Origin of the sequence: Streptomyces sp. NRRL S-337 (genome assembly GCF_000720175.1) — a bacterium.
GTDB classification, from domain to species: domain Bacteria; phylum Actinomycetota; class Actinomycetes; order Streptomycetales; family Streptomycetaceae; genus Streptomyces; species Streptomyces siderophoricus.
Window position 1 is genome coordinate 57246 of sequence record NZ_JOIX01000021.1, and the last position, 46334, is coordinate 103579.

44 protein-coding genes and 2 pseudogenes (1 of these 46 only partly in view) are annotated in these 46334 nt (G+C 72.1%); 34 read left to right on the plus strand and 12 right to left on the minus strand.

Annotated elements, in window-relative coordinates:
* Positions 1-776 carry the 5' portion of an ABC transporter substrate-binding protein gene (locus tag IG62_RS0117800; RefSeq protein WP_030803387.1) on the minus strand. The gene continues 496 nt to the left of window position 1, outside the view, so 776 of the gene's 1272 nt are visible here — the first part of the coding sequence; it begins with the start codon at positions 774-776; its stop codon lies off the left edge, out of view.
* Between the two features lie 172 nt (positions 777-948).
* Between IG62_RS0117800 and IG62_RS0117805 the strand changes: the two genes are divergently transcribed.
* The 4 genes from IG62_RS0117805 to IG62_RS0117820 all read left to right on the plus strand — a co-directional run bounded on the left by IG62_RS0117805 (position 949) and on the right by IG62_RS0117820 (position 5522).
* The gene (locus tag IG62_RS0117805; protein ID WP_030803390.1) at positions 949-1455 is read left to right on the plus strand and encodes a PadR family transcriptional regulator; all 507 of its coding nucleotides are present in this window, start codon (positions 949-951) and stop codon (positions 1453-1455) included.
* Complete coding sequence (locus IG62_RS0117810; protein WP_030803392.1) at positions 1452-2213, plus strand: ABC transporter ATP-binding protein; 762 nt, start codon at positions 1452-1454, stop codon at positions 2211-2213. Before IG62_RS0117805 ends, IG62_RS0117810 begins: the two co-directional genes overlap by 4 nt.
* Positions 2214-2216: 3 nt before the next feature.
* Entirely contained in the window at positions 2217-4538 is a 2322-nt protein-coding gene (locus IG62_RS0117815) for an ABC transporter permease (protein WP_030803395.1), read from the plus strand.
* Between the two features lie 78 nt (positions 4539-4616).
* Positions 4617-5522, plus strand: coding sequence for a CPBP family intramembrane glutamic endopeptidase (locus IG62_RS0117820; protein ID WP_199812489.1), 906 nt, complete (start codon positions 4617-4619; stop codon positions 5520-5522).
* A 27-nt stretch (positions 5523-5549) separates the two neighbouring features.
* Here the strand turns inward: IG62_RS0117820 and IG62_RS0117825 are convergent, their stop codons facing one another.
* A complete protein-coding gene (locus IG62_RS0117825; protein WP_051798198.1) occupies positions 5550-6272 on the minus strand; it encodes a helix-turn-helix transcriptional regulator in 723 nt (240 codons plus the stop codon).
* Positions 6273-6402: 130 nt separating this feature from the next.
* Here IG62_RS0117825 and IG62_RS0117830 point away from each other — a divergent pair, with 130 nt between their 5' ends.
* From IG62_RS0117830 to IG62_RS0117880, 12 genes are all read left to right on the plus strand, one after another.
* Complete coding sequence (locus tag IG62_RS0117830) at positions 6403-6948, plus strand: DUF2231 domain-containing protein (protein ID WP_030803402.1); 546 nt, start codon at positions 6403-6405, stop codon at positions 6946-6948.
* Between the two features lie 80 nt (positions 6949-7028).
* Positions 7029-7457 (plus strand): hypothetical protein, encoded by a 429-nt coding sequence (locus tag IG62_RS0117835; protein ID WP_030803404.1) that lies wholly within the window; start codon positions 7029-7031, stop codon positions 7455-7457.
* A gap of 25 nt (positions 7458-7482) precedes the next feature.
* Positions 7483-8115 carry a GTP cyclohydrolase I FolE gene (folE, locus tag IG62_RS0117840; protein ID WP_199812490.1) on the plus strand — a complete coding sequence of 211 codons (633 nt, stop codon included), beginning with the start codon at positions 7483-7485 and terminating at the stop codon, positions 8113-8115.
* 109 nt (positions 8116-8224) lie between these two features.
* On the plus strand, positions 8225-8581 hold the full coding sequence (locus IG62_RS0117845; RefSeq protein WP_030803406.1) for an ArsC/Spx/MgsR family protein: 357 nt from the start codon (positions 8225-8227) through the stop codon (positions 8579-8581).
* A gap of 34 nt (positions 8582-8615) precedes the next feature.
* Positions 8616-9050 (plus strand): nucleotidyltransferase domain-containing protein, encoded by a 435-nt coding sequence (locus tag IG62_RS49865; protein ID WP_324604634.1) that lies wholly within the window; start codon positions 8616-8618, stop codon positions 9048-9050.
* On the plus strand, positions 9005-9349 hold the full coding sequence (locus tag IG62_RS49870; RefSeq protein ID WP_324604635.1) for a hypothetical protein: 345 nt from the start codon (positions 9005-9007) through the stop codon (positions 9347-9349). The genes IG62_RS49865 and IG62_RS49870 overlap by 46 nt, the downstream gene beginning before the upstream one ends.
* Before the next feature lie 186 nt (positions 9350-9535).
* Positions 9536-10435, plus strand: a complete 900-nt coding sequence (locus IG62_RS0117855; RefSeq protein ID WP_037838530.1) for an oxidoreductase — start codon at positions 9536-9538, stop codon at positions 10433-10435.
* Positions 10436-10788: 353 nt separating this feature from the next.
* A complete protein-coding gene (locus IG62_RS0117860; RefSeq protein WP_030803410.1) occupies positions 10789-11682 on the plus strand; it encodes an alkaline phosphatase family protein in 894 nt (297 codons plus the stop codon).
* Between the two features lie 5 nt (positions 11683-11687).
* Positions 11688-13082, plus strand: a complete 1395-nt coding sequence (locus tag IG62_RS0117865; protein WP_078872062.1) for an MFS transporter — start codon at positions 11688-11690, stop codon at positions 13080-13082.
* Entirely contained in the window at positions 13079-14110 is a 1032-nt protein-coding gene (locus IG62_RS0117870; protein ID WP_030803414.1) for a PD40 domain-containing protein, read from the plus strand. The genes IG62_RS0117865 and IG62_RS0117870 overlap by 4 nt, the downstream gene beginning before the upstream one ends.
* Positions 14111-14187: 77 nt before the next feature.
* Complete coding sequence (locus IG62_RS0117875) at positions 14188-14904, plus strand: TetR/AcrR family transcriptional regulator (RefSeq protein ID WP_030803416.1); 717 nt, start codon at positions 14188-14190, stop codon at positions 14902-14904.
* 113 nt (positions 14905-15017) lie between these two features.
* On the plus strand, positions 15018-16235 hold the full coding sequence (locus IG62_RS0117880; protein ID WP_030803420.1) for an acyltransferase family protein: 1218 nt from the start codon (positions 15018-15020) through the stop codon (positions 16233-16235).
* An 83-nt stretch (positions 16236-16318) separates the two neighbouring features.
* Here the strand turns inward: IG62_RS0117880 and IG62_RS0117885 are convergent, their stop codons facing one another.
* Positions 16319-17665 (minus strand): aldehyde dehydrogenase family protein, encoded by a 1347-nt coding sequence (locus IG62_RS0117885; protein WP_107053003.1) that lies wholly within the window; start codon positions 17663-17665, stop codon positions 16319-16321.
* Positions 17666-17729: 64 nt separating this feature from the next.
* On the opposite strand from IG62_RS0117885, the gene IG62_RS0117890 reads away from it, so the two are divergent.
* Together IG62_RS0117890 and IG62_RS0117895 are read left to right on the plus strand one after the other, a co-directional pair.
* A complete protein-coding gene (locus tag IG62_RS0117890) occupies positions 17730-18422 on the plus strand; it encodes a TetR/AcrR family transcriptional regulator (protein WP_051798200.1) in 693 nt (230 codons plus the stop codon).
* 132 nt (positions 18423-18554) lie between these two features.
* Entirely contained in the window at positions 18555-19382 is an 828-nt protein-coding gene (locus IG62_RS0117895) for a maleylpyruvate isomerase family mycothiol-dependent enzyme (RefSeq protein ID WP_030803431.1), read from the plus strand.
* Positions 19383-19412: 30 nt separating this feature from the next.
* Here the strand turns inward: IG62_RS0117895 and IG62_RS48745 are convergent.
* Positions 19413-19601: pseudogene (locus IG62_RS48745) on the minus strand (hypothetical protein); the annotation flags it as partial.
* A 337-nt stretch (positions 19602-19938) separates the two neighbouring features.
* Here IG62_RS48745 and IG62_RS0117905 point away from each other — a divergent pair.
* Both IG62_RS0117905 and IG62_RS0117910 read left to right on the plus strand, forming a co-directional pair.
* Complete coding sequence (locus tag IG62_RS0117905; protein ID WP_037838510.1) at positions 19939-20469, plus strand: hypothetical protein; 531 nt, start codon at positions 19939-19941, stop codon at positions 20467-20469.
* A 74-nt stretch (positions 20470-20543) separates the two neighbouring features.
* Positions 20544-20990 carry a hypothetical protein gene (locus IG62_RS0117910; RefSeq protein WP_063755369.1) on the plus strand — a complete coding sequence of 149 codons (447 nt, stop codon included), beginning with the start codon at positions 20544-20546 and terminating at the stop codon, positions 20988-20990.
* A 53-nt stretch (positions 20991-21043) separates the two neighbouring features.
* Here IG62_RS0117910 and IG62_RS0117915 read toward each other — a convergent pair whose 3' ends face one another.
* Positions 21044-21526, minus strand: a complete 483-nt coding sequence (locus tag IG62_RS0117915; RefSeq protein ID WP_158795054.1) for an NUDIX domain-containing protein — start codon at positions 21524-21526, stop codon at positions 21044-21046.
* 249 nt (positions 21527-21775) lie between these two features.
* Here IG62_RS0117915 and IG62_RS0117920 point away from each other — a divergent pair, with 249 nt between their 5' ends.
* Positions 21776-21979 carry a hypothetical protein gene (locus IG62_RS0117920; protein ID WP_030803447.1) on the plus strand — a complete coding sequence of 68 codons (204 nt, stop codon included), beginning with the start codon at positions 21776-21778 and terminating at the stop codon, positions 21977-21979.
* A gap of 30 nt (positions 21980-22009) precedes the next feature.
* On the opposite strand, the gene IG62_RS0117925 is transcribed toward IG62_RS0117920, so the two are convergent.
* The gene (locus IG62_RS0117925) at positions 22010-24385 is read right to left on the minus strand and encodes a collagenase (protein ID WP_030803449.1); all 2376 of its coding nucleotides are present in this window, start codon (positions 24383-24385) and stop codon (positions 22010-22012) included.
* 191 nt (positions 24386-24576) lie between these two features.
* The gene (locus IG62_RS0117930; RefSeq protein WP_030803452.1) at positions 24577-25542 is read right to left on the minus strand and encodes a LysR family transcriptional regulator; all 966 of its coding nucleotides are present in this window, start codon (positions 25540-25542) and stop codon (positions 24577-24579) included.
* Positions 25543-25642: 100 nt separating this feature from the next.
* On the opposite strand from IG62_RS0117930, the gene IG62_RS0117935 reads away from it, so the two are divergent.
* Complete coding sequence (locus tag IG62_RS0117935) at positions 25643-26854, plus strand: M6 family metalloprotease domain-containing protein (RefSeq protein WP_030803454.1); 1212 nt, start codon at positions 25643-25645, stop codon at positions 26852-26854.
* 77 nt (positions 26855-26931) lie between these two features.
* Here the strand turns inward: IG62_RS0117935 and IG62_RS0117940 are convergent, their stop codons facing one another.
* The 5 genes from IG62_RS0117940 to IG62_RS0117960 all read right to left on the minus strand — a co-directional run bounded on the left by IG62_RS0117940 (position 26932) and on the right by IG62_RS0117960 (position 32720).
* Positions 26932-27960, minus strand: a complete 1029-nt coding sequence (locus tag IG62_RS0117940; RefSeq protein ID WP_030803457.1) for an ABC transporter ATP-binding protein — start codon at positions 27958-27960, stop codon at positions 26932-26934.
* A complete protein-coding gene (locus IG62_RS0117945; protein ID WP_051798204.1) occupies positions 27957-29021 on the minus strand; it encodes an ABC transporter ATP-binding protein in 1065 nt (354 codons plus the stop codon). Before IG62_RS0117945 ends, IG62_RS0117940 begins: the two co-directional genes overlap by 4 nt.
* Positions 29021-30007, minus strand: a complete 987-nt coding sequence (locus IG62_RS0117950; RefSeq protein ID WP_030803462.1) for an ABC transporter permease — start codon at positions 30005-30007, stop codon at positions 29021-29023. The genes IG62_RS0117945 and IG62_RS0117950 overlap by 1 nt, the downstream gene beginning before the upstream one ends.
* Positions 30004-30810, minus strand: coding sequence for an ABC transporter permease (locus tag IG62_RS0117955; protein ID WP_234326595.1), 807 nt, complete (start codon positions 30808-30810; stop codon positions 30004-30006). Before IG62_RS0117955 ends, IG62_RS0117950 begins: the two co-directional genes overlap by 4 nt.
* Positions 30811-30974: 164 nt before the next feature.
* Positions 30975-32720, minus strand: a complete 1746-nt coding sequence (locus IG62_RS0117960; protein ID WP_030803468.1) for an ABC transporter substrate-binding protein — start codon at positions 32718-32720, stop codon at positions 30975-30977.
* 217 nt (positions 32721-32937) lie between these two features.
* On the opposite strand from IG62_RS0117960, the gene IG62_RS0117965 reads away from it, so the two are divergent.
* The 12 genes and pseudogenes from IG62_RS0117965 to IG62_RS48750 form a co-directional block, all read left to right on the plus strand.
* Positions 32938-34308 carry an aminopeptidase P family protein gene (locus IG62_RS0117965; protein WP_030803471.1) on the plus strand — a complete coding sequence of 457 codons (1371 nt, stop codon included), beginning with the start codon at positions 32938-32940 and terminating at the stop codon, positions 34306-34308.
* 102 nt (positions 34309-34410) lie between these two features.
* Positions 34411-35571, plus strand: a complete 1161-nt coding sequence (locus IG62_RS0117970; protein ID WP_030803474.1) for an NAD(P)/FAD-dependent oxidoreductase — start codon at positions 34411-34413, stop codon at positions 35569-35571.
* Positions 35572-35628: 57 nt separating this feature from the next.
* Positions 35629-35952 carry a (2Fe-2S)-binding protein gene (locus IG62_RS0117975; protein WP_030803477.1) on the plus strand — a complete coding sequence of 108 codons (324 nt, stop codon included), beginning with the start codon at positions 35629-35631 and terminating at the stop codon, positions 35950-35952.
* Positions 35930-37513: an NAD(P)/FAD-dependent oxidoreductase gene (locus IG62_RS0117980; RefSeq protein WP_030803480.1), complete on the plus strand. Its 1584-nt coding sequence runs from the start codon at positions 35930-35932 to the stop codon at positions 37511-37513. The genes IG62_RS0117975 and IG62_RS0117980 overlap by 23 nt, the downstream gene beginning before the upstream one ends.
* A 127-nt stretch (positions 37514-37640) precedes the next feature.
* A complete protein-coding gene (locus tag IG62_RS0117985) occupies positions 37641-38561 on the plus strand; it encodes a dihydrodipicolinate synthase family protein (protein WP_030803483.1) in 921 nt (306 codons plus the stop codon).
* Positions 38562-38574: 13 nt separating this feature from the next.
* Complete coding sequence (locus IG62_RS0117990) at positions 38575-39579, plus strand: proline racemase family protein (RefSeq protein WP_030803486.1); 1005 nt, start codon at positions 38575-38577, stop codon at positions 39577-39579.
* Positions 39576-40958 carry an aldehyde dehydrogenase family protein gene (locus IG62_RS0117995; RefSeq protein ID WP_030803489.1) on the plus strand — a complete coding sequence of 461 codons (1383 nt, stop codon included), beginning with the start codon at positions 39576-39578 and terminating at the stop codon, positions 40956-40958. The genes IG62_RS0117990 and IG62_RS0117995 overlap by 4 nt, the downstream gene beginning before the upstream one ends.
* Before the next feature lie 82 nt (positions 40959-41040).
* Positions 41041-41757 (plus strand): GntR family transcriptional regulator, encoded by a 717-nt coding sequence (locus tag IG62_RS0118000; protein ID WP_051798206.1) that lies wholly within the window; start codon positions 41041-41043, stop codon positions 41755-41757.
* A 161-nt stretch (positions 41758-41918) separates the two neighbouring features.
* Positions 41919-43184, plus strand: coding sequence for an alpha/beta fold hydrolase (locus IG62_RS0118005; protein ID WP_030803496.1), 1266 nt, complete (start codon positions 41919-41921; stop codon positions 43182-43184).
* Between the two features lie 124 nt (positions 43185-43308).
* Positions 43309-45021, plus strand: coding sequence for a sensor histidine kinase (locus IG62_RS0118010; RefSeq protein WP_030803499.1), 1713 nt, complete (start codon positions 43309-43311; stop codon positions 45019-45021).
* The gene (locus IG62_RS0118015) at positions 45014-45700 is read left to right on the plus strand and encodes a response regulator (RefSeq protein ID WP_037838515.1); all 687 of its coding nucleotides are present in this window, start codon (positions 45014-45016) and stop codon (positions 45698-45700) included. Before IG62_RS0118010 ends, IG62_RS0118015 begins: the two co-directional genes overlap by 8 nt.
* A gap of 349 nt (positions 45701-46049) precedes the next feature.
* Positions 46050-46334: pseudogene (locus IG62_RS48750) on the plus strand (hypothetical protein); the annotation flags it as partial.

The following is a 46334-nucleotide window of genomic DNA, read 5'->3' on the forward strand; positions in this document are numbered from 1 at the left end:
TTGCGGGACTCCTCCTCCTTGTACGCCAGGGCCCGCCGGGGGATCCACCCCTCGCGCACCCCGTCGAGCAGGAACGACAGACCCCGGCGGGCCGCGGGGGAGTCCACGGTCACCCGGGTGCCCTCACCGGCGAGCACCGAACCGCCCGCCGACTGCACCGCCTCGACGACGTTGGCGGTCAGTCCCTCGTACGGCAGGAACTGGCCCGCATAGCCGTCCAGTCCGTACTTGGGCGCCACCGTCCTCGCCAGACGCGCCAACTCGGCCCAGGTGCGCGGGGGCCGGGCACCCTCCCGGTCGAGCACGTCCTTGCGGTAGTAGAGCAGCCCCGCGTTGGTCACGTACGGAACCGCGTAGAGCCGGCCCCGGAAGGTCGCGGTGTCCACCACGGGAGGCAGGAAGCGCTTCAGCGGGAACCGCGTGCCGTCCACCGGCCTGATCCAGCCCGCGGCCGCGAACTCCGACGTCCAGGCCACGTCGATGTTCAGCACGTCGAAGCGGGCGCTGTGCGAGCGCAGCTCGGTGACCATCTGGGCCCGGACCTCGTCGGCCGCGTCGGGCAGCTCGACCAGTGTCACCTTCTCGCGCGGGTGGTGGACGTTCCAGCCGTCGAGGACGCCGCGCAGATAGCCCGTGAGGTCGCCGCCGGTCACGAGCGTGATGGGGCCCCGGCCGTCCGGGTCGCCGAGCGGCTCACCGGCCCGGGCACCCGCACTGCCCGCGAACAGCAGCGAAAAGACCAGCAGAGCCCTCGTCGCGGCACGCTTCCACCGCATGGGCTCCTCCTTGAACCAGGCGTCGACGGGACACTGGACCGACAGCCCGCCCCATGTATACCTGTTAGCCATGCGGGATACTAGATGTCGCAGGGAGATACGACGACCGACCGGCTCACACCCGGATGAGTTCACATAACCGGCATGTAGGGCGGGGAGGGAGAGGAAGAGCGTGCGGCTGCCACTCCTTGCTCTGTTGGTCAGCGGACCCGCACACGGCTACGAACTCAAACAGGCCCTTGAGAACCTCCTCGGCGCGGCATACCCTCAGCCGAACGTCGGCCAGATCTACGTCACCCTGAGCAGGCTGGAGAAGGCGGGCCTGATCGCGGGTGAGGACGTCGAGCAGTCGGACCGGCCCAACAAGCGCATCTACCGGATCACCGCCGCGGGGCGGGAGGCGGTGGACGCCTGGTTCGACGAGCCCACCGCCGAACCGCGGGTGCGGGACGAATTCTTCATGAAGCTCGCTGTCGCCTCGCAGACCGGGACCGCGGACCGGATCGCCCTGATCAACAAGCAGCGCCGCCAGTACCTCAACACCATGCGCGACCTGTCGAAACTCGCGGCGGTGGAGGACCGGGGCAACCCGATCGCACAGCTGCTGATCGAGGGCGCGATGCTGCATCTCCAGGCGGATCTGGACTGGCTGGAGCGCTGTCAAGAGGAGTTGGAATGAACCGGGACGAGCCGTCCGGCCCGATAGTGAGGGCAGCCGGCCTGGTCAAGACCCACCGGCCGGAAGGTGCCGCCCCCGTCCACGCCGTGCGGGGCGTCGACCTGACCGTCGAGCGCGGCGAATTCGTCGCCGTGACCGGCCCCTCGGGCGCGGGCAAATCCACCCTTCTGCACCTTCTCGGCGGCCTCGACCGCCCCGACAGCGGCTCCCTGTGGCTCGACGGCCGCCAGGTCGACGGCTACCGCGAGGCCCGCTGGGCGGAGCTGCGCCGCAACCACATCGGCATCGTCTTCCAGTTCTTCAACCTGGTCTCCAACCTCTCCGTCGCCGACAACGTCGAACTCCCCGCGCTGCTGGCCGGCCGCTCCCCCCGGCAGGCCCGTACCGCCCGGGCCGAGCTGCTCGACGAGCTCGGCCTGACCGGCAAGGAGAACTGCACGCCCGGCGAGCTCTCCGGTGGCGAACAGCAGCGGGTCGCCCTCGCCCGCGCCCTGGTCAACGCCCCCAGCCTGCTGCTCGCCGACGAACCCGCCGGCAGCCTGGACAGCAAGGGCACCCGGGAGGTGCTGCGGCTGCTCGCCCGCTTCCACCGGCGCGGCCAGACCATCCTCCTGGTCACCCATGACGCCAGGATCGCCAGCGCCGCGGACCGGGTGATCAGCTTCTTCGACGGCCAGGTCGTCGACGACGCCCACCTCGGCAGCGAGCCCGGCCGCCCGGCGGCCGGTGTGTCCGACGTACTGAAGCTCCGGGGCTGACCCGTGCGAGCGGCAGCACGCTGGACCCAGGCACATCTGAGAGCACACCGCCCGGCGGCCGTGCTCATCGTGCTCGCCACCGCCGGGATCACCGTCTCCCTGCTGCTGGCCACCGCCCTCTTCTCCTACGCCACCGACCCCTGGCAGCGGATCTTCACCCAGTCCTCCGGCGCCCACGTCTGGCTCCACACCCAGGCCGGGGCCCGCGCCGGGTCGCTCGCCGCACTGGACGAGGTGCGGACCGCCGCCGGCCCGTACCCCACGGTGCGGGCCACCGCGAGCCTGCAGCCCGGCGGCGCCCGGGCGGCACTCGAACTGCGCGGCGTCCGCGGGCGTCCGGCGACCGCCGCCCCGCAGACCGTCGCGGGCCGCTGGCTCGACCCGCACACCGATGCGGGGACCGCCCGGGGCATCGTGCTCGACAGCTCGGTAGCCCGGGCAATCTGGGCCAAACCGGGCGATTCCCTTGCGTTGAGCGGCTTCCCGGCGCCCCTGCACGTGGTGGGCATCGCCGACACCGCCGAAGCGCCCTTCCGGGCCGGTGAGACCCCCGGCGTCGCCTGGGTGCTCCCGCAGACCCTCGCCGCCTCCGACGCGGGCGCCGACCAGCGCGGCCGCGCCATCGGCCTCCGGCTCACCCACCCCGAGGACACCGACTACGTCGTCCAGCGGGCGGTCACCCAGCTCGGCGCCGACCAGATCACCGACGTCTCCACCTGGCGCCAGGCCAAGGCCGAGGCCGCCGGCGACAACGGTCTGCTCGCCCGGCTGCTCGGCCTCTTCGGCCTCGGGGCCCTGCTCGCCGCCGCGCTCGCCGTGGGCGGCGCCATCAGCACCAGGATCCGCGGCCACCTCCGCGACATCTCCGTCCTCAAGGCCATCGGCTTCACCCCGGGCCAGGTGGTCCGGATGTTCCTCGTCCTGCACCTCGGCTTCGCCCTGCTGGGTGTCACCCTCGGAGCCCTGGTCACCCAGCTGCTCGGCCCCCTGGTCCCCGGCCGGATCGGCGAGGCGACGGCCCTGTGGGCACAACTTCCCGCACACACCTGGCTGCCCCTCGCCGTATGCGGTGGCGTGGTGGCCTTCATCGGCGCGGCCACGTGCCTGACCGCATGGCGCGCCGGCCGGGTGCCACCCGTCCCGGTCGCCCGCGCCGCCGCACCCGCCGCCGGCGGCGGATCCGGCCTGACCCGGCGCGCCCTCGGGCTCAAGATCCCCCCGGCCCTGGTCCTCGGCTGGCGCGGCGCCTTCCACCGCCCCCTGCGCTCCTGGGCGGCCGTGGCGCGCCTCGCCGTCCCGCTGCTGCTCATCACCATCGCCCTGGGCGCCTGGAGCACCCTGGACCGCTTCACCTCCCGCCCGGAAAGCGTCGGCCTGGCGGCATCCCTCACCGTGCGTTCGGACTCCCTGAGCGACCAGCAGGTACATCAACTCCTCGCGAAACAGGGCCGGTTGACGTCCTACCCCGGCGCCGAGGTGCAGGCGCTGGTCCCCGGCCAGACCGGCACGATCACCCTGCGCGGCCTTGGCACCGACGCCCACCCCTACCCCTTCGCCCTCGCGGAGGGTCGCGCCGCCCACGGCCCGGACGAGGCGGTCGCCGGCGCCGGCCTGCTGGAACTCCTCGACGCACACGTCGGCGACTGGGTCCGGATGACCGTCGCCGGCCGCCCGCACGTCCTGCACCTCGTCGGCCGCAGCATCGAGACCGAAGACGCCGGCCGGGTCATCTCCACCAGCCTCGACACCCTGCGCGACGACGGCCCCGGCGCCCCGGCGGCCCGCCCCGACTTCTACAACCTGGTCCTGCCCCACGGCACCGACCCCGCCGCCGTACGCGACGCCCTCACCAAGGCCTCCGCGGGCCGCCTCGAAGTACGCCAGATCCCCAACCCCGCCGACCAGCTCTCCGCGATCCGTGGCGTCGCCGCCGGACTGATCGCGGTGCTCACCCTGATCGGACTCGCGGAACTGGCGACCACGGTCGGCGCCGCCGTGCGCGACCGGAGCCGCGACCTGCTCGCCCTGCGGGCCGTCGGCCTCACCCCCCGCCAGATCACCGCCGTGATCGTCTCGGCCACCGCCTTCATCACCCTGGCCGCCGCGCTCACCGGCACCGCGCTCGGCCTGCTCGCCTCCCAGTGGCTGATCGACCTCCAGGGCGAAACGAGCGGTTGGGGCACCGGCATCGCCCAACTCCCACCGGCCGGAACCCTGGCCCTGGTCGTCGCCCTCGCCGTCACGGTCTCCGCGGTGGCCGCCACCCTCCCGGCCACCCGTACGGCACGCCGACGCCTGGCGGACTCGGCGGCAGAGGTGCTGTAGCGGGTAGGGAAACCCACCGGCCCAGCGGTGGGGCCCGCCGCATTCTCCCGCCGAAGGCCGGCTCATAGCGTCAGTGCCATGACAACTTCTCCCCCTGTGCCGGCGGCCTTACCCCGTCCTCGCCGTGGACTGCTGGTGTTCCTCGGCCTCGCGTATCTCGGCATGTGGCTGGCCATGTCGCCCCTCCTGCTGGGCGGCTTCCGCCGGAGCGACGGCCGGGCGGAGACCGGAGACCTGGAGCAGGTGTGCATCTCGGTGGCGATGCTGGCGCCGGCTCTCGCCGCCGTCCTCGTCATCCGGTTCATCGAGCCGGCCGGTAAGGGACGTGTGCGTGCCGCCCTTGCCCTGCGGTGGCCCGCACCCCCGGGACGTGCTGTGCGGGCGTGCCTGCTGGCCGTTGCCGTCCCTGCCGTCCTTACCGTCATGGCTCTCGGCATCGGCAGCGCGGCCGGCGTCTACTCCTGGGGCGAACTGCGCCGGGACGAACTCGGTACGTGGGCAGCACGGATGCTGCCGGAGCTGCTGATGTCGCTGCCACTGTTCTTCGGGGAGGAACTGGGCTGGCAGGGGTACCTGTTTCCGCGCCTGGCGCGGGACGGGCGGGGCCTGCGCCTGGTGTGGGCGTACGTGGCCACCAGCTTCGCGTTCGCCCTGTGGCACCTGCCCACGCTGCTGGTGGGCGGGCAGTATCCGGGGCAGCCCTGGTACGTGTCCGTGCCCGCGATGCTGGTGAGTTGTACCCTCGGGCTGCCGATCTTCACCTGGCTGCGGCTGCGTTCCGGGTCGGTGATCCCCGCGGTCGTCGGCCATGCCTGCGTCAGCACGGTCAGCGTGAACATGGTCAAGGAATTCGCCGACCCGCACCTCACGCTGGACCCCCTGCACATGGGGCTCTTCGGCTGGCCCGGCTGGGTCACGATGGGCGCGTTCGTCGCCTTCCTCGCCCTGACGGGACGGCTCCGCCTCCCGTCGGACTCTTCCTGAAGCACACCGGCCGCGGCGCCGTGGCCGTCACTCCGTGGCGGGGCCGAGCTGGACGCAGCATTCACCTGGGCGGGGTGCGAGGACGGCCTCCACGCCGCTGACCTTCAAACCCTGCAGGTATCCGGCGATGAAGGCGTGGTTCATCCCGCACACCAGGTCGGGGGCCCGGGCTGCCAGCGGGTGGAAGGGGCAGTTGCGCAGCCGGAGTTGGGTGGACGTCTCGCGGAACGGCTCGAAGCCGTGCTGGTCGAGCATCCGCTCGCAGACGTTGAGCCCGCGTTCCGTGCCGAGTCGACCGGGGCGGGTCTGCTCCCGTTCGGCCTCGCCCAGTTCCCGGCCGCGCCGGCCGGCCGTGCGTACGGCGGCGTGGGTCGCGGTCTCGCCCTCGTCCTCGCTCAGGACGGCCTCCAGCAGGAGATCGGCGAGGAGCTCGTGGCGACGGTCGGGGATGCTGACGCGGATCTCGCTGTCGGTGGGTTCGTAGACCTTGGGCTGCCGGCCGACCTTCCGGATGCCGCCGGGTGAGGCGTACCGGGCGCGCAGCAGACCGGCGTCCACCAGCTTGTCGAGATGGAAGGCGGCGAGCTTACGGGAGATGCCCACGCTGGCGGCCGCCTCGTCCCGGGTGACGGGGCGGCCCTGGCGCCGGATGAACGCGAACATCTGCCGCCGGGAGTCCTCATTGAGGACGCTCACGGACTCGATGGCGGCGTCGTCCGGCCGCCTCTGCGGTGTTGCGTCGGGATCCACCCCTCCACGATAACGCGCACACCGGTAGGTCCAACCAGAAAATCGTCGCCGTGTGCGGCGCTCACCTGCCCGTCTTGACGCCTCCCCCGAATAAGACCAAGATTTGTTGGTGAAAAGGGAGGTGGTCGGCATGGCTGATCCGTCGTCCGGCCGTGCCAAGCGGCCGGTGAGTGCCGCACTGGCAGGCCCGTACGGGCACCCGTTCCATCCGATCCTGGTCACGGTCCCCATCGGCGCGTGGGTCGGCAGCGTGGTCTTCGACATCGCGTCGCACCTCGTGCACGATCCGGCCTTCCTGGCCCAGGGCGCGATGTGGCTGATCGCGCTGGGCGTGATCGGCGCGCTGGTCGCCGCGATGGTGGGGTTCCTGGACCTGTTCGCGATTCCGCCCGGGACCCGGGCGTTCCGCGTCGGTCTGCTGCACATGACGCTGAACCTGCTGGTCACCGCCGCGTACGCGGGGAACTTCCTGTGGCGGCACGCCGGCCACGGGCCCGCGGGCAGCGTCGGGGCCGGGATGCTCACGCTGAACGCCGTGAGCCTGGTGGTCCTGGGCGTCTCGGGATACCTGGGCGGCAAGCTCGCCTACCGCTACGGGGTGCGGGTCGCCGACGAGACCACGCAGGCCGAGGGCTTCGTCTCCGGCCCACGCGCGGCGGACCGAAGCGCCGACTGACCTTCCCCTTCCACCGCGGTCGCGCGTCGTCGCGGACGCGGTGGCCCACCCGTTCCCCAAGAGGCGTAAGAGGAGTCCCGATGGACATCGCCGCACTGATCGCCTGGCTGATCACCGCCCTGGGCGGCTTCTACATGCTCGGTACCTGGCTCTCCCGCGGAGGAGCCTCCGGCGGCACCAGCCGGCTGCCCGTCCCGGTCGTCTTCGGGCACTTCGCGCTGGCCGCGGCCGGTCTGGTCGTCTGGATCATCTACCTGATCACCGACAAGGACGCGCTGGCCTGGACCGCCTTCGGCCTGCTCGTGCCCGTGGCCCTGCTCGGCTTCACGATGCTGGCCCGTTGGATCCCCGTCCACCGGGCCCGCGCCGCCGCCGAGGCCACCGCGGGGACGCAGACCGCGCCCGCCGAGCGGCACTTCCCCGTACCGGTGGTCGTCGGCCACGGCCTCTTCGCCGTCATCACGGTCGTCCTGGTCCTGCTGACCGCCCTGGGCATCGGTGGCAGCTGACATGACCCACCGTTCCCAGGCCACCATGGACCTCGCCCCCGAGGACCCGGAGATACCGATCCCCGCCCCGGCCGCGTTGCGCGTCGTCCACGAAACGGACGGCATCGACCTGGCCGCCGCCGAACGCGCGGCGGGACGGTTCCTGCAGGCTCTCGGCATCTCCACCGAGAACGAGAGCCTGCGCGGGACCCCCGGCCGCATGGCCCGCGCGTACGCGGAGCTGTTCAGCCCCCGCCCCTTCGACCTCACGACCTTCCCCAACGACGAGGGGTACGACGAGCTCGTACTGGCCCGCAGCATCCCGGTGCGGTCGGTGTGCGAGCACCATCTGCTGCCGTTCGTCGGCACCGCACACGTCGGCTACCTGCCCGGCCGGCGGATCCTGGGCCTGTCCAAACTGGCCCGGGTGGTCGAGCACTTCGCCTGCCGCCCCCAGGTCCAGGAACGCCTCACCAAACAGGTCGCCGACTGGTTGCAGACGCAGCTGGACCCCAAGGGCGTGGGCGTCGTCATCGAAGCGGAACACACCTGCATGACCCTCCGCGGCGTCCAGGCCACCGGATCCAGCACCCTCACCTCCACCCTCCTGGGCACCCTGCGCAACGACGCCCGCTCACGCGCCGAATTCCTCGCCCTGAGCGGCCTGCCCACCCGATAGCCCGTACCCAACAGGCCCCTGAGGCCCTGTCCTCCACTTCGTCACGTCACTCCACCTCTTCACCGCGCTTCACTTCACCTCGTCACGGAACGGACCGAAAGACCACCGCATGGAAATCTGGATCAACCCCGCTTGCTCCAAGTGCCAGTCCGCCCTGTCACTGCTGGACGCGGAGGCAGCGCAGTACACGGTGCGGTACTACCTGGAAGACCCGCCGACCGTGGACGAACTCGACGCCGTCCTTGAGCGACTGGGACTGGAGCCGTGGGACATCACCCGCCTCGGCGAACCCGCCGCGGCCGAACTGGACCTCGCCACGTGGCCGCGTGAACCCGCCGACCGCGCCCGGTGGATCGAGGCGCTGGCCGCCCGACCCGCACTGATCCAACGTCCGATCATCACCGCCGACGACGGCACGGCGGTGGTGGCCCGCTCACCGGAATCGGTGCGCTCGGCCCTGCGGTAGCCCGGCATACCGGGGGCTGGCACGATGAGCGTCCATGGATGATCACGTCGCCCCCACCACCGAGGCGCTGGACCTCATCAAGGACCGCTTTCCGCATGCCCTGGGTGCCGTTCTCGGGGGCTCGGCCGCGCAAGGCCGGGCCACCCCGACCAGCGATCTGGACGTGGCAGTTCTCCTCCCGGACGGGGACACCAGCCGCCGCGAGGTGGTACGCCACGGCGGCCGGCTGGCCGAACTCTTCCTGCACACACGCGCGGATGCGCCGGAACACTTCGAGAGAGACAGGGTCCTCCGCCGGGGCACCCTCCTCTTCATCTATGACCAGGGTCTTCCCCTGGCCGACCCCCACGGCCATCTGGCCCTAACCCGCGAACAGGCGCGAGCAGTGCTCGCGGCGGGCCCTTTGCCGCTCACTCCGGCGCAGTGGAACGAGGACGCTACGTCCTCACCTGTTTCCTGGACGATCTGACCGACACGTCGCCCGCCTCTCCAGCCGGGCGGTACGAACAGCTCTCCCTCGCCGACTTCACCCTCCGAGAGGCGGCGAACCTCCTCATCGCTCACCACGGCGCGTGGACGGGCATCGGCAAATGGCTGCCCCGCAGGCTGCTGAGCGCGGACCCGGTACGAGGCCAGGCCTTGCTGGACGGCCATCGGGCCGTAGCCGAACACGCGGACCCCGCCCCCCTGGCGGTGGCCACCGAACAGGTGCTCGACGTTCTCGGCGGACCGCTCAGGGAGGGGTACACGCAACGCTGGCGCGCCTGAGTCGGGAAGCGCTCAACTTCTCTATGGACAACTCCTCGTGACCTGTCCCGGTTCCCGGATGAGCTGTGACTTTCCTCCGACCCTCCGCGCCTTCCCGGCAGCCCTGCCACCGGCGCATACTCCAGGACCGCCTCGCCCTCAACTGCCATGGGGCGAGGGAAGAATGGGATGGAGCGGATGGGAAAGATGACAACGGACACGGTCTCCGCTGCGGCCGCCGGCACCTGGCTGCTCGGTGACCGTGAGATCAACCGGCTCGGCCTGGGCGCCATGCGTCTGACCGGCAGCGCCGCCTTCCACGAGGGCACCCCCAGCGACCGCGCCCAGGCGATCGCGGTACTGCGTCGCGCGGTCGAGCTCGGCGTGAACCACATCGACACCGCGGCGTTCTACTTCTCCCGGCTGCGCTCCGCCAACGAACTGATCAACTCGGCGTTGGCGCCGTACCCGGACGACCTCGTCATCGCCACCAAGGTCGGCCCGGCCAGGGACGCTTGCGGTGAGTGGACCGCCTCCGCGCGGCCCGACCAGCTGCGCGGCCAGGTCGAGGAGAACCTGCGCCAACTCGGCCGCGACCACCTCGACGTGGTCAATCTGCGCCTCATGGGCCAGCACTCCCTCAGCGAGCACTTCGGCGCCCTCGCCGAGCTGCGGGAAGCCGGCCTCATCCGCCACCTGGGCATCTCCAACGCCCGCCCGGAGCACCTCGCCGAAGCCCTGGCGATCGCACCGGTGGTGTGCGTCCAGAACCGCTTCGGCATCGACGTGCCGCACGGCGCACGGATGCTGCGGGAATGCGCCGCACGCGGCATCGCGTTCGTACCCTTCTTCTCCCTCGCCGGGGAGGGACGCGAGACGGGAGCCGTTTGTGCCGAGCACGACGAGGTCCGCGCCGTCGCCCGCGCACACGGTGCCTCACCGGCACAGGTACGTCTGGCCTGGACCCTGCGGCAAGGCGCCCATGTGCTGGCCATCCCGGGAACGGGAAACCCGGATCACCTGGTCGACAATGTGGCGGCCGGCGCGCTGCGGCTGACGGAGGAAGACTGCCGGCTTCTCGATGCGATCGGCCACGCCGCACCCTGATACCGGCCACGGCAGCTGTACGTGCTCCCGTTCCGGAACCGGCCCCACCTGTGAGCGCGTGGGCGTCGTCATCGCCCTCTTTCTTCCCGTTCCGAACGCGGTCGAGGGCCTCGGGGCGCACGCCATGTGCGTTCCGCTTCATCCGGAATGCCGTTCTCGTCGTCGTCCGCGCCTCCGTGAACGCGGGGTGAGGTACGCGCCGGTAGCCGCGCCCGGCCTTCAACTGTTCGGTTCCGCTTCACTTTTGAAGTTCTGACAACTTCACGACGGCCCTCCTACGGTTGCCTCGCTTCACACGAGAAACGCCACTCCCCGCACCGTGCACGGCTCTTTCTCGGAGGTCCGCTGTGTCCATGTCCATGCTCTCCCGCATCCGACGACCGCGCCGGTCCGTCTCGCTCTTCGGTGCCACCGGCCTCGTGGCCGCCTCGCTCGGACTGTGGGGCAGCGCCCCCGGTGTCGCGCAGGCCGCGGCGCTGCCGACGCCCGACCACGTCGTGGTCGTGGTGTTCGAGAACCACGCCTACGAGCAGGTCATCGGCAGTTCGAGCGCTCCGTACCTGAACAACACCCTCAAGGCCGGTGGAGCCAACCTCACCAACTCCTTCGCACTGACCCACCCCAGCCAGCCCAACTACCTGGACCTGTTCTCGGGCGGCACGCAGGGCGTCACCGATGACAGTTGCTACACGCCGCAGTTCTCCGGCGCCGCCAACCTCGGCTCGGAGCTGATCGCCGCCGGCAAGTCCTGGGGCAGCTACAACGAGGGCCTGCCCTCCGAGGGCTCCACGACCTGCACCAACAGCGCCACCAAGTACGCCCGGAAGCACAACCCGTGGTTCGCGTTCAACAACGTGCCGCTGAACACCGCCCACACCTTCAGCCAGTTCCCGACGAACTACAGCACGCTGCCGAAGGTTTCGTACGTCGTGCCGAACCTGTGCAACGACATGCACGACTGCTCGATCACCACCGGCGACAACTGGCTGAAGAACAACCTCGACGCCTACGCCCAGTGGGCCAAGAACAACAACAGCCTGCTCCTCGTCACCTTCGACGAGGACGACCGGGCCCACAACAACCACATCGCCACGGTGCTGTACGGAGCGCACGTCACCCCGGGCAGCTCGTCCTCCGCGACATACAACCACTACAACGTCCTCCGGACCGTCGAGGACCTGGCCGGCCTGACCACGCACGCCGGCAACGCCGCCTCCGCCTCCGACATCACCGGCATCTGGAACTGACCACCGTGTACGTAGCAGACAGCCGTACCACCCCTGCTCCGGCCGACCCGGGTACCCGCCCGGGCGGCCGGGGCAGGGCCCTGCCGCACGCCAAGGCCGCGTCCGCGCTGCGGACCGTGCCCCGGACCGTGTTCGTCCTCGGCACGGTCAGCCTCATCACCGACGTCTCCTCCGAGATGGTCACCGCCGTCCTCCCGCTGTACCTGGTCGCCACACTGGGCCTGTCCCCGCTGGGTTTCGGCCTGCTGGACGGGGTCTACAACGGCGTCAGTGCCCTGGTCCGGCTGGTCGGCGGCCATCTCGCCGACCGCGGTGGGCGGCACAAGGCCGCTGCCGCCGTGGGGTACGGGCTCTCCGCACTGTGCAAACCGCTGCTGCTGCTGGCCCACGGCGTGCCGCTGATCAGCGTGGTGCTCGCCGCCGACCGCACGGGCAAGGGACTGCGTACGGCACCGCGCGACGCGATGATCTCCCTGGCCTCCTCCCCCCGGACGCAGGGGCGTTCGTTCGGTGTGCACCGTGCGATGGACACCGCCGGAGCCCTGCTGGGGCCGGTCACGGCCTTCGCCATCCTGCGGATGGCGGCCGGGGGCTACGACGCCGTGTTCACCGTCAGCTTCTGCGTCGCCGTGACGGGTGTACTGGTCCTGCTGCTCTTCGTGCCGGGCCGCACCCCGACGGCCGGTACCGCGGCTCCCGCCGCGCGGGTCTCCCTGGCCGCGGCGGTCGGCCTGCTGCGCCGGGCCGAGCTCCGACGGCTGACCCTGTGCGCGCTGCTGCTGGGGCTGGCCACGGTCTCCGACTCCTTCCTCTACCTGCTGCTGCAGCGGCGCCTGGACCTGGCCCAGGAGTGGTTCCCGCTGCTGCCGATCGTCACGGCGGGCTCCTTCCTGCTGCTGGCCGTCCCCCTGGGGAAGGCCGCCGACCGCTGGGGCCGGTGGCGGACCTTCCTGGCCGGTCACCTGGGCCTCCTCGCCGCGTACGGACTGGTGCTGGCGCCGTTCCACGCGCCGGCGTTGCCCCTGGTGGCCGCGGTGCTCGTCCTGCACGGCGCGTTCTACGCCGCGACCGACGGGGTGCTGATGGCGGCGGCTGCCGGTGTGACGCCACCGGAGCTGCGCTCCAGCGGCCTGGCCCTCGTCCAGACCGGACAGGCCGGGGCCCGCTTCGCCTGCTCCGTACTCTTCGGCGCCGCTTGGACGGCATGGGGCGACCGGACCGCGCTGTCCGCCGCCGCGGTGGCGCTGGCCGCGAGCGCGACGGTGTGCGCCCTGCTCCAGCCGGTGCGTACCACGACGGAGGTGGCGGCGACGGAGACGGCGGCGACGGAGGAAGGCTCTGCGGAACCCTCCACCGCACCCACGACCGATCCCGCGCCCACGACGGAGGCCGCCGGATGAACGTCCGTACCCGCATCGTCGTCCTGCTCGTCGCCGTGCTCGTACTCGGCGGCGTCGCCGTGGGATCCGTGCTGCGGGCCGCCGACCAGGCGCACCGCAAGGACCAGCAGCAGACCACCGGCCCACAGGTGACCGCAGGGCAGGTGGCACTGGACCGAGCGGCCTCGGCGCGGCAGGCCCGGCTGGTATTCCGCAGCACGCTGTGGGGGCCGCACCGCGACGAGCTGGTGTCCGTACCGGCCTCCGACCCCGCCGGTCCGCGCACCGCATCCGGCCTGCGCTGCCTGCGCTTCTACACCGCCGCCGGCACCGGCAGTTGTCTGCGTGCGGTGCCCGGTGCGATGGCCGGCCATTACGAAGCCGTCGTGCTGGACTCCCGGCTGCGGGCCCGCAGACACGTTCCCCTGGTCGGGAGCCCCACCCGGACCCGGGTCTCGCCCAGCGGGCGGATGGTGGCGTGGACCGTGTTCGTCAGCGGAGAGTCGTACACCGGGCTCAACTTCTCCACCCGCACCTCGATCCTCGACACCCGCAACGGAAGGTTCCACTCCAGCCTGGAGTCCTACCGCGTCATCAAGGACGGGCGGCCGTACCGGAGCCCGGACATCAACTTCTGGGGAGTGACGTTCGCCGACGACGGGCACTTCTACGCCACCCTGGCCACGCGCGGGACCGCCTACCTGGTGCGCGGCGACATCGCCCGGCGCACGGTGACCATCCTCCGCGGCAACGTCGAATGCCCGTCGCTGTCGCCGGACGGGACCCGACTGGCGTTCAAGAAGCGGGTGCCGGGCCTGCCGGTGGACGCGCCCTGGCGCCTGTACGTGCTGGACCTGCACAGCATGCGCGAGCACCCGCTGGCCGAGCGGCGCAGCGCCGACGACCAGGCCGTCTGGCTGGACGACCACACCGTCGCCTACGCCCTGCCCGGCGACTTCGAGACCGACGCCTGGTCCGTGCCCTCCGACGGCACCGGCCACCCCCACCGCCTGATGCCCGCGGCCCAGGCCCCGTCCGCGGTCCGCTGACGTGCCGTCGCGGCCGGGCAGGGCGCTCAACCCACCCCGATTGGACGGCGATTGGTCGCCCGGCTAAGGTTTTGGCCATGCGGTCAGAAAATAATGCGGGCGGCCAGGCGGGCTCCGTCTCCGTCCCGGCGGGCGGGGTGGGTGACCTGACGTCGCAAGAGCCCGAGCGCTCCTTCATCGAGAAGGCGCGTCGGGCCCAGATCATGGATGCCGCCGTCGAGACCATCGCGGTACGGGGGTTCGCGAAGGCCTCGCTGGCGCAGATCGCCGAGCGGGCGGGGATCAGCAAAGGGGTGATCTCGTATCACTTCGCCGGCAAGGCCGAGTTGATCGAGCGGCTCGTCGAGCAGATCTATGAGGGGATCGGCGCGTTCGTCGAGGCCCGGCTGGAGAAGGAGGCCGGGGCAACGGCCTGGCTGCGGGTCTATGTGGAGTCGGTGGCCGCGTACATGCAGGACCACCGGTCCCAACTCACCGCGCTCGGCGAGATCTTCAGCAACTTCCGTACCGAGGACGGGGCCCTGCGCTACGGCGTCGCCTCCAGCGAGCCGCTGTACGCCGGGCTGGAGGGGGTCTTCCTGGAGGGGCAGCGCAGCGGCGAGCTTCGCGACTTCGACGTGCGCGTCATGGCCGTCAGCCTCCAGGCCGGGATCGACCACATGTTCGCGTACTGGAGCGCCCATCCCGAGCACGACCTGGCGGCCCATGCCCGCCAGCTCGCCGACCTCTTCGAGCACGCCACCCGGGCGGAAGCACCACGGGACGCGACCGACAGCGGCCCCGCCCAGCCCTGAACGACACACCAACCGCCCTGTACGACACACCAACAGCACTGAACTTCACACCAGCAGCACCGGACAGCCATGGACTGCACGGCTGTGAACTGCACTGAACGGGGAGGACTTTCATGACGGACGACCTGGCCCGCCCGGCCCTGGCGGTGGGGCCCGAGCCGGCCACCGGGCGGCCCAAGGCCGCCGCCCGACTGCTCTACGTCGACAATGTGCGCATCGTGCTGACGGCTCTGGTGGTGCTGCACCACACCGCCGTCACCTACGGCAACATTCCCGCCTGGTACTACACCGAGCCCGCCAAGGACGGCTCCGGGCTGCTCCTGGATGTGTTCGTCATGTTCAACCAGGCGTTCTTCATGGGGTTCTTCTTCATGATCGCCGGCTTCTTCACACCGGCCTCCTACGAACGCAAGGGCACCCGGCCGTTCCTCCGGGACCGCCTCAAGCGGCTGGGTATTCCACTCCTCGCCTTCCTCCTGCTGATACGTCCGCTGGCGGGCTCCGGCGGCTACGCCGATCTGCGGGCGGAATTCGCCGAGCAGGGCAACGACCTTCCCTACTGGCTGTATTACGTGCTGAGTTGGGACGCGGGGCCGATGTGGTTCGTCGAGGTGCTGCTGGCGTTCTCCCTGGTCTACGCCCTCGTGCGGCACCGGCGGGCGCGCTGCCTCACGGGCGTCGGCGGGGAGGCCGGCACGGCCGGGCGCGCGCCCGAGCGGGCTTCGCGGCCGCTGCGGCCGCTCGCCATCGTCGTCTTCACCCTCGGTCTGGCCCTCGCGACGTACCTGTGGCGGATCGTCGTGCCGAACGGCAGCTACCTGCCCGTCCTCGGCCTGCCCACCCCCAGTTTCATGCCGCAGTACGCGAGCTTCTTCGTCATCGGCGTGCTGGCCCACCGCCGTGGCTGGCCGCAGACCCTCTCCCGGGCCGCGGGGCGGGTGGGGTTCGTCGTCGCCACCATGGCCACGCTCGCGTATCTGCCGGTCGTCCTCACCGCAGCGGACGGCGCGCTCGACGGGCACGGCAGCTGGCAGTCGCTGGCCGGGGCCGCATGGGAGTCGACGTTCGCGGTCGGCGTCGTCCTCGGGCTGACCGTCCTGTTCCGGGAGCGTTTCCAGCGGCAGGGCCCGGTCGCCGCGTTCCTCTCCCGCCATGCCTTCGCCGTCTACCTCACCCACGCGGCCGTGCTGGTCGGCCTCGGCTACGCCTTCCGCTGGCTGCACGCCCCGGCGGCCGTGAAGTTCGCCCTGGTCGCCGCCCTGGCCCTGCCGCTGTGCTGGGCCGTGGCCTACGCCGTCCGCTCCCTGCCCCGCGCGGACCGGGTGCTGTGACGCCGTAGCCGTCCCTCGGTGGCAGTGGCCCCTGTTCCTGGCCCGAGTCAGGAGCGGGGGCCCTTCCGGGTCGACCGTCCCGCTCACCCCAGCGGCTTGTCCAGCACTGCCTTGGTGTGGCTGAACGTCTCCAGTGAGTACTCGCCGTGGTAGCGCCCCATGCCGCTCTCGCCGACACCGCCGAACGGCAGGTCGGGGGCGGTGAGATGGGCGACCTGCAGCCCGAAGGTGAGCGCGCCGGAAGAGGTCTCGGTCAGGAGGCGGTGCTTGGTGGCGTCGGAGTCGGTGAACGCGTACAGCGCCAGCGGCTTGTCCCGGTGGTTGATGAAGGTGATCGCCGCGTCCAGGTCGGGCACCGGCACGATCGGCAGGATCGGGCCGAAGATCTCCTCCTGCATCACCGGGGCGTCGGGGGAGACGTCGGCGAGGACGGTGGGTGACAGGTAGCGGTCGGCGCGGTCGTGGGTGCCGCCGATGACCGTGCGGCCGCTGTCGAGGAGGGCGGTCAGGCGGTCGAAGTGGCGCTCGTTGACGATCCGTCCGTACTCGGGCGCGGTGGCCGGGTCGGCTCCGTAGGTCTCGCGCACGGCCTCGGCGAGGTGCGGTTCGATGTCCCGGGCGGTGTCGCCGATGGCCAGGACGTAGTCCGGGGCGACGCATGTCTGGCCGGCGTTGAGGAACTTGCCGGTGACCAGCCGCCGGGCCGCCGCGGCCAGATCCGTACCGGCGTCGAGGACGACGGGGCTCTTGCCGCCCAGTTCCAGCGTGACCGGTGTCAGGTGCCGGGCGGCGGCGGCCATCACGATCCGGCCGACGGTGCCGTTGCCGGTGTAGAAGATGTGGTCGAAGCGCTGGGCCAGCAGTGCCGTGGTCTCCGGGACGGCGCCCTCGACGACGGCCACCGCGTCGGTGTCCAGGTGGCGGGGCAGCAGCCGGGCGAGCGCGGCCGAGGTCGCGGGGGCGAGCTCACTGGGCTTGACGACGGCGCAGTTGCCCGCGGCGAGGGCGCCGACGAGTGGGGCGAGCGCCAGCTGCAGCGGGTAGTTCCAGGGCGCGATCACCAGGACGACGCCGAGTGGTTCGCGGACGACCCGCGCGGTCGCCGGGAGCAGCCGGTCGGGCAGGTCGGCGGGCCGGGGCGCCAGCCAGTCGTCGAGCCGGTCGAGGGTGTGGTCGATCTCGTGGAGGGTGAAGCCGATCTCGGTGCGGTACGCCTCCTCGGGGCCCTTGCCGAGGTCGGCGGCCAGCGCGGCGAGGAGCTCGTCGCGGTGGTCGGTGAGCAGGGTGCGCAGGGCCGTGAGCTGGCCGCGTCGCCAGTCGGTGGCGGCGGTGCGGCGGGTGGCGAAGGTGCCGCGGAGCCGGTCGACGACGGCGGTGGCCGCGTCGAGGGCACCCGCGTCCAGGTCAGGGGTGGCGGTGTGGGATGTCATGCCGCCGAGGCTACACGAAACGAAAACTTTTCGTTTCGTAATGGTGGGTCGGTAGACTCCCGGTGTGGGCGAACGTACCGAGAGCAACCAGACCGCGGCGGCCGGGCGGGGACCCGCCCGTGGCCGCCCGCGGGACGCCGAACGCGACCGGGCCCTCCTGGAGGCCACCGTCCAGGTGCTCCAGGAGAGCGGCTACGGCGGGCTGACCACGGCCGCCGTGGCCAAACGGGCCGGGGTCTCCACCGCGACCCTCTACCGCCGCTGGCGTTCCAAGGAAGACCTGGTCGTCGGCACCGCCGTGCGCTGGGCGAGCGACCTCGGCCCGCAGCCCGACACCGGCAGCCTCGAAGGCGACCTGGCGGCCCTGCTCCGGGACAAGGCCGAGACGCTGGAGGGCCCCGGCGGCCGGCTGCTGCACGTCCTGATCGGCGAGTCCGCCCACAACGAGGCGCTGGCCCGGGTGCTGGACACCGCCATCATCGAGCCGGTCCGCGACCGGGCCGCCACCGTCGTGCGCCGCGCCGTCGACCGCGGCGACATCCCGCCCCTGGAGAACGCCCACGTACTGGCCGACCTGGTCGTCGGCTCGATGGTCAGCCGCCTCTTCCTCACCCCCGATGCGGCACATCGGGCCACCGCGGACGGCCCGTCGTCCGGTGAGGCGGCGATCAGCGAGCTCCTCCCGTTCCTGCTGCGTGCCCTCGGCGCACGGACGGGACCGACCGGGCCCGGCGCACCCGTACCGCCGAACCGCTGACCCCCACGGCCGGCCCCCAGCCGCGCGGACCGGTGGTCCCGCCCCCGGCGTCGGGATTTGCCTTGGAGTGGACTCCAGCCTCCACACTGACCACGACGGCATCCCGTGCCGTGGACGGAAAGGCGGCAGCTGATGGAGACGACGAACGGGACGGGGCACCCCCTGCCCTACGAGACCTACCGGCAGGCGATCGAGCGGGAGACCCTGCGCTTCGCCGAGGTGGCCCGGAGCGCGGACCCGGCGACCCCCGTGCCCTCCTGTCCCGACTGGACGCTGGCCGAGCTCACCCGGCACGTGGGATCGCTGCAGCGCTGGTTCTGCGCGCTGCTGACCCAGCTGGTGCAAGAGCCGCCGCGCAGCCGTGATGTGGAACTGGGGCTGCCGGATCGCGCGGAGGAGTACGCCGGCTGGGTGGCCGCGGGAGCGCCCACCGTGGCCGCCGTACTGCGGAGCACGGACCCCCAAGCGGCCATGTGGGCCTGGGGAGAGGACCAGCACGCGCGGTTCTGGGCCCGCCGGATGCTCTTCGAGACGATGGTGCACCGGGTGGACGCGGAGCGTGCCGTCGGCCACGAGTCGGACATCGACCCCGTGCTGGCCGCGGACGGGGTGGACGAATTCCTGGTCAATCTGCCGTATGCGGGCCTCTTCGCCCCGGAGGTGGCGAAGTTGCGGGGCGACGGCGAGGTCATCGCCTTCCGGTGTGCGGGCCCTGCCGACGCCACCGGCGAGGAGTGGCGGGTGCGGCTGGATCCGGACGGCTTCCGCCTGCTGCCACGGACCGGCGCCGACCCCGCCCCGGGTGACGCCGCGTCCTCCGCGCCGCAGGCGACGGTACGAGGCCGGGCCGCGGACCTCCTGCTGCTGCTCTACGGGCGGCGTCCGTACCAGGACCCCGCCTTCGACGTCTCGGGCGAGGTCACCGCACTCGACCGCTGGTTCGCCCACACGGCCTTCTGACCCGCCCCGAGCCCCCCGAAGCGCCCCGAAGCTCGTCCAGGCGGCGCGGTGGAAGGGCCACGCGGCGTAGGTGACCACCGGCGCGGTGAGGGTGAGCGAGGGCCACTGCCAGTACTCGATCTGCAGCGCCGGAACCATCGCCATCACGACCACCGGCACCGCCAGGGCCACGGCGGTGATCAGCCGCTGCCGGAGCGGCCGGAGCTCATCGGGCTCCGCGTCCGCGCCGCTGGTCGCCGGCGCGTCGTCCGTACGGGCCGGGGCCAACGGTGGCCCCGACGACGGCAGGACGAAGCCCGGGCCCGAGGTCTCGTTCACCGCCATGGCGCCGAGCACCGGCGCATACCGCCTCTTCCTCGACTTCCGGCACGAGGGCAAGGTCCGCACCGCCGCCTTCACGGTCCACGCGGGGCGCGCTGCCGCACGGGCGGACCGGTGACGGGCCGGGAACGGCCACGAGTCGCCGACGGGCCCGGCACGGCCACGATTCGCTAGGCTGAAATGGGCCACTCAGGCGCAGGGAAAGATCACCGATTCCCAGTGAGGGAGGTCGATCATGGGCGGTCGGCTTGCGGAGTCGCGGATGGTCGCGGTCTACCTCAATGATCACCTGGCCGGTGCCACGGCCGGTGTGGAGCTCGCCCGGCGCATGGCCCGGGAGCACCAGGGTTCGGACCTCGGCGGTGAAGTGAAGGACCTCGCCGCGGAGATCTCGCTGGACCGGCAGGCCCTCCTACGGCTCATGGCCGCCCTGGGCGTTCCGGTTCGGCGATACAAGATCTACGGAGCCTGGGCCGGCGAGAAGATCGGACGTCTGAAGCCCAACGGCCGTGTGGTCCGTCGTTCCGGCCTCAGCACCGTCGTCGAGCTCGAGGGAATGCGTCTCGGCGTCGAAGGCAAGGCGCTCCTGTGGCGCACGCTCCTCGACTGGGCTCCGCGAGAGCCCCGTCTGGACACCCAACGGCTGAACGAACTCCTGGCCGGAGCGCGGCAGCAGACCGAGATACTGGATGCTCTGCACAGCAGGGCGGTCCGGAAGTTTCTGACCGAACGGTCCGACCAGCGGCAGTCGGAGGCCGCCCGATGACCGCGCCACGGCCGACCGCCGCGCACAGTCCGTCCACGCCCCGGGCAGCACCACCTGGCACGTGAGGGCCCCTCGTGAACCCGATGCTCGTCGCGCGTGCCCAAGGCCTGTTCAACGCAGGCGGCGGCGCGTGGGCTCTGCTGTGCCTGCGCGGCTTCGAGCGCCACTTCGGGCCGCGGAGGAGGAAACAGGAGCAGGACTGGCTGGTCAGAACGGTGTCGGGGCTACTGGTCGCCTGCGGCTGGAGCCAGCTCCGGGCCTGCCCGGCGCCCGAATGCCTGGCCCAGGCACGCCGTCTCGGCCTCGGCACGGCTCTGACCCTGCTCGCCGTCGACCTGGTCTACGTGCCGAGGGGCACGGTGCGCCGCAGTCATGCGCTGGACGCCGTCATCGAGGCCGGCTGGCTCGTCGCCTGGTGGCGGTGCGGTCCCCTTCCGCCCGCACCGAGCCCGCGCCGCTCACCCCTCTCATTGTCACTGCCGGCCGCCGCCCCCGCGCAGGCAAGCGGTCCCTGCTCATGACGGCCGTCCGCCACTACCGGCATCGATCGATCGGCCACCGGCCGTGTGCACGGTCAGGCCACGTCGCCGAGGTAGGCGTCGGGGGCCAAAGGGGTGCGAGACAGGTCTGCGAGGGGCTGCCGGATGGCCCGCGGCAGCAGCTCGGTGGCGGGGACTTTCCGCAGCGGGACCCATTCCAGGCCGATCTGCGTGGCGTCCTGGGAGTGGCCACCGAGTTGATGGGGATCGCCGGTGGGGATGCAGAGGAAGATCGCTTCGATGCGGTGGGTCTCGGATCCGTCGTCCGGCTCACCGTGGTGGGCGCCGATGTATTCGCGCAGCCACAACAGGCGGTCGACCGTCACGGTCAGGCCGGTTTCTTCGTGCACCTCGCGGCGGACCGCGTCACCGAAACTCTCACCGGGGCGCTGGCCTCCTCCCGGCAGGAAGTAGTACTCCTGATCTCGCCAGTGAGCGCGGGTCAGGAGGACATGGTCCTCGTGGAGGACGACGGCCTTGGCAGAGGTGCGGATGGTGGGGCTCGGGGGCTGGGGCACGGTGGTGGTCACCTTCCTGTCGTTCCGGCATGTCCTGTCCCGACCGCTCAGGCGGGCACCGACGAGCAACGAAGCTTCGTCCGCCCGGGAAAGAGACTCGTCGTCACCTTCACCCGCACGCTACCGCCCCCTTCTGACGCAGACTTCCAAGGCCGTTTCTGCGGATTCGGATGCGGCAGCCCACCCATGGCCGGCCCGTGGGTCACCGGTCGTGGGTAGGCTGCCGCAGAGAGCCTTTCAGGGGGTGCCATGGCGAAGATCACCGTCAGTCTGGACAGCGATCTGGCGATCGAGGTGATGCTGTTGGCCGGTACCAGGAGTCCCCAGGACGCGGTCGAGTTGATCGTCCGGGACTACCTGGCACGCGGGCGTCGTACCGAGGCCCGTACCGGTGACGGTGCCGACCGGCATCGTGTCGCCGACCGGCGGTCGGCGCCGGAAGAGGGGCGCTGAGCACTGCGGAACGAGGTCGGCTTCGGCCGGTCAGCTGCGCAGGGGGCCTTCGCAGCGGAAGTGGGACGTGCCGGCGCGGCCGTTGGACCAGATGTCGACCTCGCCGAAGGAGCAGTTCATGTCGGTGAGGTTGTTGTCGCCGTGGGTGGCCCGGTCCAGTAGGAAGAAGTCGACGGTCTCGGACATGTCCTTGAAGACCCGGTCGGCGTTGCCGGCGTCGCCGAGGTTCGCCGTGATGCGGCCGTTGCAGGTGAACCGCGGACGGTCCTTCGACCCGGAGGCGTGGCACTCGTCGGGGTTGCTGTAGGTGCTCTTGGCGAAGGACGAGCGGATCTGGTTGGGCGTGCGGTCGGTCAGCTTGGCGAGCGGGACGTGCTTGGTGTCGGGGACGAAGAGGTCGTCGACGTGGGCGATGTTGGTGTCGAGGAAGGCGTCGTACTCCCGCTGGAGTCCTTGGTCCTTGCCGAGGCGGGCGCGCCAGGCGTCGAAGGCCGCGGGGTCGTCGGCCCGCAGGTTCCGGTACATCTCCTTGAGCAGGGAGGGGTGTTCGGCCCACAGGAACTCGAAGAACGTGCCCGCGTAGTTGTAGAAGCGGAAGCCGTCCCCGTCGTACGTGGCGTGCAGGAGCTGGTCGACGGTCATGCGCGGGCCGCCGTTCGCGGTGTCGGCGATGATGCCCCTCACCAGTGACTTGCGGACCTTGATGCCGTCGTCACGGGTGCCGCCGTCGAAGAACTCGGCGGTGCCTTCGTCCATCGCCGTGGTCCGGTCGCCCTCGTACCAAGGACCCTGGCCGAACGTCCCGGGCACCGCCCAGCGGCCGTTGAGGTAGTGCGTGTACTCGTGCCGGAAGAGCTCCTCCAGGGTGAGCGTGGAGTCCTGCGGGACGCGGCGCTGGTAGGTGTAGAAGGTCGCGCCCTGCTCGATGTACATGCCGCCGTTGCTGGTGCTCAGGCCGGTCAGCAGCGGCTGGAAGTTCTCGTAGTCGGCGCGGGAGGCGTACAGGACGATGTGCAGGGTGGAGTTGGTGTCACCCGCCAGCGGCTCCTCGGTGCCGATCACCCGGTGGAACTGCGTCTTGACCTGCTTGCTGGCGTAGTAGAGCTGGTCGACGGTGCCGCGGTCGAGGGCGGTGCGGACCGTGATGCCGTCCGTCCCGTCCTTGCCGTACCTGTAGGTCTGCGGGAAGAGGTGCTTCTCGATGTCCGCACGGCAGACCTTGTACGGCGCGCAGGCGTCGAATTCGATCAGCCAGGTGGCCACCTTGGCCCAAGGGGCGCTGTACGCACCGAAGTTGCGGGCGGTGGTGCCCAGGAGCGGGCCGAGGCCGGCGACGATTTCGTCGTGCAGCCGGTCGATCTGCCCGGTGCGGGCGTACTCGCCGACCGCGTCGCGTACCACCCAGGCGTTGCCCGTGTTCTTGAGGTGGGTGTAGGTGGCGAAGGCCTTGAAGGTGGCGCGGTAGGACGGGTCGGCCACGACCGCGTCGCGGAAGGCGGTGTCCTGGTTGCCCGGGTAGACGCCGAGGTAGTGAACGGACAGGGCGGCGAGGGCGGCGCCGCCCCAGGAGGAGTCCTTGGCGGTGTCCGGGTGGTCCGGGCCCATGGTGGCGAGAACCCGCTTGACCAGCGGGAGCTGGTACTGGCGCAGGCCCTTGGCGCTGGCCGCGTTGAGGGCCTCGCGGAGCGTCTCGGCGTTGCTGCGGGTCACATCGAAGGTGTGAGCGGCCGAGCCGAAGGCGTCGACGGCCCCGCGCATGGCGTCCAGGGTCGCCGGGTCGGTGAGGTCGACCTCCCGGTGGGAGAAGCCCAGGTACGCGACCGCGTGGAGGTAGGTGAACATCTCCAGCAGGTGGGTGCCGTTCCGGCCGTCGTGCGCGGCGGCGAGTTGGCCGATGCGGTGCGCGACGGCCTGGATGTGGTCCTTCGACATGACGGGCGCGAGGCGCTGGTCCCAGTTCCAGATCAGGGTGCGCAGACAGCCGTCGGCGCTGACCTCGGGGGCGGCGAGGAACTCGGTGAACTGTTGTGGGGACAGGCCCGTGATGCCGTCGAGGGTGCACGGGACGGCGGTCTTGCCGATCGTCGCGTGCGGTGTGAGGGCCTTTGCCTTTGCCCTGGCCTTGGGCGTGTGGGTGCCGGGGATGCGGCCGTTGCTGAGCCCGCCGGGGCCCGGTATCCGCAGGGCCGGGGACGTGGGCGCCTTGGCCAGGCGGTCGACCCTGTCGTGCGGTGTGGGCGTGGCAGCCGTCGGGCCGGCGAAGGCGGCCGGGTGCGGGGCCGCGGTGGTTGCGCGCGGAGCGGAGGAGGGGCTGACCGGGTATCCGGTGCCGGCCGCCGTGACGCAGAGCGTCACCGCTGTCGCGGCCGTGAGCAGGGATCTGCGAAGGGTTCTTGAAGGGAACACGAAGCTCTCCTGTGTGGGGGCGGTGAAGCGTGCGCGCCGGGTCCGCGGGGTTCGGGGCCCTGGCTGCCGTACAGGTGCCGACTGACAGGCAGGTGCACGCCATGTGATGCGTAACGTAATAATGTGAAATTGCACTGACAAGCCCTTTGTCGGAGTGCATTTCAGGGAAATCCCTTGCGCTGCCCCTTGGTTCAGACCAGGGGACGTGCCGCGTCCGGGTGCCGTAGCCGCCAGCGCGCGTACGCCGGGCTGTCGGCACAGTCGCGCAAGTAGCCCTCGCGCACCCGCCGCAGGACCGCCTCGCCGTGCCGGGCGAGCGGGCCGTCGCGGTGCCAGGCCAGCACATGCCGGTACCACAAGGGGTTGCCGGCCAGCGGGCGCACCGCCACCCCCGGTACCTCGATGAAGGTGGCCTGACAGAGGCTCACCGCCAGGCCGGCCCGGACGATCTCGATCAGCTGCCGCCCCTCCGCCTCGTAGGGTGCCCGGGGCTGACGGTCGGTCAGTGCGAAGACCGAGGACCAGTACTCGCGGGTGCGGTCGCTGTCCGGGCGGGGCGCGGCCCAGTCCTCCCCGGCGAGCTCGGACAGGCTCACCTCCTCCCGGCCCGCCAGGCGGTGGCTGGCGGGCAGCAGAGCGAAGACGGGCTCCGTGACGAGCGGGTGCAGCAGCACGCCGTCGCGGGGCGGCGGCTCCTGGCCGGGGTGGTCACCGAGGACGGTGGCCTCCAGACGGCCGGCGCAGAGGTCGTCCAGTAGCGGCCCGGGCGCGTACCGGCAGCGGGCGGTCACCTCGGCATCGGGCAGCAACTCCCGCACGGCCAGTAGCAGATGGCCGAGCAGCGGGGCGCCCACCGAGCCGACCCGGAGGCGGGCGGGCGCGGCGGCGCGCCGCGCGGCCCGGTCGGTGTCGGCGAGGAGCTGGTCGACGCCGGGCAGGATGGCGCGGGCGTGGGCCAGCACCAGATCGCCCAGCGGGGTGGGCGCGGAGCCCGCCCGCCGGCGGTCGAACAGCGCGCCGCCCAGGAGGGTTTCGATGCGCCGCAGCTGGGCGCTGAGGCCAGGCTGGGTCATCCCGAGCGACGCGGCGGCCCGGGTGAGGCTGCCGGCCTCGGCGATCGCGCACACCACCCGCAGATGCCGTATCTCCAGATCCATGGCGCGGATGTTATGGACCGACGGGAGGTTCCCGACAGGGTGCGTCAGCCCTCAGTCTCATGTGACATCTCACACTGCACCCCCCATGGAAAGGTCCACGATGACGAAGGCGTTGCACCCCGCCCGCCGCCGACCCGCACCGCTGCTCGCGGCGGCACTCGCCGGGCTCCTCCTCCCCCTCACCGGAGCCCCGCACGCCGAGGCGTCCCATGTGCCCAAGCCGGCGGACCGCGCCACCGACTGCGCGCTGCCGGGCGCCACCGGATGGACGGACGAAGGCCATGACACCGACCACTCCGTGTTCCAGCGCCCCTCCGGGACCCGCAAGGTCGGCATGATCTTCGTGGACTTCCCGGACGCCCCCGCCACCGAGTCCCCGGCCGACGACGCGGCCCGGATCACGCCCGGCGCGGACTGGCTGTGGCAGGCGTCGTACGGCAAGGCGTGGCTCGCCATCTCCCCGCACCGGCACTGGGTACGGATGCCCCGCAACTCCACCGACTACGGCTTCGCTCGCGGCCTCAGCCACGAGGCGCACGAGGCGTACATCAAGGACGCCGTAGCCGCCGCCGACCCCGACGTGGACTTCTCCGCTTACGACATGGTGTACGTCGTCCCGACGAGGAACGCCTCCGCCATCTCCTTCACCCCCACCTATGTGTACGAGCCGGGCACGGCGGGCGTCGTCGCCGACGGGAAGCGCATCAAATGGGCCGTCACCTTCGGGCAGGACATGTGGCACTGGGGGCCCAAACTGGTCGGCCACGAGACCGCGCACACCTTCGGGCTGCCCGATCTGTACGCCTTCGACCCGGGCAATGACACGCACCGTTTCGTGGGCGGCTGGGACGTCATGGGTCTGATCAGCGGGGCCGGACCGCAGTACTTCGCCTGGGAGTCGTGGAAGCTCGGCTGGACCGCCGACCGCCAGGTCGTCTGCCGGGCCTCGGCGGGCAGCGACACCGTCCGGCTCACCGCTGTCGAGTACGGCAGCGGCACGAAGATGGCCGTCATCCGCACCGGCCCGACGTCGGCCTACGTGGTGGAGTCCCGGCGGGCGGCCCGCGCGGACACCGGCCTGTGCGCGACCGGTGCGCTCGTCTACAAGGTCGACTCCTCCGTCGAGACCGGCAAGGGCCCCGTGCAGGTCATGGACGCCAGGCCCGACGCCACCCCGGCGCAGGGCTGCCGGCCCTTGGACGACGCGCCGTACGGAGCCGGGGAGTCGTTCACCGACGCGGCCGCGGGGGTGCGGATCGACGTGCTGGAGGCCGGCACCTACGGCGACACGGTGCGCATCACCAAGTCATAAGCCACCCTGGGGAAAAGCCAGTTGACTGTGCTCCGGCGCCCAGGTGGGCGCCGGGGCACAGCCGTGTGCGGGGGCGGTCAGACCGCTTCGGGGAAGTGACAGGCGACCTGGCGACCGGCCCCGGACTGCTCCGCTCCGCTCAGGACCGGGGCCTCGGTCCGGCAGACGGGCTGTGCCTTGGGGCAGCGCGGGTGGAAGGTACAGCCGGGCGGGGGCGCCGCGGGGCTCGGAGGGTCGCCGAGCAGGGTGATGCGCTCCCGGGCCCGTTCGGCGACCGGATCGGGCAGCGGTACGGCGGACAGCAGCGCCCGGGTGTAGGGGTGTGCGGGAGCCGTGTAGACCCGTTCCTTCGGGCCGATCTCGACGATGCGGCCCAGGTACATCACGGCGACCCGGTCGCAGACCCGTTTGACCACGGACAGGTCGTGCGCGATGAAGAGGTAGGCGAGACCCAGTTCGCGCTGGAGGCGCTCCATCAGGTTGACGATCTGCGCCTGCACGGAGACGTCGAGCGCCGAGACCGGTTCGTCCGCGACGACCAGGCGCGGGCCGGTGGCCAGCGCCCGGGCGATGCCGACCCGTTGGGCCTGACCGCCGGAGAACTCGTGCGGATACCGGTCGAGGTGCTCGGGGATGAGCCCGACCAGCTGCATCAGATCGGCGGCCCGGCGGCGGGCGTCGACCGCCGAACTGCCCTGCGCCAGAAGGGGTTCGGCGATGATCCTGGCCACGGTCTGACGCGGGTTGAGGGAGGCGTGCGGGTCCTGGAAGACCATCTGGAGGTGGCGGCGCAGCGGGTGCAGCTCCCGCTGGCCGAGGTGGCTGATGTCGCGGCCGTCGAAGCTGATCGAGCCGCTCGTCGGCTCCAGGAGCCGCACGATCATCCGGCCGGTGGTGGACTTCCCGCAGCCCGACTCCCCGACCAGACCGAGGGTTTCGCCCGCGGCCACCTCGAAGCTGACGCCGTCGACGGCCCGGACCGGCGCGGTACGGCCCCGCTTGCCGGGGAAGGTCCGGGTCACCTCGTGTACGGACAGCAGCGGGGCCGTGCCCCGGGACGGGGAGCCGGCGGCGGCCGGGGGCGGGGACGTACGGGGCGTCGTCATGGTGTGACCTTTCGGATCTGGTCCGGGCCCTCGGACCGCGGGTCTCCCGGGACGCCGGGTGCGGTGGCCGGGCCGAGCGGCAGATGGCAGGCGACCGCGTGCCCGCCGGAGGCGACCAGCCGGGGCCGGCGACGAGTGCACCGCTCCCGATCGGCCCAGTCGGCCGCCGCCGCCCGCGGGCAGCGGGGCGCGAACGCACAGCCGGGTGTGGGGGTCAGCAGCGAGGGCGGGCTGCCGGGAATCGCGCGCAACGGGGCATCGTCGGCGTCGTCGAGCCGGGGGAGGGAATCGAGCAGGCCGCGTGTGTAGGGATGGGCCGGGGTGGCGAACAGGGCCTCCACCGGCGCCTGTTCGGCCGCCCGGCCGCCGTACATGACCAGGACCTCGTGGGCGACGCGGGCCACCACCCCGAGGTCATGGGTGATCAGGACGACGGCGAGCGAGCGCTCCTGCTGGAGCCGGGCGAGCAGCTCCAGGATCTGGGCCTGGACGGTGACGTCCAGAGCGGTCGTGGGCTCGTCCGCGATGAGCAGGTCGGGTTCACAGACCAGGGCCATGGCGATCATCACCCGCTGCCGCATGCCACCGGAGAACTGGTGCGGGTACTCGCCCGCCCGGCGCGTCGGCTCCGGGATCCCGACCTCGGCGAGCATCTCCACGGCCCGCCGTCGGGCGGCGGCGCGGCGCGAGCCGAAGTGCACCCGGTGGTGCTCGGCCAGCTGCTCGCCGACCGTGTAGTAGGGGTGGAGGCTGGAGAGCGGGTCCTGGAAGACCATCGCCATCCGGCGGCCGCGGAGCCGGCTCAGCTCGCGCTCGGAGAGACCGACCAGCTCCCGGCCCTCCAGGGCGATCGAACCGCTGACCTCGGCCGCGGTGTGCAGGCCCAGCACGGCCATCGAGGTGACCGACTTGCCGGAGCCGGACTCGCCGACGATGCCGAGGGTGCGGCCGCGGTGGACGTCGAAGGACAGGGAGTCGACGGCGTGTACGGGGCCGTGCGGGGTGGCGAACGTCACCGCCAAGTCCCGCACGGCCAGCAGGGGTTCGGTGGCGGTGGCCATCACAGCCTCACTCGGGGGTCGACGACGGCGTACAGGAGGTCGACGGCCAGGTTGGCGACGACGATGAAAGTGGCGGCGAGCAGCGTCACCCCGAGGATCACCGGCTGGTCACCGGTGGTCAGGGCGCCGTAGAAGAGCCGTCCGATGCCCGGGAGGCCGAAGAGCGACTCGGTGATCACCGCGCCGGCGAGCAGCCCGCCCAGGTCCATGCCGAAGAGGGTGAGGAGGGGCGTCATCCCGGCCCGCAAGCCGTGCTTGACGACGACGGTGCGGCGCGGCAGGCCCTTGGCGCGGGCCGTGCGGATGTACGGCTCCGCCATCGTCTCGATCATCGAACTGCGGCTCTGGCGTGCGTACATGGCCGCGTACAGGAGGGCGAGGGCCAGCCAGGGCAGCAGCAGGTTCGACGCCCAGTGCCCGGGGTCCTCGGCGAGGGAGACGTAGCGCGGATACGGCAGCAGGCCGGCCACCCGGATGAGGCCGTAGATCAGCATCATCGAGGTGAAGTAGACGGGCAGCGAGGCGGCGCCGACCGCCCCCACCATCAGGGCGCGGTCGACGAGCGTGTCCTTGCGGAGGGCCGCGACCACCCCGGCGCTCAGCCCGAGCACCAGCCACAGCACGGCCGCACCGACGGCGAGGGACGCGGACACCGGCAGCCGGTCCACGAGGAGGTCCCAGACGGCCTCGCTGTTCTCGTACGAGTAGCCCAGGCACGGGAAGTGGCAGTGCAGGGTGTACCGGCCGCTGCCCATCGTGCGGCCGGTGAAGATCCCGGAGACGAAGTCCCAGAACTGCCGCCACACGGGCTCGTCGAGCCCCATGTGCGCCCGGATCGCCTCCAGCCGCTCGGCGCTGCACGACTTGCCGCAGGCCGCGGCGGCCGGGTCGGAGGGCAGGACGTAGAAGATGGTGAAGGTGACCGCGGCGACGGCGATCAGCACTCCGACGACGGCCACCAGGCGCCGCAGCGTGTAGCGGATCATGTGCGGCTTCCCCTCGGGTCGAGGACGTCGCGCAGGGCGTCGCCGAGCAGCGTGAACGCGAGGACGGTCAGGAACAGGCAGGCGCTCGGGATGACGAAGTACATGGGGTCCGTGTCGTAGAAGGAGACGCTCTCGGCGATCATCTGGCCCCAGGAGGGGGTGGGCGGCCGCACCCCGACGCCCAGGTAGCTCAGGGCCGCCTCGGTGGCGATCATTCCGGGAATGAGGAGGGTGGTGTACGCGATGACGGGCCCGGCGACGCCCGGGAGGACGTCGCGGGTGAGGATCCGCCAGGGGCCGGAGCCGCCGACGCGGGCGGCGTCGACGTACTCGCGGTGTTTGAGGGAGAGGGTCTGGCCGCGCACCACGCGGGCGATGCCGGGCCAGCCGAAGAGGCCGATGACGGCCGTCATCAGCAGGATCCGGTTGACGTCCTTGGCCACCGACATCATCGCGATCATGAAGATGAGGGACGGAAAGGACATGGTGAGGTCCATCAGGCGGGAGAGCAGGGCGTCGGTACGGCCGCCGAAGTAGCCGGCCGCGATCCCGGCCGCGGTCCCGGTGAGGACGACGATCGCGGTGGCGGTGAGGGCGATGAGCAGGGAGACCTGGGCGCCGTGCACGACCCGGGCGAACAGGTCACGTCCGGTGACCGGTTCGACGCCCAGCCAGTGGTCGGCGGAGATCCCGCCGAGCGGCCCGAGGGGCGTGCCGCCGAGGTACGGATCGACGGCGGACTTGTCGAAGGCATCGGGCGACCAGCCGCCGAGCGCGCTCAGCAGCGGGGCCGCGGCCGCCATGAACAGGAACAGCCCGATGACGGCGAGGGAGATCTTCACGGAGGCCCGGCGGCGCAGTTCGCGGCGGACCAGCTGCCCGGGGCGGCCGGGCGCGGCGGACGGGGTGGCCGCCTCCGGGGCGAGCGGCTCGGGTGCGGGGGAGGACATGATGGGCTTGCTCCTCCTCAAGTCCGGCTCTTGGCGGGGTCTTTGAGGCCGACGGAGGCGTAGTCCAGCTGGCCGCCGAAGGAGGTCTGGCCGTAGGCGCCCGCGATGTTGCCGCCGAGCACCAGGGGCCAGCGGCGCACCAGGACCGGGACGGCGGGGGCCTTCTTGAGGATCTCCCCGTCGAGTTGCCGCCATGCCCGGTCGGCCTGCCGGGCGTCGGTCATCGCGGCGATCTCGTCCATCCGCCGCATGGTCGGCCGGTCGCGGAAGAGCGAGTGGTTGCCGGAGTTGCCCTTCTCCTTGATGTACCGGCCGTCGAAGACGAACGGGAGGAACGTCGAGCCGGAGGGGTAGTCGGGGCACCATCCGGTGAAGACCAGATCGGTGCGGTTCTTGGTGTCGCCGATGGTGGCGTAGAACGCGGACGGGTCGACGGTGTTGATGGCGACCTTGATGCCGGCCTTGGCCAGGGACTGCTGGATGGCCTCGGCACGTCCCTTGTCGCCGGAGGACACGGTGATCTCCGTCGAGAAGCCGTCCGGCTTGCCCGCCTCCTTCAGCAGCTGCTTGGCCTTGGCGACGTCTCCGCCGGCAGGGACCTTGGCGGTGTCGGGCTGCTTGCCGCCGAAGAGTGCGGCCGGCATGTAGGCGGTGGACAGGTCGTTGAAGGCCGGGCCGCCGGACGCGGTCAGCAGCGAGTCCTTGTCGAGGGCGTACTGCACCGCCTGCCGCACCCGCACATCGGTGAAGGGCTTCCGCCCGGTGTGCATCTGGACCATGTCCGTGCAGTTCGTCGACTCCGCCAGCAGGCGCGCTCGGACGTCGGCGTGCGGCAGCACCTTGGCCGCGCTCTCCGGGCGCAGTGCGTACCAGGGGACGGCGGAGGCGTCCGGGCCCTGATCGGCGATGAGCCGGTCGTCGATCTGGTTGGCCTTCAGGCCCATCTCCACCACCACCCGGTCCGGGTACGCCTTGCGCACCGGGTCGGTCTTCGCGTCCCAGTGCGGATTGCGGACCAGGACGAGCCGCTTGCCCCGTCCGTACGACTCGATCTTGTACGGTCCCGAGGAGAACGGCCGGTTGTCGTAGCGCGGGCCGTCGTCCCGGGCCCGGGGGACGGGCGTGAAGGTCGGCATGACGGTGACGTCGGGGAACTCCGCGAAGGGCTTGCGCAGTTCGAAGACGATGGTGTGGTCGTCCGGTGTCTTGACGGAGGCGAGGTGCCGGCCGTCCGCGGGGCCCTGGTACCCCTTGGCGCCGGCGAGGTAGCGGGCCGCGTAGTCGGCGCCGCCGGGCAGGTCGGGGGAGAAGGACCGCTCCACGTTGTACTTGATGTCCTGCGCGGTGACGGGTGTGCCGTCCTCGTATCTGACGCCCTTCTTGAGATGGAAGGTCCAGGTCTTCGCGCCGTGGGAGGGGGTGCCGAGGTCGGTGGCGAGGTCGGGGACGAGGGTGCCGCCCGCGGGGCCGGGCGCCGCCCGGTAGGTCACCAGGGTGCGGTAGAGCAGGCGGGTCCCGAAGTCCATGTCGTTCATGACCCAGTTGCGGGCCGGGTCGAGGTGGGTGAAGTCCTGGTTGGACAGCACGGTGAGGGTGCCGCCCCGCTTCGGGGTGCCGCCGACGACCTTGCCCTGGTTGACCAGGGCGGGGTTCTTGCCGCGGCTCCTGCCGTCCGCGGAGTCCTTGCCGCCGGCACAGCCGGCCGTGCCGAGGGCGAGGGCCGCCGCCAGGGAGACCGCAGCGGTACGGGTGCGCTTGTTCATCAAGTGGTCACTCCGAGAACAGTCGGACAGCCGTCAGGCTGGAATGTGACCCGTAACATAGTAATGTGAAATTGCACTGACAAGGTGTCGATCGCCCCGTTACCCAGCTGTGCCCGAGCGAACTGCCGCCGGCAACGGCACATTTGCCCTCAACCCGCTTCTGCAACCCGCTCGGCGACCCGCACCGCGACCGCACCGCAACCGAGGAGGAGAACCCATGACGGAAGCTGTTCCCACCGCCCCGCGCACCGTCAGCCATGACCTGCCCGTCACGCCGGAGCTGGAGCGGTTCCTGGCGAGCGGCTGGGCGGCGACGCCGCTGCCGGACGCCCTCCGGCTGCCCGCCGCCGACGTCACCCCCGCCCGCCGGCAGCGCCTCTCCGCCCACTTCCCCGGCGAGCGGCTGATCGTCCCCGCCGGTGCGCTCACCGTCCGGTCCAACGACTGCGACCACCGCTTCCGGCCGCACAGCGCCTACGCCTGGCTCACCGGCCTGACCGGCGAGGACCAGGCGGGGCACGTCCTGGTCCTGGAGCCGGACGGACCGCACCGGCACGAAGCGGTCCTCTACGTCCGACCCCGCTCACCGCGCACCGACAGCGGCTTCTACCGGGACCGGCGTTACGGCGAGTTCTGGGTCGGCCGCCGCCCCGACCTCGCCGAGGCCGAGCGCATGACCGGCATCCGCTGCGTCCACCTGGACGACCTCGATGCCCTGCCCCCGGGCCGGAACGCCGCCGCGGACCCCCAACTGGCCTCGGTCCTCAGCGAGTTGCGGCTCGTCAAGGACGCCTGGGAGGTCGAGCAGCTGCAGCTCGCCGTCGACCACACGACCGCCGGGTTCGAGGACGTCGTCCGCAGCCTGCCGCGCGCCCTCGCCCACCCGCGCGGCGAGCGCTGGATCGAGGGCGTCTTCGGGCTCCGGGCCCGCGCCGAGGGCAACGGCACGGGCTACGAGACCATCGCGGCCGCCGGTGCCCATGCCTGCGTCCTGCACTGGATACGCAACGACGGCCCGCTGGACGCCCGCCAGTTGCTGCTCCTGGACGCCGGTGTGGAGACCGACACCCTCTACACCGCCGACATCACCCGCACCCTGCCGCTCTCCGGACGCTTCTCCCCGGTGCAGCGGCAGGTGTACGACCTGGTGCTCGCGGCCCAGGAGGCGGGCATCGCCGCGCTGAGGCCGGGTGCGCGGTTCCGCGACTTCCACCGCGCGGCGATGCGGGTGATCGCGGAGGGGCTCACCGAATGGGGTGTCCTGAAGGATCCGGAAGGTGACTTCCACCGCCGCTACACCCTCTGCAGCAGCGGGCACATGCTCGGTCTCGACGTGCACGACTGCGCCCAGGCACGGGCCGACGCCTATCTGGACGGGGTGCTGGCGGAAGGTCAGGTGCTGACGGTCGAGCCGGGGCTGTACCTCCAGCCGGACGACGTGACGCTCCCGCCGGACCTGCGCGGCATCGGCGTACGGATCGAGGACGACCTGGTGATCACGGCGGACGGAGCGCGGCTGATGTCGGGCGCCCTGCCGCGGACGCCGGAGGCGGTGGAGGCGTGGATGGGTGAGCTGATGGAGGGCTGAGCCCACCTGCCACCTGGGGTGTTTCCGGGCCGCCGGCAAGGGAATTGGCGCGGAGCCGGGAGATCCCTTGGCAACGCGGGTGCAATGTGAAATATTACTGACGTGCCCACGAGAAACTCTCCGGATCTCCTCGTCGTCGGGGCGGGCGTGGTCGGCGCCGCCTGCGCCTACTATGCGGCCCGGCGCGGCCTGCAGGTCACCGTGCTCGACCGCGGCTCCGTCGCCGGCGGCACCACCGGTGCCGGCGAAGGCAACCTCCTGGTCTCCGACAAGGAACCCGGCCCCGAGCTCGAACTCGCCCTGCACTCCACGCAGCTGTGGCGCGAACTGGCCGAGGTGCTGCCGTCGCGGATCGAGTACGAGGCCAAGGGCGGCCTCGTCGTCGCCTCCGATGAGAAGGGCCTGGCCGCGCTGCGGGAATTCGCCGCACGGCAGACGGCGGCCGGGGTCACCGCGGAAGTGGTGCCCGGCGGGCGGCTCGGTGACCTTGAGCCGCACCTCGCCCCCGGCCTCGCCGGCGGCGTCCACTATCCGCAGGACGCCCAGGTGCAGCCCGCCCTCGCCGCCGCCCACCTGTTGCGCGCGGCCGGCGACCGGGTGAGCCTCCGGCTCGGCGAGGAGGTCACCGAGATCCTCACCGGCGCCCACGGCGAGGTGCGGGGCGTGCGGACGCCCTCCGGTGACCTCCATGCTCCCTACGTCGTGAACGCGGCGGGGACCTGGGGCGGCGAGCTGGCCCGGCTCGCCGGCGTGGATCTTCCGGTGCTGCCCCGGCGCGGCTTCGTGCTGGTCACCGAGCCGCTGCCGCGCCTGGTGCGGCGCAAGGTGTACGCCGCGGACTACGTCGCCGACGTCGCCAGTGACTCGGCGGCCCTGCAGACCTCCGCCGTCGTCGAGGGCACCCCGGCGGGCCCGGTCCTGATCGGCGCGAGCCGGGAGCGGGTCGGGTACGACCGCTCGCCGTCCGTGGAGGTGCTGCGCCGCCTCGCCGGACAGGCGGTACGGCTCTTCCCGGCCCTCGCCACGATGCGGGCCGTGCGGACGTACGCGGGCTTCCGCCCCTATCTGCCCGACCACCTGCCCGCGATCGGGCCCGACCCACGAAGGCCGGGGCTGCTGCACGCCTGCGGCCATGAAGGAGCGGGCATCGGCCTCGCCCCGGCCACCGGACGGATCATCGCGGAGACCCTGGCTGACGGCGAACTCCCGCTGGACATCAGCCCGTTCAGACCTGACCGGTTCGGCGGGGGAGAGGCGGGATGACCGCCGCCCCGGCCCTGGGCCGACCCCGTACCGACCCCCTGCGAAAGGAGTCGTGTCATGGCGCGTGACCGCAGCCCCGCCGAGCTGGTCGGCGCGGTGCCCGACGCCACGTTCGAGATCACCTTCGACGGCCGCCCGATCGTCGCGCTGCCCGGCCAGTCCCTGGCCGCCGTGCTGTGGGCCGCCGGCATCCTCGCCTGGCGCACCACCCGCGTCGGCGGCCGGCCGCGCGGCGCCTTCTGCGGCATCGGGCACTGTTTCGACTGCCTCGCCACCGTCAACGGGGAACCCAACCGCCGGGCCTGCCTGGTCCCGGCGCGGCCCGGCGACGCCGTCACGACCCAGGAGGGACACGGCCATGCCGAACTCGGCGACCGATGACCCGGAGTACGACCTCGCGGTGATCGGGGCCGGCGCCGCGGGCCTCGCCGGTGCCGTCACCGCCGCCGAACTCGGCCTGTCCGTCGCGTTGTTGGACACCTCCGCCCAGCCGGGCGGGCAGTTCTACCGGCACCCCGCCCCGGCCCTCGGCGCCACCCGCCCCGAGGCCCTGCACCACGACTGGTCCACCTTCACCGGCCTGCGCCGCCGGCTGGCCGACAGCAGCGTGACCCTTCTCGCCGGTCACCACGTCTGGACCGTCGTCCGCGCGGAGACGGGGGGCCGCTGGGACGTGCACGCCGTCACCGGAGCGGACGGCGACGGGGAGCGCCCGGTCCGGGTGCGGGCCCGTGCGGTACTGCTCGCGACCGGCGCGTACGAGCGTCAACTGCCGTTCCCGGGCTGGACCTTGCCGGGCGTGGTGGGCGCCGGGGGAGCGCAGGCGATGCTGAAGTCCGGCCTGGTGCTGCCCGGGAATGGGGTCTCTCCCGCTGGAGCGAAGCCGAGAGCTGGGGGACGGGTCTCCTCTGCCGGCGCGACGTCGAGAGCTGGGGGAAGGGTCGTGGTGGCGGGCAGTGGTCCGTTGCTGCTGGCCGTCGCCGCCTCGCTCGCGAAGGCGGGGGCCCGTGTCCCGGCGGTGGTCGAGGCATCCGGTTACCTCGGCTACGCCCGCCACCCGCGCACTCTCGCCGTCAACGCACACAAGATGGTGGAGGCGGCGATGCACGGCACGGCGCTGCTGCGGCACGGGGTGCGGCTGCGCACCCGCAGCGCGGTGACCCAGGTGCACGGGTCCGACCGGGTGGAGGCCGTCACGGTCTCCCGGCTCGACCGCGACTGGCGGCCCGTACGGGGGTCCGGCCGCCGGATCGTCTGCGACGCCCTGGCGGTCGGCTTCGGCCTCGTCCCGCAGCTCGAACTCGCCACCGGCCTGGGCTGTACCACCCGCCGCGCCCAGGACGGCAGTCACGTCCTCGATCTCGACGCGCAGCAGGAGACCTCGGTACCCGGCATCTGGGCGGCGGGCGAGACGGGCGGCATCGGCGGCGCTCAACTCGCCTGTGTGGAAGGTGAGTTGGCGGGCCTCGCGATCGCGGCCCGGCTGGGCGGGCGGCCCGCGCCCGCCGGCAGTGCTCGGGCCCGTGCCCTGGGCCGGCGGCGCGACCGGATGCGCGCCTTCGCCTCCGTGATGGCCGCGGCACACGCACCCGGCGCCGGGTGGAGCCGGTGGCTCGACGACGCCACGGACGTGTGCCGCTGCGAGGAGGTCAGCGCGGGCCGCATCCGCGAGGCGGTCACCGATTTCGGCGCCCGGGACGCCCGCACCGTCAAACTCCTCACCCGCGCAGGCATGGGCTGGTGCCAGGGCCGGATGTGCGGCGCGGCGGTGGCCTGCCTGGCCGCGGAGGGGCCGGGGGAGGCGCTGCCGCCGTCTCCCGAGCGGCGGCCGCTGGCGGTGCCGGTCCGGCTGGAAGTGCTCGCCGCCCTCACCGAAACGGCCGCGTCGGAATCCGGCGATCCGGAGGCAAGCGCCGCCAGGGAGGAAGGTACCGGCGGCTGAGGGACGCCCCGCGCCCGACGGCCCGCGACCTGCGAGTACCCCGCACCACCTCATGCAATGTCACACGCCACGGCTCTCGCCGCATTCAACAACCCACCAACAACCCACCTACAGAAGGGCTCCCTTCATGACCACCGCCTCCACCGCCACGACCTGGAGTGCCGAACGCCCCTGGCGCGGCATCATGGTCGCCACCGCCCTCCCCCTGCGCGCGGACCGGTCCGTCGACCACGACGCCTACGCCGCACACGTCCGCTGGCTCCTCGACAACGGCTGCGACGGCGTCGTACCCAACGGCTCCCTGGGCGAGTACCAGACCCTGACCGACGAGGAACGTGCCCGCGTGGTGCGCACCGCCGTCGCGGCCGCCGGTGACGGTGCGCGCGTGATGCCCGGAGTGTCCGCATACGGCAGCGCCGAGGCGCGCCGCTGGGCCGAGCAGGCCGCCGAAGAGGGCTGTGGCAGCGTGCTGCTGCTGCCGCCCAACGCCTTCCGCGCCGACGAGTCCGCCGTACGCGCCCACTACGCCGAGGTCGCCCGGGCCGGCGTGCCGATCGTGGGCTACAACAACCCCATCGACACCAAGGTCGACCTGACCCCCGCGCTCCTCGCCCGTCTCCACAACGAGGGCAGCATCGTGGCGGTCAAGGAGTTCACCGGCGATGTGCGCCGGGCGTACGAACTGGCCGAACTCGCCCCCGGACTGGACCTGTTGATCGGCGCCGACGACGTGCTCCTGGAGCTCGCACTGGCCGGCGCCGTCGGCTGGATCGCCGGATACCCCAACGCCTTCCCCGCCGCCTGCGCCGAGCTCTACCGTGCCGCCGTGGCCCAGGACCTGGACACCGCCCTGCCGCTGTACCGGTCCCTGCACAGCCTGCTGCGCTGGGACTCCAAGACCGAGTTCGTGCAGGCCATCAAGCTGTCCATGGACATCGTCGGCCGCCCCGGCGGTCCCACCCGGCCGCCGCGGCTTCCGCTGCCCACCACCATCGAGGCCGAGGTGCGGGCAGCCACCGAGAAGGCCGTCGCCGCCGGCCACCGCTGACCGGGAGGAGATCATGCGCACCCGCCACGTCTTCCACGCCGTCGACTCACACACCGAAGGCATGCCCACCCGCGTGATCACCGGCGGTGTCGGGGTGATCCCCGGCACCACCATGGCCGAGCGTCGGCTGCACTTCATCGAGCACCTGGACCACCTGCGCACCCTGCTCATGTACGAGCCGCGGGGCCACGCCTCCATGAGCGGCGCCATCCTCCAGCCCCCGACCCGGCCCGACGCCGACTACGGCGTGCTGTTCATCGAGGTCTCGGGCCTCCTGCCGATGTGCGGACACGGCACCATCGGCGTGGCCACCGTCCTCGTCGAGACCGGCATGGTCGAGGTCACCGAGCCCGTGACCACCGTCCGCCTCGACACCCCCGCCGGCCTGATCAGCGTCGATGTGCAGGTCGAGGACGGACGCGCCACGGCCGTCACCCTCACCAACGTGCCCGCCTTCTGCGTCGGCCTCGACCTCACGGCGGAGGTGCCGGGCCACGGCACGGTGACGTACGACCTCGCCTTCGGCGGGAACTTCTACGCCTTCGTCGACCTTGACGCCCTGGGACTGCCGTTCGACCGGGCCCGCAAGGACGATCTGCTCGCCGCCGGGCTCGCCCTCATGGACGCGATCAACGCCTCGCCCGACCGGCCGGTCCACCCGACCCGGCCGGAGATCGCGGGCGTCAAACACGTCTACCTCGCCGCCCCGGGCGCGGACGCCCACCACTCCCGGCACGCCATGGCCATCCACCCGGGCTGGTTCGACCGCTCGCCGTGCGGCACCGGCACCAGTGCGCGGATGGCCCAGTTGCACGCCCGCGGCTCGCTGCCCCTGCACCGCGACTTCGTCAACGAGTCCTTCATCGGCACCCGGTTCACCGGGCGGCTCGTCGAGGAGACGGAGATCGGCGGAGTGCCCGCCGTCGTGCCCCGCATCACCGGGCGGGCCTGGATCACCGGCACCGCCCAGTACTTCCTGGACCCCGACGACCCCTTCCCCGGAGGTTTCCTCCTGTGAGCACCGCCCTGGCCCCGGTTGTCTCCCGCAACCCGGCCGACCCCTCCGACGTGGTCGTGGAGACCGCCTCGCCCGGCGCGTTCGCCGCCGCCGACGCCGTCGAACGCGCCCGCACCGCACAGCCCGGCTGGCTGCTCGGCGGCGCGGCCGCCCGCTCGGCCGCCCTCGGTGCGATCGCCACCGCCGTCGAGGCGGCCGCGGACGAACTGACCGCGCTCGCCGTACGCGAGGTGGGCAAACCGGTCACCGAAGCCCGCGCCGAGGTGGCCCGCACCGCCGCGATCTGGCGCTACTACGCCCAGGCCCCGCACGACCCCACCGGTGCCGTCCACGAGACGGCCGCCGGTCCTGGGCTGCTGCTGACCCGCCGCCGTCCGCACGGCGTCGCCGGCCTGATCACCCCCTGGAACTTCCCGTTCGCCATCCCCACCTGGAAGGCGGCCCCCGCCCTCGCCGCGGGCAACGTGGTCGTCCTGAAACCCGCACCCGACGCCACCGCCTGCGCGCTGCGCCTGGCCGAGATCGTCCAACAGGCCCTGCCCACCGGGGTGTTCACCGTGCTGCCCGGCGGTGCCACCGAGGGGGACGCCGTCGTCTCGTCCGCGGACGTCATCTCCTTCACCGGGTCCACCGCGGTCGGCCGGGCCGTCGTGGGGACCGCAACCGCCCGGGGCGTCCCTGTACAGGCGGAGATGGGCGGGCTGAACGCGGCGATCGTCCTGCCGGACGCCGACATGGACACCGCGGCCGCGCACATCGCTGCCGCGATCGCCGGGTACGCCGGCCAGAAGTGCACCGCCACCAGCCGCGTGATCGCCGTGGGCGCCGCCCTCGCACCGCTGCGCGAGGCGCTGGCCGCCCACCTGCGGGCCCTGCCGGTGGGCGCCCCCAGCGACCCCGCCACCGTCTGCGGCCCCCTCATCAACGAGCAGGCCCGCGACCGCGTCGTCGAGGCCCGCCGGGGCCTGCCCGACCTCGTGACCACCCCCGCCCCTACCGGGGGCGACGGCTGGTACGCGGCACCGGCCCTGCTGGAGAACGTCCCCCCTGACCACCCACTCCTGCGGGAAGAGACCTTCGGTCCGGTCGCCGTACTGCTCCACGCCGACAACCTGGACCGGGCGGTGCGGATGACCAACTCCGTTCCGTACGGCCTGGTCACCTCGGTGCACACGGCATCCCTCGACACGGCCCTGCACGGACTCGACCGGCTCGACACCGGCATGATCCGGATCAATGCGCCTTCCACCGGCGTCGACTTCCACCTGCCGTTCGGCGGCACCAAGGCATCCAGCCACGGACCGCGCGAACAGGGCCGCGCCGCCCTGGACTTCTACACCTCGACCCGCACCTACACCCTCGCTCCCGCACACCCGTAGCCACCTGCGAAAACAACGTGACATTGTACGCTGGTGATCCGCTCGGCCACGAGGGACAGGGCACGAAGGGAAACACCACGACATGGGCCACCTCACGCAGCGCAACCTCAACACCACCAGGGAGCGCCTGCGCGACCAGGTCGCCCACCACCTGCGGGCGGCCCTGATCTCGGGCGAACTCCGCCCCGGCGAGGTCTACTCGGCGCCCGGCCTCGCGGAGGACTTCGGCATCTCCGCGACGCCGGTGCGCGAGGCGATGCTCGACCTGGCCCGCGAAGGCCTGGTCGAGCCCGTCCGCAACAAGGGCTTCCGGGTCACCGAGGTCAACGAACGCGACCTCGACCAGTACACCGAGATCCGCACCCTCATCGAGGTCCCCATGATCGGCCGCATCACGCGCAGCGCCTCCCGCGAGGACCTGGAGGCGCTGCGCCCGGTCGCCGAGGAGATCGTGCGCGCCGCCCGCGACCACGACCTCATCGGTTACCTCGACGCCGACCGCCAGTTCCACCTCTCCCTCCTCGCCCTCGCCGGGAACGACCGGCTCGTGGAGACCGTCGGCGACCTGCGCAAGCGCTCCCGCCTGTACGGCCTGACCGCCCTGGACGAACGCGACCAGCTGCTCCCCTCGGCCGAGGAACACATCGAACTCCTCGACCTGATGGTGGCCGGGGACGCCAAGGCCGCCGAGAAGTGCATGGCCCGCCACCTGGGCCATGTGCGCTCCCTGTGGGCGCAGGGCGCGCAGGACCGTATCCCCGCCCGGCGCGGCCGGGACGCCCGCCTGAGCTCCCGCTGACGACCGGACCACGCCCGGGGCGTGCCGGGCGGTGCCGGGCCCTGCCGGGCCGTGCACAACACGGCGTTATGGCCGAGCGGGAGTTCCCGCGGCGCCGGCGGGACCACAGACTGTCCCAGGCCGGTCAGACCACACCTCACCCACCCGCCCGGGAAGGGCTCATGAACCCCGCATACACCACCGTCGATCACACCTTCACGGTCCCCCTGGACCACGCCGCCCCCGGCGGCGAGACGATACGCGTCTTCGCCCGCGAGATCACCGACCGCTCCCGCGCCCACGAGGAACTGCCCTGGCTGCTGTATCTGCAGGGCGGCCCGGGCGGCAAGTCCCCCCGCCCGTCGGCCACCTCGCCCGGCTGGCTGGCCCACGCGCTGACCACGCACCGCGTCCTCCTCCTCGACCAGCGGGGCACCGGCCGCTCCACCCCCCTCACCGCACGGGCCGCCGAGCGCTTCCGGGACCCGGCCCAACTCGCCGCATATCTCGGCCACTTCAGGGCGGACTCGATCGTCGCCGACGCCGAGCTGATCCGCCACGCGCTGTGCGGCGGGGAGCCCTGGGAGACACTCGGCCAGAGCTACGGCGGCTTCCTCACCCTCACCTACCTCTCCCAGGCCCCGGAAGGACTCCGGGCCTGCTACGTCGCCGGCGGCCTGCCGGGCCTCACGGCCACCGCCGACGACGTCTACGCCCGCACCTATCCCCGCGTACGCGACCGCGTCCACGAGTTCTACGCCCGCTATCCCGACGACGCCCGACGCCTGCGTCAGGTGGCCGATCTGCTCACCGCGCAGGACATCCGCCTGCCCGACGGGGACCGGCTCACCGTCCGCCGGCTGCGCACCCTCGGCCTGCTGCTCGGCATGGGCGACGGGTTCGAGCGTCTGCACTGGCTGCTCGACGAGGCACTGGACGGTGCCGGCGAACCGACCGACACCTTCCTGTACCAGGTGATGAACCTGACGGGCTTCACCGACAACCCGCTCTACGCCGTCCTCCAGGAAACCCTGTACGGCCAGGGCGCCGGCCCCACCGGCTGGGCGGCCTCCCGTGCCCTCGCCGCCTTCCCCGAATTCACCGGGGCCGCGGACCCGCTGCTGCTCACCGGCGAGATGATCTACCGCTGGATGTTCGAGGACATCCGCGGTCTGCGTCCCTTCGCGCAGGCCGCCGACCTGCTCGCCCGGCGCACCGACTGGCCGCCCCTGTACGACCCGGACCGCCTCGCCGCCAACCGGGTCCCGCTCGCCGCGATCGTCTACCACGACGACATGTATGTGGACGCGGGTCTGTCCCTGGACACCGCCCGCAAGATCGGCGCCGCCCGGGTCTGGGTCACCAACGAGTGGGAACACGACGGGCTCACCGCCTCCGGCGACCGGGTCCTCGCCCGCCTGATGGACCTCGCCGCGGGCCGCGCCTGACGCCACCCCTTCGGGCCTCTCGCTCCGTAGCCGCTGTCTTTCCGGAGCCTCTGTCTTTCGGTAGAGGGCGGGTCGCCCCCAGGGAGTAAGGGGACCCCGTACCGGGCCCCCGATAATCGACCTCATGTCCTCCAGCGCACCGTCCGCCTCCCCCAACCGTCCTCCCGCCCGCAGCCCCTTCACGGGCCCCGGCGAGGACGGGCGGCGGCTGTGGCGGGCGGCGGGCGAGGCGGTGCTGGCCCTGGCGCTGGTGCTGCTCACCTACCAGGCCGAGTCGGAGATCGACGCCAGGCTGAGGGGCGGGGCGGTGGCCCTGGGACTCGTCGGCGTCGCACTGGTGGTGGTGCGGCGCCGGTTCCCGGTGGCCGGTGTCGTGGGGCTGGCGGCGCTGATGGGAGTGGTGCCTTCCGTGGCGCCGCTGACCGCGGTCGCCGCCTACACCTCGACCCGGCAGCGGGAGACGCCGCGGCGGCCGGTCGCTCTTCTGCTGGTGGCGGCCGCCTCGGCGATGGCGACATGCGCCGTGTCCGCTCCCGTGCTGGGGCCCGGCAGCTGGTCGTTCGGTCTTGCGCTGGGTGCGGTGCTCGCCGTGACCACGGTGATCGTGCCCGGCCTGGTCGGTGCCGGCGCGGGACAGCAGGACCGGCTGCTGCGGGCGTGGCGGGAGCGTACGGCCGCTGCCGAGGAGGCGCGGCGGCTGGCGGACAGCGAGGCGCGGGTGCGCGAGCGGTCGCGGATCGCCGCGGAGATGCACGATCTGGTCGGGCATCGGCTGAGCCTGGTCTCCCTGCACGCGGGTGGTCTGGAGATGGCGCTGAGCAGGACCGCGCCCGAGCTGCGGGACGAGGCCGCCGTCGTGGGCCAGGCCAGCCGGGACGCGATGCAGGAACTGCGCGAAGTGCTGGGCGTCCTCGGCCCGTTGGGCCGGGACACCGGAACCGACGCGCTGACGGATGCCACGGGTACCCGTGCGGACATCGAGGCACTGATCGCGGAGTCGCGCAGCGGCGGTATCCCCGTCGAGTTCTCCTGGGAAGGGCCGGATCTCGATGCGCGGCCGGCCCGGGTACGCCGGGCGGTCCACCGGGTGGTGCGCGAGTCGCTGACCAACGTCCACCGGTACGCGGCCGGGGCCCAGGTCACCGTGAGCGTGCGCCACGGCGACGCGCTGGTCGAGGTGCGGGTGCGCAACGGTGTGCCGCCGGTCCCGCCCGCCGCCACGACCGGTCTCGGCACCGGACGCGGGCTGATCGGGCTGCGGGAGCGGGTGACACTGCTCGGTGGTGACCTGGAGGCGGGCCGCACGCCGGGCGGCGGCTTCGCCGTGGCGGCCGACATCCCTGCCGACCCCCGGTTCGGTGCGGAAACGGCGGACGTGGAGCAGTACGAGAACGAGCCGGCCCTCACCGGCGCGACCGACAGCGGCCTCTCCACCCTCCAACGGCGCCTCGCCGGTGCCGTCACCGGGCTGCTCGGCTTCGCGGGGGTGGGCGTGATGATGATGTTCGGCGTCGCGCTGGTGGTCGGCGCGTACGGCCCGGTGTACCACAGCCCCGAAAAGCCCCGGGTGGGCATGACCCGCGAGCAGGTGCAGCGGGTGGTGGCCGGGGACGACGACGCGGTGCGCGCGGCCGCCGCCGGGCGCGAGCCGCCCCGGCCGGCGTCCGCGACCGACTGCATCTACCCGTGGGGCGCCGGGGTGGCCAAGGGCGGCCGACTGGAGATCGTCCGCTACTGCTTCCGGTCCGACACCTTGATCGCGATCGACCGTTTCACCGTGCCGATGGTGACCGAAAAGCCGACCTCACCCCACCCTGGGAGCACGACACATGACTGACCAGGCCAACTCCACGGGCTTCGGGGCGGGCGCGGCGATCCGGGTGCTGCTCGCCGACGACGAGGAGATGATCCGGCACGGCATCCGGCTGATCCTCCGGCACGCCGACGGCATCGACGTGGTGGCCGAGGCCGTCAACGGCGCCGATGCCGTCCGGCTCACCGCAGAGCACCGGCCCGACGTGGTGCTCCTCGACATCCGCATGCCCGTACTCGACGGGCTTTCGGCCGTCGAACCGCTGGTCGCCCTCGACCCCAGGCCGCAGGTGGTCATGCTCACCACCTTCGGCGAGGACGACAACGTCGTCCGCGCACTACGGTCCGGCGCCACCGGCTTCCTGCTCAAGGACACGGGCCCGCAGGAGCTGATCAGCGCGGTACGGGCGGCGGCCGCGGGGGACGCGGTGCTCTCGCCCGGCGTCACCGGCACCGTCATCCGCCGGATGCTGAGCGGCGGCGGAGCGACTGAACCGGACAGCAGGGTGGCGGGCCTGACCGGCCGGGAGCGCGAGGTCCTGGTGATGCTGGGCGAGGGGCTCTCGAACCCGGGGATCGCCAAGCGGCTCGGTATCGGCGTGGGAACGGTCAAGACCCACGTCAGGTCGATCCTGGAGAAGACCGGCTGCGACAGTCGCGTCCAGGCCGCACTGCTGGCGCACCAGGCAGGACTCATGAGCTGACCGCTCGTCCGGAGCCGTTGGTTTTCTCTCCGCAACTGCCCATGAGGCGACGGGTGTTGGGGCGGCAAGCACACCGCCGTCCGCAATGCGGAACTCGCCCAAGAGAAAGGCCGCCGGGACGGGACTGAACCACCTGGGTCCCCGTATTCCTGCCCTCCGCAGTCCTGCCCGCATTCTTGTCCGCATTCCCGCAGCGGAGGTAAAGGTGCGGACCCCTCGACGACCCTCTGTCGACCTCTGACCACTCTGCGAATTTCCGCTGTCCCGACGGAACCACGGCGTTGATCAGCTCATCTCACAGGGCGTCCCGATAGGGGGCGTCTGGGGAATAAACGGGATTGGTTCAGTGATGCGGGAATTCAGCCGTAGGGGCATGCTCGGGCTCGGCGCAGGGGCGGCGGCCGCGCTGTCGGTCGCCGGTTGTTCCTCCGCCGGGTCGTCGGCCTCGGGCAAGGTCGGGACCAAGCCGGGGAAGGGGGCGCAGGGCAGGCCGATCGGTGACGGGTCGACCGCGTACACCGGTAAGCAGCCTCATCAGCCGTCCAGGCCGGAGCGGTTGGCGCCGGGTCAGAAGCCGCCGCAGTTCGTGGTGTTTTCCTGGGACGGTGCGGGGGAGGTGGGAAATGGTCTCTTC

Bases quoted from the DNA above. Each gene is read 5' to 3' on its own strand.
- IG62_RS0117830 (WP_030803402.1), top strand. From the start codon at position 6,403: ATGGCTGATCCGTCGTCCGGCCGTGCCAAGCGGCCGGTGAGTGCCGCA.
- IG62_RS0117955 (WP_234326595.1), bottom strand. From the start codon at position 30,810: ATGGCGGCCGCGGCCCCGCTGCTGAGCGCGCTCGGCGGCTGGTCGCCC.
- IG62_RS0117940 (WP_030803457.1), bottom strand. From the start codon at position 27,960: ATGACGACGCCCCGTACGTCCCCGCCCCCGGCCGCCGCCGGCTCCCCG.
- IG62_RS0117855 (WP_037838530.1), top strand. From the start codon at position 9,536: ATGACAACGGACACGGTCTCCGCTGCGGCCGCCGGCACCTGGCTGCTC.
- IG62_RS0117920 (WP_030803447.1), top strand. From the start codon at position 21,776: ATGGCGAAGATCACCGTCAGTCTGGACAGCGATCTGGCGATCGAGGTG.
- IG62_RS0117935 (WP_030803454.1), top strand. From the start codon at position 25,643: ATGACGAAGGCGTTGCACCCCGCCCGCCGCCGACCCGCACCGCTGCTC.
- folE (WP_199812490.1), top strand. From the start codon at position 7,483: ATGGACCTCGCCCCCGAGGACCCGGAGATACCGATCCCCGCCCCGGCC.
- IG62_RS0117860 (WP_030803410.1), top strand. From the start codon at position 10,789: ATGTCCATGCTCTCCCGCATCCGACGACCGCGCCGGTCCGTCTCGCTC.
- IG62_RS0117870 (WP_030803414.1), top strand. From the start codon at position 13,079: ATGAACGTCCGTACCCGCATCGTCGTCCTGCTCGTCGCCGTGCTCGTA.
- IG62_RS0117905 (WP_037838510.1), top strand. From the start codon at position 19,939: ATGGGCGGTCGGCTTGCGGAGTCGCGGATGGTCGCGGTCTACCTCAAT.
- IG62_RS0118000 (WP_051798206.1), top strand. From the start codon at position 41,041: ATGGGCCACCTCACGCAGCGCAACCTCAACACCACCAGGGAGCGCCTG.
- IG62_RS0118010 (WP_030803499.1), top strand. From the start codon at position 43,309: ATGTCCTCCAGCGCACCGTCCGCCTCCCCCAACCGTCCTCCCGCCCGC.
- IG62_RS0117845 (WP_030803406.1), top strand. From the start codon at position 8,225: ATGGAAATCTGGATCAACCCCGCTTGCTCCAAGTGCCAGTCCGCCCTG.
- IG62_RS49865 (WP_324604634.1), top strand. From the start codon at position 8,616: ATGGATGATCACGTCGCCCCCACCACCGAGGCGCTGGACCTCATCAAG.
- IG62_RS0118005 (WP_030803496.1), top strand. From the start codon at position 41,919: ATGAACCCCGCATACACCACCGTCGATCACACCTTCACGGTCCCCCTG.
- IG62_RS0117820 (WP_199812489.1), top strand. From the start codon at position 4,617: ATGACAACTTCTCCCCCTGTGCCGGCGGCCTTACCCCGTCCTCGCCGT.
- IG62_RS0117960 (WP_030803468.1), bottom strand. From the start codon at position 32,720: ATGAACAAGCGCACCCGTACCGCTGCGGTCTCCCTGGCGGCGGCCCTC.
- IG62_RS0117990 (WP_030803486.1), top strand. From the start codon at position 38,575: ATGCGCACCCGCCACGTCTTCCACGCCGTCGACTCACACACCGAAGGC.
- IG62_RS0117810 (WP_030803392.1), top strand. From the start codon at position 1,452: ATGAACCGGGACGAGCCGTCCGGCCCGATAGTGAGGGCAGCCGGCCTG.
- IG62_RS0117880 (WP_030803420.1), top strand. From the start codon at position 15,018: ATGACGGACGACCTGGCCCGCCCGGCCCTGGCGGTGGGGCCCGAGCCG.
- IG62_RS0117895 (WP_030803431.1), top strand. From the start codon at position 18,555: ATGGAGACGACGAACGGGACGGGGCACCCCCTGCCCTACGAGACCTAC.
- IG62_RS0117975 (WP_030803477.1), top strand. From the start codon at position 35,629: ATGGCGCGTGACCGCAGCCCCGCCGAGCTGGTCGGCGCGGTGCCCGAC.
- IG62_RS0117985 (WP_030803483.1), top strand. From the start codon at position 37,641: ATGACCACCGCCTCCACCGCCACGACCTGGAGTGCCGAACGCCCCTGG.
- IG62_RS0117885 (WP_107053003.1), bottom strand. From the start codon at position 17,665: ATGACATCCCACACCGCCACCCCTGACCTGGACGCGGGTGCCCTCGAC.
- IG62_RS0117950 (WP_030803462.1), bottom strand. From the start codon at position 30,007: ATGATCCGCTACACGCTGCGGCGCCTGGTGGCCGTCGTCGGAGTGCTG.
- IG62_RS0117930 (WP_030803452.1), bottom strand. From the start codon at position 25,542: ATGGATCTGGAGATACGGCATCTGCGGGTGGTGTGCGCGATCGCCGAG.
- IG62_RS0117835 (WP_030803404.1), top strand. From the start codon at position 7,029: ATGGACATCGCCGCACTGATCGCCTGGCTGATCACCGCCCTGGGCGGC.
- IG62_RS0118015 (WP_037838515.1), top strand. From the start codon at position 45,014: ATGACTGACCAGGCCAACTCCACGGGCTTCGGGGCGGGCGCGGCGATC.
- IG62_RS0117980 (WP_030803480.1), top strand. From the start codon at position 35,930: ATGCCGAACTCGGCGACCGATGACCCGGAGTACGACCTCGCGGTGATC.
- IG62_RS0117945 (WP_051798204.1), bottom strand. From the start codon at position 29,021: ATGGCCACCGCCACCGAACCCCTGCTGGCCGTGCGGGACTTGGCGGTG.
- IG62_RS0117875 (WP_030803416.1), top strand. From the start codon at position 14,188: ATGCGGTCAGAAAATAATGCGGGCGGCCAGGCGGGCTCCGTCTCCGTC.
- IG62_RS0117965 (WP_030803471.1), top strand. From the start codon at position 32,938: ATGACGGAAGCTGTTCCCACCGCCCCGCGCACCGTCAGCCATGACCTG.